The organism is Priestia sp. SRI_019 (genome assembly GCF_057586255.1).
On the sequence record NZ_JBYCZN010000005.1, the window covers coordinates 115,344 to 173,014 of the forward strand.

The 57,671-nt window shown below is 38.9% G+C and carries 51 protein-coding genes and 1 riboswitch (2 of these 52 cut by a window edge); of the genes, 11 read left to right on the plus strand and 40 right to left on the minus strand.

Annotated elements, in window-relative coordinates; translation table 11 throughout:
- From AC2YJL_RS23275 to AC2YJL_RS23305, 7 genes are all read right to left on the minus strand, one after another.
- Positions 1-817, minus strand: partial view of a M20 family metallopeptidase gene (locus tag AC2YJL_RS23275; RefSeq protein ID WP_251569030.1) — the 5' portion only. 314 nt of this gene lie to the left of the window's left edge; only the first 817 of its 1,131 coding nucleotides appear in the window; its start codon is at positions 815-817; the stop codon falls past the left edge of the window.
- 262 nt (positions 818-1,079) lie between these two features.
- Positions 1,080-1,877, minus strand: coding sequence for a HoxN/HupN/NixA family nickel/cobalt transporter (locus AC2YJL_RS23280; protein WP_251569010.1), 798 nt, complete (start codon positions 1,875-1,877; stop codon positions 1,080-1,082).
- Between the two features lie 133 nt (positions 1,878-2,010).
- A riboswitch (cobalamin riboswitch) is annotated at positions 2,011-2,193 on the minus strand.
- A gap of 104 nt (positions 2,194-2,297) precedes the next feature.
- Positions 2,298-2,717 carry an organic hydroperoxide resistance protein gene (locus tag AC2YJL_RS23285; protein WP_013055083.1) on the minus strand — a complete coding sequence of 140 codons (420 nt, stop codon included), beginning with the start codon at positions 2,715-2,717 and terminating at the stop codon, positions 2,298-2,300.
- A 149-nt stretch (positions 2,718-2,866) separates the two neighbouring features.
- Positions 2,867-3,460 (minus strand): undecaprenyl-diphosphatase, encoded by a 594-nt coding sequence (locus AC2YJL_RS23290; RefSeq protein WP_251569011.1) that lies wholly within the window; start codon positions 3,458-3,460, stop codon positions 2,867-2,869.
- A gap of 146 nt (positions 3,461-3,606) precedes the next feature.
- Positions 3,607-4,539, minus strand: coding sequence for an ABC transporter ATP-binding protein (locus tag AC2YJL_RS23295; RefSeq protein WP_487374989.1), 933 nt, complete (start codon positions 4,537-4,539; stop codon positions 3,607-3,609).
- Position 4,540: 1 nt separating this feature from the next.
- A complete protein-coding gene (locus AC2YJL_RS23300; RefSeq protein ID WP_487374998.1) occupies positions 4,541-5,233 on the minus strand; it encodes an ABC transporter permease in 693 nt (230 codons plus the stop codon).
- A 27-nt stretch (positions 5,234-5,260) separates the two neighbouring features.
- Entirely contained in the window at positions 5,261-6,475 is a 1,215-nt protein-coding gene (locus AC2YJL_RS23305; protein WP_487374990.1) for a DUF418 domain-containing protein, read from the minus strand.
- 170 nt (positions 6,476-6,645) lie between these two features.
- On the opposite strand from AC2YJL_RS23305, the gene AC2YJL_RS23310 reads away from it, so the two are divergent.
- The 6 genes from AC2YJL_RS23310 (at position 6,646) to AC2YJL_RS23335 (ending at position 12,567) form a co-directional block, all read left to right on the plus strand.
- Positions 6,646-7,371 (plus strand): response regulator transcription factor, encoded by a 726-nt coding sequence (locus AC2YJL_RS23310; protein WP_487374991.1) that lies wholly within the window; start codon positions 6,646-6,648, stop codon positions 7,369-7,371.
- Positions 7,368-9,122: a sensor histidine kinase gene (locus AC2YJL_RS23315; protein ID WP_487374992.1), complete on the plus strand. Its 1,755-nt coding sequence runs from the start codon at positions 7,368-7,370 to the stop codon at positions 9,120-9,122. Before AC2YJL_RS23310 ends, AC2YJL_RS23315 begins: the two co-directional genes overlap by 4 nt.
- A gap of 42 nt (positions 9,123-9,164) precedes the next feature.
- Positions 9,165-9,896 carry a response regulator transcription factor gene (locus tag AC2YJL_RS23320; RefSeq protein WP_487374993.1) on the plus strand — a complete coding sequence of 244 codons (732 nt, stop codon included), beginning with the start codon at positions 9,165-9,167 and terminating at the stop codon, positions 9,894-9,896.
- Between the two features lie 3 nt (positions 9,897-9,899).
- Positions 9,900-11,246 (plus strand): HAMP domain-containing sensor histidine kinase, encoded by a 1,347-nt coding sequence (locus AC2YJL_RS23325; protein WP_195695561.1) that lies wholly within the window; start codon positions 9,900-9,902, stop codon positions 11,244-11,246.
- A 72-nt stretch (positions 11,247-11,318) separates the two neighbouring features.
- Positions 11,319-11,894, plus strand: coding sequence for a PepSY domain-containing protein (locus AC2YJL_RS23330; protein ID WP_098334534.1), 576 nt, complete (start codon positions 11,319-11,321; stop codon positions 11,892-11,894).
- Positions 11,895-12,027: 133 nt separating this feature from the next.
- Positions 12,028-12,567 (plus strand): PepSY domain-containing protein, encoded by a 540-nt coding sequence (locus AC2YJL_RS23335; RefSeq protein ID WP_230931681.1) that lies wholly within the window; start codon positions 12,028-12,030, stop codon positions 12,565-12,567.
- Positions 12,568-12,605: 38 nt separating this feature from the next.
- Here the strand turns inward: AC2YJL_RS23335 and AC2YJL_RS23340 are convergent, their stop codons facing one another.
- From AC2YJL_RS23340 to AC2YJL_RS23370, 7 genes are all read right to left on the minus strand, one after another.
- Positions 12,606-13,883, minus strand: coding sequence for a DUF445 domain-containing protein (locus tag AC2YJL_RS23340; protein WP_487374994.1), 1,278 nt, complete (start codon positions 13,881-13,883; stop codon positions 12,606-12,608).
- Between the two features lie 127 nt (positions 13,884-14,010).
- Positions 14,011-15,366 (minus strand): amino acid permease, encoded by a 1,356-nt coding sequence (locus AC2YJL_RS23345; RefSeq protein WP_013055076.1) that lies wholly within the window; start codon positions 15,364-15,366, stop codon positions 14,011-14,013.
- Between the two features lie 223 nt (positions 15,367-15,589).
- Positions 15,590-16,240: an amino acid ABC transporter permease gene (locus AC2YJL_RS23350; protein WP_487374995.1), complete on the minus strand. Its 651-nt coding sequence runs from the start codon at positions 16,238-16,240 to the stop codon at positions 15,590-15,592.
- A 14-nt stretch (positions 16,241-16,254) separates the two neighbouring features.
- Positions 16,255-16,893 carry an amino acid ABC transporter permease gene (locus AC2YJL_RS23355; protein ID WP_195695565.1) on the minus strand — a complete coding sequence of 213 codons (639 nt, stop codon included), beginning with the start codon at positions 16,891-16,893 and terminating at the stop codon, positions 16,255-16,257.
- A gap of 74 nt (positions 16,894-16,967) precedes the next feature.
- Positions 16,968-17,783 carry a transporter substrate-binding domain-containing protein gene (locus AC2YJL_RS23360; protein ID WP_195695566.1) on the minus strand — a complete coding sequence of 272 codons (816 nt, stop codon included), beginning with the start codon at positions 17,781-17,783 and terminating at the stop codon, positions 16,968-16,970.
- Between the two features lie 21 nt (positions 17,784-17,804).
- Positions 17,805-18,533: an amino acid ABC transporter ATP-binding protein gene (locus tag AC2YJL_RS23365; RefSeq protein WP_013055072.1), complete on the minus strand. Its 729-nt coding sequence runs from the start codon at positions 18,531-18,533 to the stop codon at positions 17,805-17,807.
- A 476-nt stretch (positions 18,534-19,009) separates the two neighbouring features.
- The gene (locus AC2YJL_RS23370) at positions 19,010-19,531 is read right to left on the minus strand and encodes a M15 family metallopeptidase (protein WP_195695568.1); all 522 of its coding nucleotides are present in this window, start codon (positions 19,529-19,531) and stop codon (positions 19,010-19,012) included.
- Positions 19,532-19,745: 214 nt separating this feature from the next.
- Between AC2YJL_RS23370 and AC2YJL_RS23375 the strand changes: the two genes are divergently transcribed.
- A complete protein-coding gene (locus tag AC2YJL_RS23375; protein WP_251569021.1) occupies positions 19,746-20,399 on the plus strand; it encodes a hypothetical protein in 654 nt (217 codons plus the stop codon).
- Positions 20,400-20,439: 40 nt separating this feature from the next.
- On the opposite strand, the gene AC2YJL_RS23380 is transcribed toward AC2YJL_RS23375, so the two are convergent.
- The 4 genes from AC2YJL_RS23380 to AC2YJL_RS23395 all read right to left on the minus strand — a co-directional run bounded on the left by AC2YJL_RS23380 (position 20,440) and on the right by AC2YJL_RS23395 (position 24,942).
- The gene (locus AC2YJL_RS23380; protein WP_195695570.1) at positions 20,440-21,660 is read right to left on the minus strand and encodes a multidrug effflux MFS transporter; all 1,221 of its coding nucleotides are present in this window, start codon (positions 21,658-21,660) and stop codon (positions 20,440-20,442) included.
- Between the two features lie 67 nt (positions 21,661-21,727).
- Positions 21,728-22,549, minus strand: coding sequence for a MerR family transcriptional regulator (locus AC2YJL_RS23385; protein ID WP_043975788.1), 822 nt, complete (start codon positions 22,547-22,549; stop codon positions 21,728-21,730).
- 59 nt (positions 22,550-22,608) lie between these two features.
- Positions 22,609-23,625, minus strand: a complete 1,017-nt coding sequence (locus tag AC2YJL_RS23390) for a nitronate monooxygenase (protein ID WP_251569022.1) — start codon at positions 23,623-23,625, stop codon at positions 22,609-22,611.
- 252 nt (positions 23,626-23,877) lie between these two features.
- Entirely contained in the window at positions 23,878-24,942 is a 1,065-nt protein-coding gene (locus AC2YJL_RS23395; RefSeq protein WP_230931675.1) for a lactonase family protein, read from the minus strand.
- Between the two features lie 333 nt (positions 24,943-25,275).
- Here AC2YJL_RS23395 and map point away from each other — a divergent pair, with 333 nt between their 5' ends.
- Positions 25,276-26,022: a type I methionyl aminopeptidase gene (gene map, locus AC2YJL_RS23400; RefSeq protein WP_195695572.1), complete on the plus strand. Its 747-nt coding sequence runs from the start codon at positions 25,276-25,278 to the stop codon at positions 26,020-26,022.
- A gap of 27 nt (positions 26,023-26,049) precedes the next feature.
- Here map and AC2YJL_RS23405 read toward each other — a convergent pair whose 3' ends face one another.
- The 10 genes from AC2YJL_RS23405 to gatC form a co-directional block, all read right to left on the minus strand.
- Positions 26,050-27,855 (minus strand): ATP-binding protein, encoded by a 1,806-nt coding sequence (locus tag AC2YJL_RS23405; protein ID WP_230931674.1) that lies wholly within the window; start codon positions 27,853-27,855, stop codon positions 26,050-26,052.
- Positions 27,856-27,878: 23 nt separating this feature from the next.
- Positions 27,879-28,862: a BMP family ABC transporter substrate-binding protein gene (locus AC2YJL_RS23410; protein WP_251569023.1), complete on the minus strand. Its 984-nt coding sequence runs from the start codon at positions 28,860-28,862 to the stop codon at positions 27,879-27,881.
- Positions 28,863-29,034: 172 nt separating this feature from the next.
- A complete protein-coding gene (locus AC2YJL_RS23415) occupies positions 29,035-29,265 on the minus strand; it encodes a helix-turn-helix domain-containing protein (protein WP_013055062.1) in 231 nt (76 codons plus the stop codon).
- Positions 29,266-29,278: 13 nt separating this feature from the next.
- Positions 29,279-32,017: a GTPase domain-containing protein gene (locus AC2YJL_RS23420; protein WP_251569024.1), complete on the minus strand. Its 2,739-nt coding sequence runs from the start codon at positions 32,015-32,017 to the stop codon at positions 29,279-29,281.
- Positions 32,018-32,212: 195 nt separating this feature from the next.
- Positions 32,213-33,028 (minus strand): YitT family protein, encoded by an 816-nt coding sequence (locus AC2YJL_RS23425; RefSeq protein ID WP_487374996.1) that lies wholly within the window; start codon positions 33,026-33,028, stop codon positions 32,213-32,215.
- Between the two features lie 254 nt (positions 33,029-33,282).
- Positions 33,283-34,656 (minus strand): 23S rRNA (uracil(1939)-C(5))-methyltransferase RlmD, encoded by a 1,374-nt coding sequence (gene rlmD / locus AC2YJL_RS23430; protein ID WP_195695575.1) that lies wholly within the window; start codon positions 34,654-34,656, stop codon positions 33,283-33,285.
- 95 nt (positions 34,657-34,751) lie between these two features.
- The gene (locus tag AC2YJL_RS23435) at positions 34,752-35,684 is read right to left on the minus strand and encodes a diacylglycerol kinase (protein WP_016762783.1); all 933 of its coding nucleotides are present in this window, start codon (positions 35,682-35,684) and stop codon (positions 34,752-34,754) included.
- Positions 35,685-35,918: 234 nt separating this feature from the next.
- On the minus strand, positions 35,919-37,349 hold the full coding sequence (gene gatB, locus AC2YJL_RS23440) for an Asp-tRNA(Asn)/Glu-tRNA(Gln) amidotransferase subunit GatB (RefSeq protein WP_251569025.1): 1,431 nt from the start codon (positions 37,347-37,349) through the stop codon (positions 35,919-35,921).
- 14 nt (positions 37,350-37,363) lie between these two features.
- Positions 37,364-38,821 carry an Asp-tRNA(Asn)/Glu-tRNA(Gln) amidotransferase subunit GatA gene (gene gatA, locus AC2YJL_RS23445; protein WP_013055056.1) on the minus strand — a complete coding sequence of 486 codons (1,458 nt, stop codon included), beginning with the start codon at positions 38,819-38,821 and terminating at the stop codon, positions 37,364-37,366.
- A gap of 16 nt (positions 38,822-38,837) precedes the next feature.
- Positions 38,838-39,128, minus strand: a complete 291-nt coding sequence (gene gatC, locus AC2YJL_RS23450) for an Asp-tRNA(Asn)/Glu-tRNA(Gln) amidotransferase subunit GatC (RefSeq protein ID WP_013055055.1) — start codon at positions 39,126-39,128, stop codon at positions 38,838-38,840.
- A 365-nt stretch (positions 39,129-39,493) separates the two neighbouring features.
- On the opposite strand from gatC, the gene AC2YJL_RS23455 reads away from it, so the two are divergent.
- Positions 39,494-39,979, plus strand: coding sequence for a DUF3920 family protein (locus AC2YJL_RS23455; protein WP_050688434.1), 486 nt, complete (start codon positions 39,494-39,496; stop codon positions 39,977-39,979).
- A 54-nt stretch (positions 39,980-40,033) separates the two neighbouring features.
- Here the strand turns inward: AC2YJL_RS23455 and AC2YJL_RS23460 are convergent, their stop codons facing one another.
- The 4 genes from AC2YJL_RS23460 to pcrB are packed head-to-tail and all read right to left on the minus strand — an operon-like array spanning position 40,034 to position 46,244.
- A complete protein-coding gene (locus AC2YJL_RS23460; protein WP_098248760.1) occupies positions 40,034-41,227 on the minus strand; it encodes a CamS family sex pheromone protein in 1,194 nt (397 codons plus the stop codon).
- 13 nt (positions 41,228-41,240) lie between these two features.
- Complete coding sequence (gene ligA / locus AC2YJL_RS23465; protein WP_251569026.1) at positions 41,241-43,247, minus strand: NAD-dependent DNA ligase LigA; 2,007 nt, start codon at positions 43,245-43,247, stop codon at positions 41,241-41,243.
- Between the two features lie 20 nt (positions 43,248-43,267).
- The gene (gene pcrA / locus AC2YJL_RS23470) at positions 43,268-45,517 is read right to left on the minus strand and encodes a DNA helicase PcrA (protein ID WP_269067360.1); all 2,250 of its coding nucleotides are present in this window, start codon (positions 45,515-45,517) and stop codon (positions 43,268-43,270) included.
- A gap of 28 nt (positions 45,518-45,545) precedes the next feature.
- The gene (gene pcrB, locus AC2YJL_RS23475) at positions 45,546-46,244 is read right to left on the minus strand and encodes a heptaprenylglyceryl phosphate synthase (RefSeq protein WP_230931670.1); all 699 of its coding nucleotides are present in this window, start codon (positions 46,242-46,244) and stop codon (positions 45,546-45,548) included.
- A gap of 512 nt (positions 46,245-46,756) precedes the next feature.
- Here pcrB and AC2YJL_RS23480 point away from each other — a divergent pair.
- Entirely contained in the window at positions 46,757-48,139 is a 1,383-nt protein-coding gene (locus AC2YJL_RS23480; protein WP_230931669.1) for a glycine--tRNA ligase, read from the plus strand.
- A 37-nt stretch (positions 48,140-48,176) separates the two neighbouring features.
- On the opposite strand, the gene AC2YJL_RS23485 is transcribed toward AC2YJL_RS23480, so the two are convergent.
- Both AC2YJL_RS23485 and AC2YJL_RS23490 read right to left on the minus strand, forming a co-directional pair.
- Positions 48,177-48,482 carry a YerC/YecD family TrpR-related protein gene (locus AC2YJL_RS23485; protein ID WP_013055048.1) on the minus strand — a complete coding sequence of 102 codons (306 nt, stop codon included), beginning with the start codon at positions 48,480-48,482 and terminating at the stop codon, positions 48,177-48,179.
- Between the two features lie 147 nt (positions 48,483-48,629).
- Positions 48,630-50,378, minus strand: coding sequence for an adenine deaminase C-terminal domain-containing protein (locus AC2YJL_RS23490; protein WP_251569027.1), 1,749 nt, complete (start codon positions 50,376-50,378; stop codon positions 48,630-48,632).
- 102 nt (positions 50,379-50,480) lie between these two features.
- Between AC2YJL_RS23490 and AC2YJL_RS23495 the strand changes: the two genes are divergently transcribed.
- Positions 50,481-50,738: a YgaP family membrane protein gene (locus AC2YJL_RS23495; RefSeq protein WP_016762773.1), complete on the plus strand. Its 258-nt coding sequence runs from the start codon at positions 50,481-50,483 to the stop codon at positions 50,736-50,738.
- 30 nt (positions 50,739-50,768) lie between these two features.
- Here the strand turns inward: AC2YJL_RS23495 and purD are convergent, their stop codons facing one another.
- From purD to purL, 6 genes are all read right to left on the minus strand, one after another.
- Positions 50,769-52,043, minus strand: coding sequence for a phosphoribosylamine--glycine ligase (gene purD / locus AC2YJL_RS23500; RefSeq protein WP_251569028.1), 1,275 nt, complete (start codon positions 52,041-52,043; stop codon positions 50,769-50,771).
- A gap of 13 nt (positions 52,044-52,056) precedes the next feature.
- The gene (gene purH, locus AC2YJL_RS23505; protein ID WP_013081443.1) at positions 52,057-53,595 is read right to left on the minus strand and encodes a bifunctional phosphoribosylaminoimidazolecarboxamide formyltransferase/IMP cyclohydrolase; all 1,539 of its coding nucleotides are present in this window, start codon (positions 53,593-53,595) and stop codon (positions 52,057-52,059) included.
- Between the two features lie 103 nt (positions 53,596-53,698).
- On the minus strand, positions 53,699-54,277 hold the full coding sequence (gene purN / locus AC2YJL_RS23510; RefSeq protein ID WP_014461934.1) for a phosphoribosylglycinamide formyltransferase: 579 nt from the start codon (positions 54,275-54,277) through the stop codon (positions 53,699-53,701).
- Positions 54,274-55,311: a phosphoribosylformylglycinamidine cyclo-ligase gene (purM, locus tag AC2YJL_RS23515; protein ID WP_013081441.1), complete on the minus strand. Its 1,038-nt coding sequence runs from the start codon at positions 55,309-55,311 to the stop codon at positions 54,274-54,276. The genes purN and purM overlap by 4 nt, the downstream gene beginning before the upstream one ends.
- Positions 55,312-55,337: 26 nt before the next feature.
- The gene (purF, locus tag AC2YJL_RS23520) at positions 55,338-56,753 is read right to left on the minus strand and encodes an amidophosphoribosyltransferase (RefSeq protein WP_013055041.1); all 1,416 of its coding nucleotides are present in this window, start codon (positions 56,751-56,753) and stop codon (positions 55,338-55,340) included.
- Positions 56,729-57,671, minus strand: the 3' end of a protein-coding gene (gene purL / locus AC2YJL_RS23525) for a phosphoribosylformylglycinamidine synthase subunit PurL (protein ID WP_195695580.1). Its footprint extends 1,289 nt past the window's final position; 943 of the gene's 2,232 nt are visible here — the last part of the coding sequence; its start codon lies off the right edge, out of view — the gene reads right to left on this strand; the stop codon is at positions 56,729-56,731. The genes purF and purL overlap by 25 nt, the downstream gene beginning before the upstream one ends.

The window sequence follows — 57,671 nt, forward strand, 5'->3', positions numbered from 1 at the left end:
TCAAAATAATATCCGTCATGCGTTTTGCTTCTTCTTCTGTAGAAACACGTAAATCCACGTGCGCTTCTGCATATTCCGGCACTACATTTGTACCGCTTCCTCCCGTAAATGTCCCAACGTTCACCGTTGTACCTTTTTCATAATCTGTTAACCCCTGCAAGAAAATCACTTGGCGCGCCAGCTCTTCAATCGCATTGATTCCTTCTTTGTGGTGATTACCCGCGTGTGCTGCTCGTCCCCATGCTTTTACGGTGAAAATTCCCGCTCCTTTGCGCGACGTTTTTAACGCACCTGAACCCGCCACCGCCGGTTCCGCTACTAGCACTGCTTCACTTCTTTGCGCTTCTTCTTCAATGTATTTTTTAGAAGAAATTGACCCAATCTCTTCATCCGAATTGCAGAAAAACACAATTTTTTTATCCAGCGGTAAGCCAAGCTCTTGAATCGCTTTAATCGCCCATATAGATTGTACAATGCCGCCTTTCATGTCTAAAATTCCCGGACCGTACAGCTTGTTTCCCTCTGTTCTTAGACTCAGCCTTCCCTTTTCCCACACCGTGTCAAAGTGACCGATGATTAAAAGCTGCTTTTCTCCTTCTCCAATCGTAAATTTCAAGTGGTTTCCTACTTCTTTTTCTTCTATGATTTCGTACCCTACCCCTAAACGCTTTTGAAACAGCTGCGTTAAATACTTTCCACACTGATCTACTAACTCTTTACTGTAGGACGGTGATTCTTTTTTCACAAATCCCACTAAATCTTCGAGCATCTCTTGTTCGTGTTCTTTTAAATAACTAAACACGCTTTGTTCTACCATTACCTGACTCAAATCAATTCCTCCTCTAGAAAACCCCTGCTGCTTGCATTAAATGCTTTTATTTATCGTACGTATAACTATGTTCTACGTTTCACATAACGACCTTAAATTATCCTTAATTATAATGGTTTTCAGACAATTTTCCATCCTTTAAATACAGATAATACTTTAACTTATTCATAACCGACCGAAAATAGCCATAAACTTCAACAAATTCATACAAAAAAGCTTCAATCTTCAACAGATTAAAGCTTTCGTTTGACTAATTGACATTTATTTTAATATTTTTCCCTTTTGACTTCACACTCACAAAAACAAACATAGACACTAAGAAAATAAACAGAATAACGCCAACCATTTCAAAGTTTACTTCGGCCCATGGGTTAAAGAAAGTGAATGCTAAATAGAACGACACACCATACGCGAGGACAACAATAACCCAGCCCATCAAGCGGGAAGCAGATTGCCCAAACTTACTCGATTCATTCACCATTTTATGTACAATCATTGAATCGATTGTATCTGTGAGCATCATACCAAACATAAATATTAGTCCTAATAAAAGCGGCGTATACTTGCCTGCATTCCCTACAGCTAGAGACCACACGGCCGTTTGGCTGACCGTTTCGGCTGCTAAAGCGAACAATGCACCTACAAGAATAATTAAAAAAGGATTCGTTGTTCCTTTTGCGATTTTCGGAATAAACTTCCCTTTTAATCCGCTCAGCTGAAACTCTTCTTCTTTATTTTTAGTTCGAAGCAAATGATATGTGTTTAATGTCCCAATCAGAAAGAGAGAGATAATGGATACCCAAGATGCAAAATGATCGAAATATGATGGAAACGTAAAATTCTTCATCACCACGCCCAGCACCCCGGCCGTGACGGCCACCATTCCTCCATGACCTAGTGAAAACAGCGTTCCGACCCACGGGGCAAAGCGGCTGCCCATTCTCCAATTATATCGGGTCTGGCCGTCAATAAAAGCTAAGTGATCTGCATCCAATCCGTGCCTGATTCCTAATAAAAAGACAAGTAAAAAAACTGATAAACCTTCCATTTCCTACACTCCTTTTTTTAAAATAAAACGTAAAAAAGCCTCAATTCTATAGAAATTGAGGATGTGTCGGCATATGAAAATAAACAGCAATTGCTCACTGCGTACCTTGATACACCGCCTCTTTCCTAGAAGAGTCAAGTGTACAGAATAGGTAGGTCTCCTGGCTTGAGATCATCATTTTCTACCGCCTTCCCCGTTTTGAGTGACGATAAGATAGAAAACTCCCTGCTTACAGTGGCTGGACCGCTCGAGATTTGCACTCGATTCCCTGTTACCTCTTACGCTATGTAAGAGCACCTAAACTGTGCGAATGATTCATTTTCTTTCTCATTATACTAGTACTCCTTACAAATGAATAGAGAAAATTCAAATAAAAAGCCCTGCTAAGCTTTACATGCTTAGCAGGGCTTTTTAAAGCAATTAAACTACTTCTACCGTTACGTCTACGTTGCCGCTGATTGCTTTTGAATACGGGCAGTATGAATGGGCTAGGTCTACATATTTTTTAGCTGTTTCTAAATCTAAGCCTTCGATATGAGCTTCAAGCGCTACTCCAATTTTCACTCCTTGATCAGCTTTATCAGGAAGCAGCTGAACAGTAGCTTTTACTTCACTGCTTTTGATTTCTACGTTATGTTTTTTCAACATAAATTCTAACGCGCTGTTGAAACAAGCGCTGTATCCAGCTGCAAATAGCTGCTCTGGGTTTGTTGCTGTTGTTGCTTCTCCACCAAGTGCTGGAGGTGTTGCAACGTCTAAGTTAAAGATGTTATCTAAAGAGTGAACTTCTCCTGTTCTTCCACCTGTGTTAACGACTGTTGTTTCATATAAAGCTTTCATGTATGAACCTCTCCTCTTTTTCATTAATTTTATTAAAAATTTTTTATCGTTTCTGTAATTTAATTGTACAAAATTAAATTTTAAAAAACAAGTATTAAATACATTAAAAATTTCCCAATAAAAAAAAGCCGCGTATTTGCGACTTTTTCTTAATAATATTGAGACTGTTCGTCATAAGCTGATTTTCGAAAAATAGACAAGTTGGTAATAGCCCTCATCAGTTTCGTATTAAAAATAACATAATGAATAAACAGCGCCAGCACGCAGCCTAAAACGGCTCCTGTTAACACATCAAATGGATAATGAACGCCAACCCATACGCGTGAAAAGGCAATGAGTACGCCCATGACAACCCACATGCGCCCTGAACGTTTGAAATGCAGCCAAATGGTAAAAGTGATAACTAATGCAGATGTAGCATGATCGCTTGGAAATGAAGAATTTGCGGCGTGATCAATAAGCTGATTCACGTGGTGAGAGATAAACGGACGATCTCGATAAGCAAATAAACTAATCACTTTATTGATAATGATTCCTGTGGCACAAGCACATAAAGCTTGAAATGCTACAACACGGCTGCCGTTTTTATTAATAAGTAAAAACAAGCCGAGTAAAACGATAAGTACATACTGGGCATAATCTGCAAAGAATACCATCAGCGAATCTAGAGGCTTGACGTGTGAGGCATACTGATTCACCGCGTGAAAAATGGTATAATCTACTGAATTGATAGCTGATAACATAATCGAAATCCTTTCTTATTTTTAAATGTCATTAGCTATCTTATCAGTTTCTTGAGAAAATGAACATGTTTTTGTCAGAAGCTTCCTAACTGGTATTTATAAATAATGTATTCAGGCTGAGTAGTAAATCAACAGACTGTCGCTCATTAACTCACCTGTGAGTGATCCACAATATTTTTTTGCAAAAAGATTTCTTCTAAAGAAGGTTCTTCGACGTGAACTTGATAAATGTCGATGCCGCATTGAATCAATTCGCGAATAATAAGAGGAATATTTCTTTCTTTTTGAAGCATCACTTTTGTGTACATGTGATGGTATTCAACTTCGGGACTCAACGTACGGAAAAACTGTTGAATGTATTCTTTGTGACTGTTTGGATAAGGATCATGTTTGATCATCACCGTCTTTTTCGTTTGATATTGAAAGCGCAGCTCTTCCATTGTACCTTCTATTAAAATGACCCCATTTTTCATAATCGCTACACGTGTACAAATCTTCTCAACTTCATTTAAATTATGAGACGTCATAAAAATTGTCTTGCCTTGATTTTGGAGTTCTCTTATTAGTTCATGAATGTGAAGGGCAGATTCAATATCTACTCCAAAAGTTGGTTCATCTAAAAAGATAAGATCCGGGTCTGTTACAATTGCTTGAGCAATTCCTAACTTCTTTTTCATTCCAAATGAAAACTTTCCAACTTTCTGATGGTCATGTCCTTCTAATCCTACTTTCTTCAGTACATTACTACAGTGTTCTTTCGAAAAACGATGGTCGTTTATCTTTAAAAAATAGCGCAAATGATCGAGCGCTGTCATCTCATCATAAAAGTTAGCATAGTCAGGAAGAACGCCTATTTTCTTCTGAAGCTCTAAATCAATATCACTCTGTCCCAGCAGCGTAAATTCTCCTGCTGAAGGAAATGAAACGCCGGTAAGCATATTAATAAAGGTAGACTTCCCTGCTCCGTTTCTTCCTAAAAACCCGTAAATTTCTCCTTGTGGCACCTGTAAATTAATACCGTTAACAACTGTTTTAGATCCATACTTTTTAGTTAATTTACTTGTTTCAATAGCATACATATTATACTTCTCTCCTTTTAAAACTCCAAAGTGCCGTATATAAACAACATGCTGCAAAAATAAGAAGAACTGGTAGATACCCTTTCTCCAACTTTAAATAGTAGTAGGGTGTCACATACTTAAACCATGCAATGTACGCTTTTGATGAAAATATGCTCCACACGCTCAGTACCGGTAGAACAAACGATAAAATAATTGATAAAAACATAGTATGAGTTGGATTTGGCATCAAAGCTGAAAGCATTAATACAAATGAGATCATACACATAGTGAATAGTAGACACTCTAAAAATGTAAAAAAAGAAAAATGATGCGAAATAAACGCAATCAGTAGAAATGAAATACAAATACAAACAAGCCAGAAACAACAAATACCTAAGAATTTCCCTAATATAATACGATCTCTTGATGTTTTGGTAACTAAAAATCTAGCTGTTCTTGCTTTAATTTCTTGATTAATAACATTATGAGAAAGACTTGAAATAAATAAAGGTCCGAACCCTAGAAGCATCAGCAAAATTCCACCGTTAGCTCCATCTTGAATTTGTGCACTTGTCAATTGACCTCCAAATTGGCTAACTACATAAGCTATTCCATAGGAAGCACCGCATACGATTAAAATAACGATAATTGATTTAATACTTTTAAATAAGCTTTGAAACTCTTTTATACTAATGGCCCACATTTTTAAAATCTCCTTTTTACATAAGTTTGATCGCTATCATCCAACAAAAGGATGATTTACTTCTGTCGGTAAAGCTTTTTTCTCTTTTGGCTTTCCACTCCAAGAAAAATTTGTCCATATGCGCAGCAGCTTTTCCACCGGTCCAGTTTTAAATTTTTGCACGTACATATAACTGCCGATAAGCTGAATTCCGTAAATACCGATACAGACAAAAATTCCTGAAATCATGCCAAGCTTTCCGAAATAGCCTAAGCCATAGCCATAAAAAATCGTCGTGCATATAACCGTTTGCATTAAATAATTGCTAAGTGATATTCTTCCTACGCTTTCAAAAGCCTTCATCAAAAATGACTTTTCACATTTCGCATATAGCCAAGCAAAGCCTGCAATATAACCAAGAGATAGAAGACTTCCCCCTAACATATGTGTAGAACCAGCCCAATTAGCATCCGGCCACACGTACATAGTTCCTTTTAACAGCAAGCCAAGCGGAATCAGAGCGGCCGCCCAACGGCCATACTGTTTTTGATTAGCTGAAACATCGTAAAACCACTTTTTCTTTCCTGCATACATACCAAATAAAAACAAAGCGCCCATTATAAATGGCGTAAACAAAAAGGCAAAAGCAAATTTATATCCTGCTATATTCATCGGATCAACATTGTTGCGATGGTCTTTAATCTGTTCATAAGTTCCGCTTCCATACACGTGAATCGTATCTTTTACATATGTCGTAAGCGTTTGTTTATCGCTAAGAAGATACATATTATCGTTTAATGAACCGTATCCGGCTGCTCCTGTAAGAATCAGCAAAATCGATGCCCACACCAATAGTGTTTTGACTTTACGGTTTAAAAAGAAAAGTAGTAAAAATACTCCCATCATTCCGTAAAACGTAAGAATATCTCCTTCCCATAAAAACACTCCATGCAGTAGGCCAAACCCTAGAAGCAGAAGAAAACGGCGAAAGAAATGCCTTTTCACGCCTAGCTGCCTTCTTTCTAAGCTTTCTTTCATCTTCACCATTGAATAGCCAAATAAAAAGGTGAAAATCGGCATAAAACTTTCTTCTACCGCGACTTTTAAAAAGACATAGGCTGCTAAATCACTTGGTGATAGCGAGAAGAGATGAATCATATCCTTTCCGTAAATGCCATATTGAAAAATCAGCATATTTGCTAGTAAAATACCAAACAAGCTGAATCCTCTCATACTATCAATTACTTTAACCCGCCTAAAATCATTACTCATCCTTTTAACTCCTTTACTATGTGTCTATGCATTTAGTATATGAAATGAAGTTTTCAAGAAAATAACCAGGAGATTATCTTTTCCTTAACATTTTCCAATTTTGTTAATCTTTTCGTAATGTTCTTATGCTAAAATCGAATACGTATGAAATAAAACAGAGGTGATTTACGTTGGAAGATGCGTCTATATTGCTAGTTGATGATGAAATTGCCATCGTCAAAATGCTGGAGACAGTATTAAAAAAAGAAGGATTCAACAAAATTTATAAAGCTCACACCGCTCAAGAAGCGCTGGATGTTTTACATAATCAAACAATTGATATTATTTTGTTGGACGTAACGCTTCCCGATCAAAGCGGATTTGATATCTGTCCTAAAATTCGTGAGCTCTCAAACGCGTATATTTTATTCATAACAGCCAAAGTATCCGACCTGGATGTACTAACGGGTTTCGCCATGGGAGGGGACGACTACGTAACTAAGCCGTTTAATCCTTTAGAAATTGCAGCACGAATTAAAGCACGACTGCGCAGAAAGCAAGCGCTGACTGAAGGAACTTCTATAAGAACGGAACCACAATCGTCAAATCGCTATGAGTTTGATCGTTTTACTGTAGATGAATCGGCGGGAGAACTCATTGTGGACGGTCAAACGATTTCTTGCCCCGCACAAGTGTTTTTATTGCTTCTTCACTTTTGTAAAAATATGAATATTGTTCTTTCTAAATCACAGCTGCTTGAAGCCGTCTGGGGATATAACCAGTTCGTAGACGACAATACGGTAACCGTACACATTCGAAGAATTAGAGAAAGAATCGAAGATAACCCTAGCAGTCCAAAGCATTTAGTTACGGTACGAGGGCTTGGATATAAATTAGTGAACGGAAAAGCGCTATGAAATCAATTAAAAGAAGATTGACCTTTCATTTTTCGTTTCAGTTTATCGCAGTTATTGCATGTGTTTGCTCCATTCTTTTTTGCGCTTTAATATTTCTAGGCTATTACCTTACAAAGCAAGATATAAAAAGAGACTTACCTTCTGGATCACTTAGCGTATTAAGCGGGGCTACAACAGTTGAAGGTGGAAAAGCAACCGTTTCAGGTGATTTAGCAAAACAGCTTAAACAAGAAGGACTATGGTACCAAGTGCTGAACAAACAAGGAAAAGTAATTGGAGAAATTAACTCCCCAAAAGACTTACCTAAGCACTACGTTCTTTCGGAGTTATTGGAAATGGATAAAACCAAGAAATTTAAAGGCTATAGTGTAGTAACAGAACTTGATACCTTTTTGACTACACCTACTTATTATATTTTGGGCTATAAAAGTGATTTAAAAGACCAGCTATATGCTTTGTATGTTAAATATAATAAACAAAGTGTGCCTCCTAAAAGCGATATCCCTCTTATCAAAAAGGCGTTAAAAGAAAAAGATGCTTCGCTTCAAATTTTAAATGAGAAAGGTGATATCTTAGCTTCCATTAGAATGTCTAAAGACAAAACACGTTACGATCCTTTAGAAATTATTTCCCGAAAAATTGAACAAGATAAATATGATTCAACGGCTACTGTATTCCATGACTCGAAGAAGAAAGTTTCATGGGTTTTTTACACTCCTAATAATTACCACAGTATAACCGATGAATCTATTATTCGAAAAGCTTGGATGATCTCCATCATCGTGGCTGTTTCCGTTCTTATAGCCACCATCGCTTTCTCCATCTGGAACGCCTTTCGCTACGGTGGCCCCTTACTTCTGTTCACCAGCTGGCTCGGGCGCATGGGAAGCGGAAACTATTCAGAAGTGCTAACAGAAAAAGAGCGAAAGCGCGTCTTTCGGAAGAATGGAAAAGTACGCTTTCAATATCGCCTGTATTCAGAAGTAATCACAGCTTTTTATGAGATGGCGGAGCAGCTTAGCTTAGCTGAAAAAGAACGAAAGCAGCTCGAATCCACTCGCGAAGAATGGATGACGGGAATATCACATGATTTGCGGACACCTCTTTCGACGATTCAAGGGTATGGCCATATGCTTGAAAGCGGCCATTACAATTGGAACGAAGAAGAGTTAAAAGAAATTGGCCAAACGCTGCGTGATAAAAGTGAGTACATGGTGGAGCTTGTAGAGGATTTTTCATTGGCCTTTAAGCTTAAAAATAACGTGGTTGTTTTAGAAACCAAAAAAGTGGACGTTCATCAACTACTTCAGCATATTGTTTTAAAATTCGTTAACGATAGAACCATTGAAAATGTTCACTTCTCTTATGTGCCCGCTCATCTTCAACCTTTTATTCAAGCTGACCCGCGCTGGTTTGAACGAATGCTTGATAATTTAATTTTTAATGCTATTAAACATAACCCTAAGAACACTACCATTACAATTTCGACCGCGATAAAAAGTGACCGCGTCTTGATTACGATTCAAGATGATGGAATTGGAATGGATGAAGAAACGCAGAAAAATTTATTTGACCGCTATTACCGCGGCACAAATACAACCGAAAAAACAGAGGGTGCTGGACTTGGCATGAGCATTGCAAAAGCTATTTGTGAACTTCATAAAGGCCATATCAAAGTAAGATCTACTCTTCACGAAGGCACTGCCATTATCTTGCACCTTCCTCTTTCAGCAGATCAGCAGCCGGACTAACCTCCGGTTGTTTTTATACACCTCCAATCTCTCCGTGCTATAATGTACGCAACTATACATAGACACAAGGGGGAATTTTTGTTGAGTAAAGGCAGAATTTTAATAGTAGAAGATGAACGCAAAATTGCTCGTTTAATTGAGCTCGAGCTTGAACATGAAGGGTACGAAACGGGCATGGCTTATACGGGGACAGAAGGATTGGCAGAGTTTCAAGAACACGATTGGGATTTGCTGCTTTTAGATGTGATGCTTCCTGAACTGAGCGGACTCGAAGTACTTCGTCGCATTCGAGCAAATGATGATCAAACGCCCGTTATCTTATTAACAGCTCGAGACGCCCTTCCTGATAAGGTAAGCGGACTAGATTTAGGAGCAAACGACTACATTACAAAGCCTTTTCAAATTGAAGAGCTTTTTGCACGCATTCGCGTATGGCTTCGCCATCCCGCATCAACATCGACTGCTGAACAAGAAACAGCCACTCTTCAACTAGGGAATTTAGTCGTTAACGAAAAAACGCGAGAAGTTACGCGTGAAAATGAAGCTATTGAGCTGACTCCTAAAGAATATGATTTACTTATCTATATGCTTCAAAACAAAAATCAAGTGCTGAGCTTTGAACAGCTTCTTACAAACGTTTGGGGATTTGATTATTACGGAGACACAAATATTGTATACGTATACATTCGTTATTTACGTAAAAAGATTGATGCTTCATTTTCAACTCCGTACATTCAAACAGTGCGCGGCGTTGGCTACATGCTGAAGGAGTAGCTTATGAAACTACAAACAAAGATTATTCTTACATCAACTGCGCTGCTTTTTATTCTGCTAGTAATTGCAAACAGTTCGATTTACTTCATTTTCAAGAAGACCATGGAAGACAACGCCATTGAACGTTTGCAAGTAGAAACAAGCAATGTAACAAATGGGCTAAAGCAAACGAATGCGACGGTTAAACAAGCCAATTTGCTTCGTGCCTATTTGCCTCCTAACGGAATGATTCGTATTTTACCTAAATCCGGCAGTCCTTTAGTTGTATCCGTTACGGATCAAACGAAAGAGCTTCAGGACTTACCTTATTCCTATTATTCAAACGAACAAACAACCATCAAAGAAGATGACGGCCACCTATACGCAATTTCACACACCCCCGTCATTTGGACGAACGGTGAAGTTGTTTCTTTGGAAGTCACGGAACAACTGACAGATGTGGAACAATCTTTGCAGACATTAAAATTTATCTTGCTCATTGCCTCTCTTGTTATATTAATTCCAACTATATTTGCTGGACGGCTTTTAAGTAAAATTATTTTGCGGCCTATCAAGTCTCTTATTCAAACCATGGAAGAAATTCAAGTGTCTCGCACATTTAAAAAAATTGACCTCTCTTCTTCTTCTAAAGATGAGTTAGATCAAATGGCCAACACCTTCAATAATATGATGGATTTATTAGAGGAAAACTATAAAAAGCAAGAGCAGTTCGTATCCGATGCTTCTCATGAATTAAAAACGCCCCTGACCGTCGTAGAAAGCTATGCCAATATGCTAAAACGATGGGGAATGAAGCGGCCTGATATTTTAGAAGAAGCCATCGAAGCCATTCACTCTGAGTCTTTACGCATGAAACAGCTTACGTCTCAAATGCTGGTGCTTGCGAAAGATGAGTCGCAGCGAGAGCTTCACATGGAACACGTAGATGCGGCGGCCGTCTGCAGACAAACAATCAAACATCTAGAACAAGCCTTTGAACGAACCATTTATTTAAATATAAAAACGAATCATCCCGTCGTAACAGCGGATGAAAAACGCTTAAAGCAGCTGCTGTACATCCTCTTAGATAATGCCATTAAATATAGTGAAAAAGCGGTAGAGGTAACCATAACAAGAAGCGAAAGCTTTATGATTACGGTCACAGATCAAGGAATTGGTATTCCAAAAGAAGACTTATCAAACGTGTATGAACGCTTTTTTCGCGTAGATAAAGCAAGAAATCGAGAAACCGGTGGTTCGGGACTTGGATTATCCATTGCTCGAAAGATTGTAGAAGCTCATAGCGGGCGTATTGAGATTAACAGCCAAGAAGGAAAAGGGACATCAGTAACAGTTTGCTTTCCTCTTTGATTTCTCGCCTTTTCTTAGAGATTTTTAAGAATTGCCTGCTATACTACTTTTTAAAATACTGGAGGTGAATGTATGAAGAAAACGGTGCTTTTTATACTTATTTTTCTTGCTGTTGGTTCAGCTTGCTTTTACGGAATAGCAAAAGCAGTGAATCGGCCTGATACAATTTTATCGGAATCGGACGTCAGCAGTATGATTCAGCAAAAATATGGCGGCACTATTGAAAATGCAAGCTTTTCTCAAAAAGATGATGAACCGATTTATCGAATCACTTTGCTTAAAAATGATATTCCATACCACATCACAGTAAATGGGGAAAATGGAGAAGTCCAGTCATTAATCAAACAAAAAGTAGAGAAACAAACGTCTACTCAAACTAAAAATAATATAGAAGAAGAGCAAAAAAAGAGCGAGCAGCCACCAGTTTCTCCTACATCCGACGAGCCTCTCATTTCAATGGAACAAGCAAGAGATATTGCTTTACAAAAAGTAAAAGGAACGTTTTCCTCAGTTGAAATAGAAGAGGAAGAAGGCCAAACCTTCTACGAAGTCGAAATTGATCAGTCTAAAACAAGAGAAGCTAAAGTGATGATCAATGCTTACTCTGGACATGTAGATTCCATCACCTATGAAAATGACGATGATTAAAAGTACAGCGAAAAGCTGTGCTTTTTTTATCCATTTTTATTTATTTCTAAGAAAATTTTAAACTTCTTCTTCTTTTCCTTTAAAGTTCATTGGCTAAGATAATCTTAACAACAAATCGAGGAGGCCATAACATATGAAAGTTATTACAACCGTTTTAGCCAGTGCAGTACTAGTCGGTGGATTAGGTGCAAGCGCATATGCAATGACAGACCAGTCCAAAAGCAATGATAAGAAGCAAACCACAACGATTGAAGAAGCAAAGGCAAAAGACATTGCCCTTCAAAAAACAGACGGCGGCGACATTACAAATATCCAATTAGCCATAGATGATGGCGTTAAACAATATGAAGTAGACATCACAAAAGGTAATAAAGAATACGATCTAGACATTGACAGCAGCAGTGGTAAAATCATTGAATTTGATGAAGAGCAAAAAGACGATGAAGATGAGAAAGAAGAGAAACTTCAAAACGTTTCCCCTGCTATTTCATTAGATCAAGCGATAAAAACAGCTTTAAAGAGTGCTAAAGGAACGGTCAATGAAACGGATCTAGACCAAGAAAACAACCGTTTAGTATATGAAATTGAAATTGACACAGCCGATAAACGTGAAGCAACTGTTTCAGTAGATGCCAAAAACGGCGGCGTGATCAGTGTAGAAATAGATGATTAATAGAAAAAGCACACTCCAAAAGGAGCGTGCTTCTTTTTTTATACCGCTAATTTAATAACCGTTAATACAATACCAATCAAGAATCCACATAGGGCTCCGTTCACTCGAATCCACTGCAAATCTTTTCCGACATTGTTTTCCATCATATCCACAAGCGTTTCATCATCTAATTTATCTAAGTTTTCTTGAACAAGCTGTCCAATTTTTGAATGATTCTCTTCTACAAAGCTCATGATTTGCTTTTGAATAGCCGTATCAATTGCTTCTTGACGCTGTGCATCCTCTTCAAGAGCATTCAGCCAGCTCTCTACGTAAGGAACGGCGTAGCTTTTCATAAATTCAGGGCTTTCAATGAATGCTGTCACTTTCACTTTCATTTTATCGACGATTTCTGTTAATTTATTCGTTACATTTAATTCATGAATCGTTTTTTGTTTCCATGCTTCTAATTTTTCAAGAAGTTCTTCATTCTGCTCCAAGCCTTGCAGCTCTTTTCTAATTCCATTTACCAAAGCAAGGCGGTATTCATCATCTTCTTTACGAAGACGCCCCGTAATAGAAAGCAATAAATTTTGCAAAATAGACCCTAGCTTCTCTTCATTAATCATGCTTTGAAATGATTTGAGAGCAAATTGTAAAATACCATCAAGCTCAATATTATCAAGCGCATTTTTAGCAATACTTCCGAGCTGATACTGCGTTTCTTCTTTTTTAATCCAGCTCTCCCCTTTATTTAAAAGAACATCAAGGGCTTTTTCATCATACTGATTTTTTACCACTTCTCCAACAATCGAATGCACAATAGGCTTTAACTCTATTGCTGAAAGCGATGACTTGAGCTCTTTTTCAATAATAGGAACGACTTTCTCTGTATCCACACGATTAATCGCATCAACAAGCAGTGCTGTTCCTTTTTGTTGAATTGTTTCCGAATGAACACCTTTTCGAACAATCGGAAGCAAACGCTTTGTAAATGCAATTCTTTTTACTTTTTCTTGAATACTTTCTTTTGACAGCCAGTCGTTTTCAAGCGTTGAGACTAGCCCTCTTGTAATACGCTGTCTGTTTTTAGGAAGCAGCGCAGTGTGTGGAATAGGAATGCCTAAAGGGTGACGAAAAAGAGCCGTAACGGCAAACCAATCCGCTAATCCGCCGACTAATCCAGCTTCGAACCCACCTTGAAGCAACCGAGCCCAAATTGAATCACCAAAAGGCATTGTGGCAACGAAGCCCACTCCCATAATCGCTAAAGAAATCATGGCCAAGTACTTTGATTTCTTCTTTGGGTTTGTTGTAAATACATTATTTGATTCCATTGTAGTCCTCATCCTTTATTTATTTAACTAAACATTTCATCTAGAAATATGTAACGTGATACAGAAATTTCCGCAAAAAAAGAAAGACAAGCTTTTACCCTCGTCTTTCTAGTATATTGCCTTTTTGCTATACTTCAAACTTTTTTTCTTTTCGACTTTTATTAATAAATGAAAAAATGAGGAGTACGACCAAGATAACCGCACATACGCTGGATCCAATCACATTGTTTTTATTAAACATAAATGATACAAAAATAACAAGCAGTGCTGCTGTTGCAAAAAGCGTTGTATAAGGAAACCACTTTAATGCGAAAAACGGCTTTTCTTTATACCCTTTACGCAGCTTTAATTGAGCTAAACAAATGCTTACCCAAATAAGAATAATCGTGAAGCCCGGAATAGTCATTAAATAACTAATTACATTATCCGGTGTTTTATAAGCTAAAAACACACCCATTAAAATACAAACAGCCGTAATCATTAAACCATTAATCGGAATACCGTTTTTCGAAACTTTCAAAAAGCGCTTTGATGCTTCTCCGCTTTGAGCCATAGCATAGAGCGTACGCGAAGTTGCATACATCCCTGAATTCGCTGCTGATAAAACGGCCGTCAATAAAACGAAGTTCATAATATGAGCCGCACCCGGCAGTCCGGTGATACTAAACACTTGCACAAATGGACTGTCTTGTCCTGATACAGAATTCCAGGGCATAAGGCCGCAAATAATTAAAATAGGCAAAATATAAAAGCCAATCACTCGCCATACTGTGCCTTTGATCACTTTCGGTAACACGTTTTTCACATCTTTTGTTTCCGTTACGGCTACACCAATTAATTCAGCTCCGCCGTAAGAGAACATCACAATTAAAAAGGCACTCAGCACACCGCTCATGCCGTGAGGGAAAAAGCCTCCATGAGCCGTATAATTTGCCCAGGGGTTTTGCACATCACTTGGAATCACACCGAATAAAATAAAAGCTCCCAAAATGATAAAAGCAGTAAGAGCAATTACTTTAATACCGGCAAACCAAAACTCAATTTCTCCGTAATACTTCACTTGAAATAAATTCATCCCTACAATCAGCACTGCACAGAGAAAGCTTAAGAGCCAAAGAGGTACAGAAGGGAACCAAAACTTCAAAAAGCTTCCTCCCGCAAGCAGTTCAACAACTGTCACGACAATCCAGTTCACCCAGTACAGCCACCCTACAATAAAAGAGGTTTGTGTACCGAATGCCTTATGAACTAAATTTTGTACGTTCATATTTGGATAGACAATTGCCATCTCCGCCAATGCTGTCATTACAATAAATAAGATAAGACCGCCAAATAAATACGCCAGTACAACACTTGGTCCTGCAATACCTAGCGTATCAGCACTACCTTTAAAAATGCCTGTCCCAATCATACCGGCAAGCGCAATGAGCTGCACATGACGAGGCAACAGACCTTTTTTTAAATTTTGATCTTGTTTTTCCATGATGCCCGTCCCTTCTGTTCATTTTACGTGTTAGTTTAACCAAATCACTTCTTGCGCAAAAACCCCTACCGGATATTCAGTAGGGGGTGAACCAACACTGTTTTTCTTCTCTATGATGAATGAAAATGATCTGATTTTACCACTGTTACTTTAGTCATTTTATGCGTTGAATTAATACATTGTCAATGTTATTTATTTTCCAAAAATAAAGTCAAAAGAGTATCTACACCCTTTTGACTTCTAGTCTTCTTGCAATGATGGATAAAGCATAGTTTACAATAAAATACATCATCGAGATGATCAAAAACATTGGGAGCACGTAACTTTGTTTCTGTCCGTATATGATTTGAGCGTTATGCAGCAAATCAGGAAGTGCGATCACTACTGCAAGCGACGTATCTTTTAATAAGGAAATAAATTGACTAACTAAAGGAGGTACCATTCTCCGCAAAGCTTGGGGCAGCACAACGAAACGAAGCGTTTGATAATAGTTTAAACCTGATGAACGCGCCGCTTCGATTTGTCCTCTTTCAATTGATTTTAATCCGCTTCGGATAATCTCTGAAATCATAGCAGATTCAAATACAGTGAGGGCCACAATTGCTGCTGACGTAATTTCCATATCAATTCCGATTTCAGGTAAAGCAAAGTATGTAAAAAAGATGATTAAAAGCAGCGGCAAATTCCGGATAATTTCTACGATAAAAGCGAGTACATGAGACAGAACTGGAATACGGGCATACCTTAAAATACCTACCATACTTCCAATAAGAAAACTTAATACAATCGAAATGAATGCTACTTTTAAAGTGACCCAAAATCCTTCCATTAAGAAGGAAAGGTGATCAGGAGAATAAGCACCCATAAAATCCATCACTTTCACTCCTTTCAGCTTGTTTTACCAAGACGTTTCTCAAGATAACCAACTCCTAAGCTCAACGGAATGGTTAGAACTAAATAGAACAGAGCCACAAAAATATACACATCAAACACTACGTATGTTTGAGAGGAAACAAGATCCGCCTGATACATTAAATCAAAACCAGCAACAATCCCTAACACGGATGAGTTTTTGACTAAATTAATGAATTGATTCCCAAGAGGAGGAATGACGATTTTAATGGCTTGAGGCAATACAATGAACCGCATCGCCTGACCGTACGTAAGGCCGGATGAACGTGCCGCTTCAAGCTGCCCTTTTGGAACTGCCATAATTCCCGCTCGTATGGCTTCGGCTATAAAAGCTGCCGTATAAATAGTTAATCCCAGCACTCCGGCCGCTGTACCGCTGATTCCCGCCACAATAAAAATAAAAAAGACGATAACCACAAGGGGAATATTGCGAATGAACTCTACATAGACCGTACCAATTACATTTACTATTTTGAGAGGAGCTATTCGCATTACCGCAATGATCGTACCAAGTACAAAACTGGCCACTAAAGCACTCAGACTGGCGATAATGGTGTACTTAAAACCTTCTAAATAAAGATCCATATTGTTCGTCAGAATTGAAAAATCCAACAATTTTCTTCCTCCTTTCAACTAAACAAGCAGGATGAGCATAATGCTGCTCATCCTGAGAAAAGAAAACTGTACGCTTATTGTTTGATCCACTTATCGTGAATTTCATCATATTTTCCAGAGTCTTTCATCTTTTTAAGCGCATCGTTTAATGCATCTACAAGCTCTTTGTTTCCTTTTTTCACAGCAATGCCATAAGGCTCTTCTGTGAACGGCTTTCCTACTAACTCATAAGAAGGATCTTCATCAGCCATTCCATAAAGAATCGCATCATCAGTTGTTAAAGCATCTCCTTGCTTAGATTTTAAAGCTGTAAATGCTTCTGCATAGTTTTCAAACTCTAATACCGTTGTCTCTGTTGCTTTTTCGCGAATATTAATAGCTGAAGTTGATCCTTTAACAGCCAACACTTTAGTACCTTTCTTCAAATCATCAACGCTTTTAATTTTACTGCCTTTTTTCACAAGAAGAGACTGTCCGGCTTGGAAATATACATCCGTAAAATCTACTTCTTTTTTACGTTCGTCTGTAATAGTCATTGTCGCAACAACAGCGTCAATATCTCCTTTTTGAAGAAGAGGAACCCTTGTTTTGGACGTAACTTCTTTAAATTCCACCTTGTTTTCATCGCCTAAAATCTCTTTAGCCAGCTGCTTAGAAATATCAACATCAAAACCTTCTACTTCACCCGTCTTTGGATTCTTTAAGCCAAACAAACGCGTATCATTTTTAACTCCGATGACGATTTTCCCTCGGTCTTTGATTTCAGTGAGCGCATCTTTTTTAGCTGATGATCCACTCGTTTCTTCACTTTTCCCTCCACAAGCTGCTAACATCATAGCCGCTGCTAATGAAAGCACAGCTGCCTTTAAAAACGTTTTTGATTTTTTCATATTACTCCCCCTATTAAACAATTAATGATTTAAAATACGGCTAAGAAATAAACGTGCCCTTTCTTCTTGCGGGTTTTCGTAAAACTCAGCCGGAGTTGCCTCTTCCAAGATTTTTCCTTGATCCATAAATACAATGCGATCCGCTACTTCTTTTGCAAACCCCATTTCATGAGTTACAACTACCATGGTCATTCCTTCTTTAGCCAATGTTTTCATGACATCCAGCACTTCTCCAATCATTTCTGGATCAAGAGCAGAGGTAGGTTCATCAAAAAGCATAATCTCTGGCTTCATCGCAAGTCCCCTCGCAATAGCTACACGCTGCTGCTGGCCGCCTGAAAGCTGGGACGGGTAGGCGTTAGCTTTTTCACCGATTCCTACTTTATCTAAATAGTATAGAGCTGTTTTCTTAGCTTCTTCTGACGACTGTCCCAATACTTTCATAGGTGCTAACGTGATATTTTCTAAAACCGTTTTATGCGGATATAAATAAAAATGCTGAAACACCATACCTATATTGCGGCGCAGTTTATTAATATTTGTTTTTTTATCCGCGACCAATATATTATTTACCGTTAACTGTCCGTTAGATATTGTTTCTAAATAATTTATGCATCGCAGCATCGTGCTTTTACCTGAACCCGAAGGTCCAATTACGACGACAACTTCACCTTTTTCAATTGTTAAATTGATATCTTTTAATACGTGAAAATCACCGTAATATTTATTCACTCCGTCAAAAACAATCATTTTCCCCCTCCTAATCTGCGAACAACAATAAATATTTAAATTTTTAAAATATTTAAAATATGTTAAAAATTATATTCTTACCCTTAAAGCAAAGTCAACAGTTGACAAATTATCTCTTTTTTGTAATCAAAATGAACTATCTTCAAATAAAATATGTTAGAAAAATAAAAGACTTTGTTGGCATTTGCCGATATGTAAGCATACGTTCGCTAGGCTGAAGGTACTTGTATAAGCTTAATCAGTAGATTATATTAGTTAACGCATATCTTTATACGAATTGTCTTTCATTTTTATGGGGCAGTTCTCCCTAACCACCCCTCTTTCTAATTATCCATCTATATTTTTATTATATTAATATATATAATTACCTTAACAGTAAATTAATAAAAAAAGAAACTACAAGCTTCTATTCGTGTTAGAGGTTCTGACATAGATATAGTAAAATTGTATTATCCCTCTAAAAAACACACGCTTTATTAGCGTGTGTGGTCTTTTATATTTTCCGGACTCATTTGAAAATGCGGATAGTCTTTAAAACCTTGCCAGTCTCCTCCCCATTCGAACCCTAATTTTTTTGCGATATCTACAACCTCCATCCAATCAGACTGAGTGTTATTATTACCGTCATATTCCATGTCCCAAATAACTTGTCCGTCTTTTAACTGAATAGCAAAATCAATAGCTAATCCGTAATTGTGATAAGACTGGCCGCCCTTTGAATAGGTAACAATGTTGCCTTCTTCCGTCCTGCCTTTTGCATAAAGCTTATCTTGTTCTTCTTTTGAACGGAAACCTTCCGTAATGACAATCGAGATTCCTTGTTCACTTGCTTGTTGAACAAGTTTATTTTTCTTTTCTTCTACGACAGGATGCAACTCAGTTGCTCCTGAAAAATCTTCTAGCCTTGGACCAGGCTTTAACTCATCGCGAAACAAAAATACCAAGCTTACCGCTATCGCAACTATCAAAGCTATTCCCAATTTTTTAAGAACGTTCATCTATATAAAGTCTCCATTCTTTTTTGCTGCTGTTTAGATAAAATCATATCGAATTTCATTTTGTTATCCAATAAAAGAGCTGTATTGTTCAACAAACGTCTATATTTTTTCGTTTTTTATCTATTTTCACCATTTTTTCACTATTGGTGGTTACATTAACAATTGTGGACAGCTCTGTACCACACCCCTATAACTTTTAAGGAGTGACAACAGCATGAAAAAGAAACTATTCGGTTATATCATGGCAAGCGGTTTAACACTAGGAGTTATGGCCGTTGCAAATTCCACGGCATTTGCAGCAAGCAAAGATGAAACAAGCTCTTCAACAGTTGTAGAGCGAACAAATGGCAGTACAACAAATACGGATGATGCAACACAACAAAAAGTTGATGATATTATGAAAAAAGCACAGGAAAAATTACAGAAGCTCGGCGTAAGCTTGCCTCAGCACAAAGAAGGCCCCTTCAGCAATCTAGATGCAGCTACTAAAGAAAAAGCCAAAGCTATCATGAATCAGTTGCGCGACGGCACGCTGACTAAGGAACAAGCGGAAGCCAAATTAAAGGAACTGGGCGTGAACTTGCCTGAACATAAAGGCGGTCCTTTTAACAATTTAGATGCGGCTACGAAGAAAAAAGCTGAAGCTATCATGGATCAACTGCGCGATGGCACCCTAACTAAGGAACAAGCGGAAGCCAAATTAAAAGAACTGGGCGTGAATTTTCCTGCTAAAAAGAAAGAGTTTCTAAGCGGGGTAGATGCTGAAACAAAAGCGAAAGCTGAAACCATTTTGGAAAATGCAAAAAAAGAAATTCAAAAGCTTGGCGTTACAATGCCCTTTGAAAATCACGAGCACAAAGCTCAATAACTAAAAAAGCTACTTGGCTGCTGAGAACCAAGTAGCTTTTTTATGATGCAGTTTTCCTTCTCACTAACGTCATGTACACACCTAATGCTAATAAATCACAGACCATAATCACAATGCCCATCGGCAGAGCATTTTGCCCTCCTCCAAGACCAACAAGAGGAGCTACGGCTGCTCCGAGCAAGAACGGAAGCAACCCTAGAAGCGCTGAAGCACTTCCCGCGTTCGAAGCTTGATTTTCCATAGCGAGTGAGAAAACGGTTGTGTTCACAATTCCTACGCTCGATACTACAAAGAAAAGCAAGATGCAGACCAAAATAACAGACATGTGAGTAGCAATCACGGCCACTAAAAGCACGCTTCCAACAGCTGCTTGAAGCAATCCATACATAAGAAGAGTAGCTTCTTTTATTTTACCCGCTAAACGTCCTGTCACTTGAGTAGCTATGATTAATCCAAAACCGTTAATCGCAAAAATAAAGCTAAACATCTGCGGAGACAGGCCATAAATGTCTTGAAGGACAAATGTAGAACCTGAAATATAAGCAAACATGGCACTCATAATAAAACCTTGCGCCAGCGCATATCCCACAAAGACACCATCTTTTAGCAATACGCCAAACGTACGCAGTACTTCTGTTAATCCACCTTCTTTACGGCGTTCGAGCGGAAGCGTTTCTTTTAAACCAAATAAAACGGCAAAAAACATTAGTGCACCAATCACCGCTAGCACACCAAATACTCCTCGCCACGACATAATCGTCAGCAGCTGTCCACCAGCAACCGGAGCCAAAATAGGAGCTAACCCATTTACGAGCATAAGCATAGAGAAAAACTTTGTTAAATCCGAACCCGAAAACAAGTCCCGCACGCTCGCTCTTGAAATAACCATTCCTGCTGCTCCTGCCATTCCTTGAATAAATCGCAAAACGATAAAAATCCAAATAGAAGGTGCAAACACGCATAAAACAGATGCAGCTGCATAGGTGATTAATGCTGCTACAAGCGGCTTTTTTCTTCCGCGAATATCACTGAATGGCCCCATGACCACTTGCCCAAATGCTAAGCCCAATAAGCAAGCTGTCAGACTGACCTGCGCTAAAGAAGCGGAAGTATGCAATTCTTTAGCAAGCGTCGGCAGCGCTGGCAAATACATATCGATTGATAATGGTCCAAATGCGCTCAGTGAACCCAAAATTAAAATAAATAAAATGCGATTTCCTCGGCTTAAAGACATCCCTTGGGAAATACTTTGCTGATTCATCTATTGTTGTCTCTCCCTTCAGCAGTTTTACAATAGTCTCATCTTAAACCCTCCAGCTACTGGATAGTCAAGACGTAATTCGAATTTGAATTTCCGTCAGCCGCTCTTCTTCATGATGAGAAATAAAGGAATCTACAATCCGCCGAATTAAGAAAGGACCTTCGGCTTTGTATCCTTCGGCTTTAATAAAGTTCAGTAACGCATCGTAATAGACTCCTGTGGTATCTCTCTTTTCTCTCATATAAATAGATGCGTAATCGCCTTCAGGTATTAACGTAACGAGCTCATGCTGAAAAGAAACATCACTTTCGACCAATAAAAAAATGCCATCGTAATCTGTAAATTGTTGTTTTTTCGTGTTTTCTACCGATAGCATAAATCCTACTTTCCCAATCATAATCGGGGTAATATGGCTGATTTTCTTTTTTAAATCACGCAGAACACTTTCAGTCCCGTCTAACGTGCCTACCTCCGCTTTTACTTGAACAACCTCACGAGAGGAAAGGTGTTTGATGAACGGGGCACCTATTTGGTTAATATGTCTCGTCTGTTCTAATTCCTTCATTCGAGTTGTTAACTGCGCATTCACTCTTTGAAGGTGACGAATTTTTTCTTTTGTTACCTGCTGATATTCCGCTAAAGTTTCAATAAATTCATCCAAGCTGCTGTGCTCCATCTTTCTTTTAATTTCTTTTAACGGAACTCCCATCAGCTTTAAATAGACAATGATATCTAATTTCTTAAATTGTTCTAACGTATAGTAACGATATCCCGTTTGTGGATCAACTTCGTAAGGTTCAAATAGACCAATTTCATCATAATAGCGAAGTGTTTTAACCGGAATATCATGCAGTCTGGCCATTTGCCCAATCGTAAATTTGTTTTGCATATGAGTTCACCTTCTTTATGTAAAGCTGCTTGCACTTAAAGCAAGCAACAGCGTAATTCTCATCGTTCATTTAGTTCTTGTACAAGCTCTTCCACAATAAGATGTGCAGGCAGTTCTTTTGCCAGCGTAAATCCAGTTCCTGCCCACAAAGAAGCGTACTCTGGATTCTTCATTTGTGTAGCTTTTGAGCGAATAGGCTTTGTCATGTAATGAATATGAGGGTAGGCGGAGGGTGCCGATTTATCATAGGAAATAAAAAAGACATTCACAAATCCTCTAGCGCGTTTCCCTGTAAAAGCTCGGGTGACACCTGTTTCATTAAAACGCTTTTGAAGAATGCTTTCTTTATGAAGAGCACTCGCTCCGCTTTCGGGACAACAAATAAAAGCCGTACCTAACTGAGCAGCAGAAGCTCCTTCTTGTAACACACATTTGATGTCAGACCCCGTCATTAACCCTCCCGCAGCAATCAATGGCTTTTTGGTGATTGAGCGAACTTCTTTCAGCAACTTCATAAGCGGGTAATCCACCGAACCCTCTAAAAAAGTAGATCGATGGCCGCCGGCTTCAATGCCTTGCAAACATAGCGCATCCGCTCCTGCTTTCAAAGCCACTTCGGCTTCTTGAGGTGTTGTAATCGTAACAAAAACTCGGCTTCCAATTCCTTTTAAACTTGCTACAATCTCTCGATCCGGGCACCCAAATGTAAAGCTCACAGCAGGTACTCGATGTTTTTGAATGATGTCGAGCTTGGCACTCCATTCATCATCATCATTCTTTGGTATACCAACTTGACACTCCAAATATTCAGCTGCTTTTGACAGTTCTTTTTGATAACAATCAAGTGCATCAACTGCTACTTTTTCATTTGTCGGAACAAACAGATTCACTCCAAAAGGTTTTTTCGTAAGTGAGTGCATCTCTATAATTTCCTGCTCCAATTCACGCACACTTTTATATCCCGCAGCTAAAAACCCTAGTCCTCCGCTATTAGATACTGCTGCAGCTAGTTTAGGCGTCGAAACTCCTCCTGCCATGGGAGCTTGTACAATTGGATACTCACATATATTTTCCACACTTATCACCTCAGCCTTTCATGCGTTCTCTCTTCATTCTACTATAATCCCAGAAAAAAAAGCCCTGCAAAAGGGCTTTTCTTCCATATATAGATAGATTATAAATGATGCTAAGGAACGCACACTACCTGACTATTCTCTCAAAGATTCACCTATACGGATGACACTAACCCCGTAAGGGGAGTGACAGCCGCTTAGGTTTAGAAAGCCAGACCTAATTGTTCTTTGATCAGGTCTGGCTTTCTACATCGATTACTTATAGTGGAGGAACTTTACGCACACAGCTTCTGGAACCGTAACGTTAGATTGAAGAAGCGTTAGCTTTCCACTTTCTTGGTCTCTTTCAAACAGTACCAAGTTTCCTGTTTCTTGATTAGACGCTACAATAAATTGTTCCGTTGGATCCAAAACAAAATCGCGCGGCCAGTCGCCTTCAGTGCCTGTCCATTCTACGAATGTTAACTGTCCAGAATCCTGATCTACTTTGAATGTTGCAATCGAGTTATGTCCGCGGTTCCCTGCATAGACAAAGCGGCCATCTGAAGAAATGTGGATCGCACTCCCTTGATTATTTTCTGTAAAATCAGCCGGGATCGCTAAAGTAGCTTGTTGTTGAGTAAAGCTTCCTTTGCTTTCGTCATAAGTTAAAAATAAAACTTCAGAGCTGAATTCTGTCATTGCATAGGCATAGCGGCCATTTGGATGGAACGTTAAATGTCTAGGACCCGAACCAACAGATGTAGAAAGACTGTTGAGTTCCTTCAATTTATTCTCTTCCACTTCATATGTCACGATTTCATCGATACCTAAGTCCACAACAGCCACGTGCTTTTCTCCAGGAGTAAAATCGGCATAGTGTACGTGTGGTTTTCCTTTTTGTCCTTTTTTGAGGTCTGAATGAGGATGTTCCACTACAGATGCTACATATTCAATTTCCCCTGTTTCTTCATTAACAGAATACGTCTCAACGCTCCCTTTATGAAAGTTAGCAGATAAAACAAGCGTATTATCTTCATTCACTGAAACATAGCAAGGAGGCGCGCCGTCTAGCAGCTGTTTGTTTACAAACTTTAGTTGCCCCGTGTTTGGATCAATCTTAAAAGCAGCTACTCCGCCTTTTTCTCCTTCTTTAATAACTGTATAAAGATGTTCGTTGTCTTTGCTTGCATTTAAGTATGTAGGATTTTCAATTTTAGCCACGGCTTTTACTTCTACAATCTTTTTAGCCTTTGTATCTAACGTAAATGTATAGACACCTTCACTGCCTGCTTTTGTATATGTACCTGCAAATCCAATAAATTTTCCATGTTCACTCATTTTCCTATACCCCTCCTAAAGAATTGTTTTGTTTCATTTATTTTACTATATCATACCGCATTTGTTATAGAGAATGCTCCAATTCAACGTTCATTTATCAGTTTTCCCTACATGCCTATCGTCAAACCCTTCCTTTTTAAGCCTGCATCTTGCATTTCCCTACCATTGGGCGTTATGATTAAGGATGATTTTATATCGCCCCATAGCAGACGGCTTCTGTATTTCTTGGATTTTCAAATAAAGAAAAATGAACTGATGAATAGTCGACTTTCATGGCTATAACCGCTGCCCAACTTTTTTCGTAAAGTTACATCAAAAAAGGAGTGAACAACAATGATCACATTAAAAAGTGAACGCGAAATTAATTTAATGCACGAAGCAGGTAAATTATTAGCTTCTTGTCATAAAGAAATCGCTAAAATGATCAAACCAGGCATAACAACAATGCAAATTGATAAATTTGTTGAAGAGTACTTAGCAAAGCACGGAGCAACGCCGGAACAAAAAGGATACAAAGGATATCAATATGCAACGTGCGCTTCTTTAAATGATGAAATTTGCCACGGTTTTCCAACAACTAAACCGTTAAAAGACGGTGATATCGTAACCATTGATATGGTTGTAAATTTAAACGGAGGCTTAGCAGATTCCGCATGGACTCATACCGTTGGAGACATTTCAGACGAAGCGCAGCGTCTAGTAGATGTTACATACGAAGCGCTTTTAAGAGGAATCGAGCAAGCACAGCCAGGAAATCGCACAGGTGACATTGGCCACGCTATTCAAAGCTATGTAGAAGGCGAAAAATTCTCTGTGGTACGCGACTTCACAGGACACGGAATTGGAAATACCATGCACGAAGCGCCTACCATTCTTCACTACGGAAAAGCTGGCAAAGGTACACGTTTAAAAGAAGGTATGGTGATTACAATTGAGCCAATGGTAAACGCTGGTACATGGCATTCTAAAATGGATAAAAACGGTTGGACGGCTCGTACAACAGACGGTAAATTATCCGCTCAATTTGAACATACGCTTGCGATTACGAAAAACGGTCCTCTTATTTTAACAGCACATTAAAAAAACAGCCCTTTTGAGGCTGTTTTCTTAATGTAGAGGAAATTTAATAACAAAAACTGTGCCGCGGGAAGAAGTAGATAATAATTTAATCTGTCCTCCGTGGCTTTCTAGAATACGCTGAGCAATGGGCAGACCAAGACCTGTTCCGCTATCTTTTGAAGTGGAAAACGGCTGGTACAGAGAATGCTGCATATGCAAAGGAATGCCTTTTCCAGTATCTTCAATGTATAGACAGTAGCTATCTTCATGAACCTGCGAGTAGATTGTAATGACTCCTTCTCCATCCATGGCTTCCATACTGTTTCGAATTAAATTATGAAGAACTTGTTTGATTTGTTTTTCATCTACCTTTAATATATACGGCTGCAGTTTCACATCGAAGATAAGCTTATCTTTTTCTGTGAATTTGCTTGAGTGAGTAATCAAAGGCAATAGCTCATTAATAATCTCCTGCATGCTGACTTTTTTCATCACCGGAGTCCCTGGTTTTGATAACAACAGCATTTCTTCAATGATGTAATTAATCCTCTCTAGCTCTTTCATAAGCAGAGGCAGGTAAAAACGCTTTTTCTCCTCATCAGAAAGAGACTGATTCATAAGAGATATAAATCCATGAATCACGGCAAGAGGATTACGAATCTCATGAGCAGCTCCGGCTGCCACTTCTCCCACCAGAGCAAGTTTCTCAGACTGATGCATTCGCTTTTCTAATTCTTCGGTATCCGATATATCAATGAAATAAAAAATCCTTCCAATGCTCTCGTTCTTCTCGTTAAACAGCTGCGTTTGAGAGGCTAAAAAGCAATAGCACGTCTTTTTTGTTCCAAATAATACTTTTTTATTTTCGTGAATTTCTCCGGAATTCAACATTCTCCAAAATTCAGTATTATATTCAGGACATTCCTCCATGTACCCGCAAATATCCTTTTCATCGAGATCTAAAAACTGCTTTGCTGAGGTATTGGCAAATATACTATTTGTCTCATCTTCCATTGTAATAATTCCAACAGGCAGTGAATTTAAGATCTGCTGGCGATACGCTTTATCTTTAATGATTTTCCAAAATGAATCTTCTAAACTAACCGACATTTGATTGATAGAAGCCGAAAGCTGCTTCAGCTCAATTTGCTTTGTGTCTTGAAGAACAAGACCGTATTCTCCGTCTGCAATGTCATTCACTTTTTCAATCATTTGTTCAATTGGTTTCGTAAGACTCGCACTCATGCGATATGAAGCATAGAGAGAAGCCAAAATAGCACTTACTGTTAAAATTAATAATAAAATTAATGAATCCTTAATAATGACAGACAGTGTATCTGATAGTGTATCGAGTGAATCAACCGTCTCCTCTTTTGAACTATTAATATCTTTTTTTATCTGATGCAAATCCGGCAAATAATTTCCCTTAAGATACTCTTTTGCTCCCTCTATATCTCCATACTTCAGCAGTCCTTGCACGTTATTAGAGATCTTAAAATCCAGCAGCTCAATTTTTTCTTTCAGTGGAATCAACGATTTTGGCACAGGCTGCTTATATCTTTCATTATTTTCGATAACTCGTGTATCATATGATTGATATTCTTCTATCAAAGAGACAGTGGGGTTCTTTAGATTATTTTTCACAATGTATTCTTTTATGTTCAGCTGCTCTTCCCAATAAGAAAGCCACACCATTTCAGGAACATCTTCATCTTTAATTTCGTTGCTTACATGATTCATTTTATCAACGGCATGCACTAAAACTAAAGAGAACCCGCTTAACATGAATGTAATCAAAAGAAGAATCGTTAATATTTGGCTACGGAATGACATGTTGCGAAATAATTGATTCATAATCATCTCTTTCTTTTTCATAGTTACTTCGGCTGTGTAGACATTCTAACTTTCGAATATAAAATTTGTTTTTCCCGTTTACTGTACATCGGTCCAAAAGGCGCTAGTTTATAAACACCGTCTCTGGCGTCAAGTTTGACTTCTCCAATTGGAAGACCCTTTTTACTGAAATAGTCTTTCATAATCACGTTGTAAGCTTGAGGAACATCATTGATCACACTTGTTAAAATAACAGACCTACCCATGTACGCCTGATCATCTAAATATCCTATTACGTACATTCCTTGTACTTTCGCTTCTTGAATAACTTCTTGATTATACGAATTTCCTTTAGCATAGACGATATCGACGCCTTCATCTTTTAACTCACGGAGCAGCTTTACTGCTTTTGCTCCATCGTCTCGGCTGTTTACAACTCGATAATAAAAAGCAATCGATGGATTATACGCTTTGATTCCTTGTTCAAACCCTAGATTCTTTTCTTTGGCAAATGTATCAATTAATCCAATTTTTTTCGTTCGTGTCTTCATGACAGCTGCCGTACCTGCCAGATACTCTATTTTGGTTTGATCAAATGTATATACCGTTTGGTTTTTATAAGTTGAAGTACCGTGAATGGTGACGAAATGAACATGAGGATACTTAGGAGCGAGTTCTGTAAAAACGGTAGAAAATTCTCTTCCATGTCCAATTACGACTTTTGTTCCATTTTGAATAACTTTTTCAGCAGCTTCCTTCATTTTTTGGTTCGTATTTACTTCGCTAATAACTTGACCCGAAACAGGGTACTGCTGCTCGATGTTGATTTTTCCTTTATAAGCTAGACTGCCCCAGCTTTGATCTGTCAGTACATCAGAGGTGAGAATTGCAACGCTTGTGTTTTCTACTTTTTTTGTCGTTTGCTGACTTATAATCCCTTGTGTTTTCGAAATAATAATAATTAAAAACGAAGCGACAACAATCAGGGCAAGCAATAAAATCAGCCTTAACTGTCTTGATCGTTGCATAGGCCTTCTCCTTTTTGTTTAGCATACTTTCATTATATAAAAAAAGCATCTAAAAAGACTACATCTTTAACGAAATTCCAACTTTTTTCGACATTTCTTTCATATCTTACCTTTTTTAACACTTTCATTCCAAAAGAAAAAAGCAGAAAACATCTGTTTTCTGCTTCTGCCTTCAATCTTCATCTTTTACATCCATATCTTCAGGGATAGGCTCATTTAAGTATTCTTCAATTTGTTTTTTGTACTTTTCCATTTGCTCTAAATGGGTGTTAAACTGCTCTTTATTTAATAAGTAGTTTTCACCATCAAATATAGCCCGTACTTTTCCTTCTTGAATCAATTTCTGTACATATTCTTCAGGAAAAGATAGATACTCTGCTGCTTCTTTTATCGTTAAATACATCCTGCTCCACCTTTTATACGTTATAGTGTACTTCTTCTGTAGCTTTAACCATTAACTCATACTGACGCAAGCGAAGCTGGAATAATGTTAACGGATCATAGTAAGCTTCAGGATTGGCTTTCATATGACTTAAAACGTCTTGATTTTCATTAATATGCGCCTGTGTTTCTTCAATCGTTTCTTTTAAAACCTCTTTTGGCTTTTCAAAGAATAGTTCAATATCAACTTCTAAATTTTTCTCAAATAAATTAAATTGCATAAAAAACTTTGCCAGCATAGATTCTGTGATATCTTGATAGTCTTGACTTTCAATGTACTTTTTATATTGATTATAAAGCAGCGTTTGATTTTGAAGAATGGAAGAAAACAGCTTTCCTGCTCCTTTTAACAAGAGCTGCGTTGGATTAACGCGAAGTAAAATATTTTCTTCATCCAGCTGAACCCGATTAGCCATACGATTAACGTCGCGGCGCCAGTCATCCAGCACTTTAAAATCGCAGGCTAACGTTAATTTTTGCTCATTGTACATCTTATTTAATGACTCTGCTACTTCTTCAATATCTACTTGACTCGCAATCAGCTCTTCATTTGATGTAGCAATCCAGTCCTTTAAAGAAATACGGAACTTAGGTAGTACATCTTGCTGCAAGTGCTCTTCCACGCGCATATTCATTTGTTTATTCAGCTCAATATGAACCGTGCTAAAATCACTGTCTTCCTTCACTAATTCTGAAGACTTTTTGAGTAAACGAGGAATTTTATTTTTTAACTTTTTGCTAATATCCTCTTTGATGCCGTGATAAGCCGAAACAATACTACTCGCTTTTTCTTGTTCTAAGTCATCCACTCGATGCAAGAAGCCATTTAATCGCACAAGCATATCTTCGTTCCATTTAATGCTTTCAATCAAATGATTTTCTGTTTGATTTCTCTTCTCCACTAAGTTCTTTAACATGCTTTGAATGAAGAACAGCAGTCTGCGCGCACGCTCTTCTACTCCAACGTTGTTTGGATCGTAATAGAAATTAGCTTTAATAAACTGGGCCAAGTCTCCGTGGTGCTGACTCGATACGTAGTGAGGCGTATAGGCTAATACATGCGCCTGCGGGAAATCAGCTCCAATGCTTGCTTCAAATTCTTTTGTGATTCGCTCAATCGTTTCTTGATTATAAAGACTGTCCATATTGTTGATGACAAAATGAACTGGCGTATTTGGCGCATGCTCTTTAATCTCAAGCAATAATTCTCTTTCTTCATCAAGCAGCGATTCTTTTGCATCAAGCACAAACAGTAAACCATCTGCTAAAGGCGCATATTTAAATGCATCCTGCTCACGCGCCTCTTGTTCTGTAAAGCTTGGCGTAACAATGCATGAACAATTATGCTTATCAAGGAACGCAAAAGGTTTTTTCACTTCTACAAGCGCCTTGTGAGGAGATTGCTCCGCTCCGTCAATCGTTTCCATCGGAGTGATTTCTTGATCAGCGATTTGCTGGATAGATTCTTCCTCATCATGAATGAACACAAAGGTTGTTTCGTGATTTTGCGGTACCCTTTCTTCTGTAATCGATCCCACAAATGAAGACGTTGCAGCATTTGTTCCTGTAATTAATAAGTGTGTCGTATGAGCATCTAATAAAAAGTCTACCCACCATTTAAAAGTATGCCCCACTTCTAAACCATTTTCATTAGCCCATTTAATAATGCCATGGCAAAGCTTGTAGTGATATTCAAGACCATCAATGTCGTTACGCGCCTCAAAAATTAATCTGCCTGCATTTTCGATTGTAATGGTATCAATAGTTGACGGAAACTTTTCATTCCATGAAAGCACGGCCGCAGACGGAAATAACGCACGTGACTTATTAGTAATTTTAAGCCAGTTTGTTAATACGTTCGGAATGACTTCATGCAATTCCTTTACAGAATGATCACTTTCCATTAAGTCAGTGTACGTCTCTTGATAAAGAGTTGAAATCTCTTGCCAATAATCGTAGAGACCCACTTCAATATTCAAGAAAATATCATTGATGGTTTTAATCCAAGCAAGATAAGGAGGCTGACTCTTATATTGTTTCCATAAAGCTGAGACAAGCTGTTTGAAATATACTTGGTCCACTTTGTAAAATGAAATCATCACTTGATAAAAATAGTTAGGGATAAAATTTGCTGTATATCCTTTATCTACGTAAGTCTTTAATACCGCAAACCAATTTAACGATTCCGTTCGAATACACTCATCTACCGCAAGCTCTACTGCGCTGTTAAAGTCTTCTTGCTCTTCATAAAATCTGCGTGCAATCGCCGTGACGTTTGGATAATCCGGCTGAGAAGCAACCAGCTCGTTAATGACTTCATAAGCTCGTTCAATATTGTTATGGTCCGTATACAGCGAAAACAGCTTTAGCGCTATTTCAGCTTTTAATACTTTTGAATCCGTTTCGATGGATAGGTAAAGCTCTTCAGCAAGCGTAGACAACCCCAATTCATAATGTGCGTCGGCTGTATTTTTCTTCGCCCACAGCTTAAACTCGCCATTTACATTCTCCCACTTAAAAATCGCGGACTCAAAATCTTGATTATGGAAGTACACTTCTCCCTGAGCTAAGCGAATGAGCGATAAGTCGTACCACTCTTTTTGCTGCTCTTCGTAATAAGCTTGTCCAAGGACTTTTACAGGCGGCTGATTTTCATTTTCTTGCATAAACGTTTCGTAATATTTCTTTTTCGTTAACTGATATTCTACCGTCATATAGTCTCTCCTTTTTGATGTCAATATTTTATGTACTCTATCAAATTCCCTTTTTTATACTTTTCATACACGATATTTTCTTACTCATATTTTACGCAAAAAAAGCCTCAAGAACTACTCTTAAGGCTTTTTTTATAACTTTTATACTATAAAAATGGCTATTCATCATAAATCGGCGCTGAAATAACAAATATATTAATAGGCATCCCGTCGAAACAGCCCCATTACTTCTACCGTTTCCGTAATATTTACGAAAGCCTCAGGATCCACGGATTGAATTAACTGCTTGAGGTTTGCAAGCTCATAGCGTGAGATTACCGTCATTAATATTTTACGGTCTTCTCTTGAATAAGCTCCTTCACCGTTCATTAACGTCACGCCGCGCACCAAATTCGTAAGAAGCTGCTGCTTCATTTCTTCGCCTTTTCTCGTAATAATGGTTAACGTGAGCTTAATATGGCGAGTATGAATCGCATCCACTACTTTTCCTGTGACGAAAATCGAAAGCATCGTATATAAAGCCGCGTCCCAATTCACAAAAAAACCTGAAACAAATACAACCACGGCATTCATCGCTGATAATATAGCGCCAAGTGGAAATTCTTTTTTATGCGTAAGAAGCATCGCAATAATATCAAATCCACCTGTCGAAGCTGAATGACGAAAAACAAATCCTACGCCAATTCCAGTTAAAACTCCTCCAAAAACAGCTGACAGAATAGGATCTGTACTAACAGCTCTCAAGGGAATCACGTATAAAGCAATTGATAAAGCCACAACGGACAGCAGGGTATGTAAAACAAACCGCTTTCCTAACTTCATAAAACCAATAATTAAAAGGGGTAAATTCAACAAAAAATTCATTGTTCCCGTGCTTGCAGGCGTTAAAATCCCTATAATCATAGCAATACCGCTAATGCCGCTGCTTAGCACTTTATGGGGGATTAAAAACCAATTGTATGCAAATCCAATTAACACAGAACCTGCTATAATAGCAATTGCTCTATACATGATGTCCCTTCACCTCTTACCACAAATATAATGTTTTCATTTATTGCTTCTTTATTATAATTCCTAAAATATTGAAAACCTTAAAAAAAGTATATTCAGAAATTTGCTGTGTTGGTGGGATGGACAAAAGGCCAAATAAAACGGACATATAAGCAGTTAATGCTTTTAATATAGAAATTCGGACTTTACTTTTTTCGTACTTATTTAAGCAAAAAAGCTCCTACCTTTACTAAGATAGCAGCTTTAATGAAGAGTTATTTTAATTTTAATACCGCCACATTCTCCACATGCGTCGTATGCGGAAACATATCAACAGGCTGAACTTTAACCGTCTCATATCCGCCTTTTTCTAAAATAGCTAGGTCACGTGCGAGAGTTGCTGGTCCGCATGAAACATAGACAACTTTTTTTGGCTTCATGTCAATGATGGTATTCAATAGAGCTTCATCGCATCCTTTTCGCGGCGGATCTACGACGATGACGTCCGCTTTGATGCCTTGTTTGTACCAGTTTGGAATGACGACTTCTGCTTCGCCTACTTCAAATTCAGCATTGTGAATACCGTTTAGCTCAGCGTTGCGCTTTGCATCTTCAATCGCTTCAGGCACGATTTCAACGCCATATACTTTTTTCGCTTTTTGAGCGAGAAATAACGAGATTGTTCCGATTCCACAGTAGGCGTCAATTACCGTTTCTTCTCCTGTTAAATCTGCATACTCAAGCGCTTTGTCATAAAGCACTTTCGTTTGCTTAGGGTTTACTTGGTAGAATGATTTTGCTGAAATGGCAAATTTAACGTCGCCGATATAATCGTAAATATATTCTTCTCCCCAAAGTACGTTCGTTTGGTTCCCTAAAATGACGTTTGTGCGCTTGCTGTTTACGTTTTGAACAATTGATTTCACGTTCGGCACGGCTTCGATAATGTCTTCTATAATACGCTTTTTGTTTGGCAGCTCAGCTGTACGAGTCACAATGACAACCATGATTTCACCCGTTACAAGTCCGTAGCGCGCCACGATATGACGAAGCGAGCCTTTATGTTTTTGTTCTTGATAAGCAGAAACGCCATGCTTTTCACAGATTGATTTGACAGCTTGAACAACATCATCATTTGCCTGCTGCTGAATCAAACAGGCATCCATGTTAATGATGTCGTGGCTTCGCTGCTGGTAAAACCCAGCGACCAAACCGCCTTCTCGTTCTGCTACGGGAACTTGAGCTTTGTTTCGATAGCGCCAAGGATCTTTCATTCCTAGCGTCGAATGTACCGGAACGTCAGGTAAATGGCCAATTCGCGCCATGACGTCTTTTACTTGCTTTTGCTTAAATTGCAGCTGTCCTTCATAGCTTACATGCTGCAGCTGACAGCCTCCGCACTGCTTGTAGACCGGACAGGGTGCTTCAACACGCTGTTCACTAATTGTATGGTGCTTGATAAGCTTGCCAAACGCATAGCCTTTTTTTACTTTAATGACTTTTACTTGGCCGCTTTCGCCGGGCAGCGCATTTTGAACGAAAATAGGAAATCCGTTCACTTTGGCTACACCCGCTCCGTCATGCGTTAAATCTTCAAACGCAACATCTATATATTCATTTTTTTCTACAGGTGGTTTTAATTTTTCCATTTATCGTTACATCCTTTTAGTCATTTGAAAATGCTGAACTGATTGTACCATAAGAGCCAAAGCCAAACAAAGAAAAGCATGAAAAAAGATCGCAATTAGGCGATCTCATTTTTTTCCATCAATTCAGCTGTTGCTTTTGGAACAAAGATTTCTACATGGCGATATAAGTTTACAAATTCCCCAGGCAATAATCCGCCGTACTCGCCATCTAGATTTAACTGCATTTTATCATTTGTATGAATTTTAACACGGTTCGCTTTTGTATAAATAATATGAGGATCATTGATGTGTTCCCCTCGCAGCGCAAGTGTCGCAATTCGAATAAATTCAGCTAAATTTGCTTTCTTTAAAATAATTAAATCAAACATCCCGTCATCTAAAGAGGAATCTGGCGCCAGCTTTTCAAAACCGCCGACTGAGTTCGTTAAGGAAACAAGGAAGAACATAATCTCGCCGCCAAAGAATTTTCCGTCATACTCAATTTCAACAGATGTTGGTTTAATAGAAGGAAGCATTTCCATGCCTTTTAAATAGTAAGCTAGCTGTCCAAGCATTGTTTTTAACTTGCTTGGCACTTCATATGTTAATTCAGTTAAACGGCCGCCTCCGGCGATATTTACAAAGTAATGCGTTTCTCCATCGTTTGTTACACAGCCCAAGTCAATTGGCTTTGTTACGCCTTCTACAATGACATCAATAGCGCCTTCAATCGTACGCGGCACATTAATGGCACGAGCAAAGTCATTGGTTGTTCCAACAGGAATAATACCTAGCTGCGGACGGTAGTCTTGTCCAGCGATACCGTTTACGACTTCATTGATGGTACCGTCTCCACCAGCTGCAATTACAACGTCAAAGCGACGTTCTACTGCTACTTTAGCAGCTTCTGTTGCATCACCAGCGCAAGTTGTAGCATGACAAGAGGTTTCATAGCCTGCTTGCTCTAGCTTTTGCAAAACTTCCGGTAAGTTTTTCTTAAAAATTTCACGGCCCGATGTCGGGTTATAAATAATTCTCGCTCTTTTCATATTCATCATCCTAATAATGATAATTTGTCACAAATCTTTGCCTACTTTTATCAGTGAAAGAATGCCCCCTCACATTACATCATCAACAAGAGGGGGCATGAACAAACATATTATAAAGAAATTAACCTTGATATACAATATTCACGTTTCCGTTTTTATTCATACCTTCAGCGCGATCGCCCTTACTCATAATAAATGTGAGATGGAAACCCACCTCACATTTAGTTATCAAATTTAGCGTTTATTAATTTCTTCTAAAAGAATTTTATTAACCATCGGTGGGTTCGCTTGGCCTTTTGAAGCTTTCATAATTTGACCAACTAAGAAGCCAATGGCACGATCCTTACCGTTTTTGAAATCTTCAATAGATTGAGGGTTTGCATCTAATGCATCTGTTACGAATTTGCGTAAAGTTGCATCATCAGAAATTTGTACAAGACCTTTTTCTTTTACAATTTTCTTTGCATCTCCGCCATTTTCAATTAATTCTTTGAATACTTTTTTCGCAATTTTAGACGAAATCGTACCTTCTTGAATTAATCGAATCATACCAGCTAGGCCTTCAGGTGTTAAAGCTACATCTGAAAGTTCTTTTTGGTTTGAGTTTAAGTAAGCAGAAACTTCACCCATTAACCAGTTAGAAGATAGCTTCGCGTCTCCGCCTGCAGCAAGTGTTGCTTCAAAGAAATCAGACATTTCTTTTGTTAGCGTTAATACCATTGCATCATAAGCAGGTAAGCCAAGCTCTTCTACATAGCGCTTTTTACGAGCATCTGGAAGTTCAGGAATCGAAGCACGAACACGTTCTTTCCATTCTTCGTCGATGTGTAATTCTAATAAGTCAGGCTCTGGGAAGTAGCGGTAGTCGTCAGACCCTTCTTTTACACGCATCAGAATGGTTTCGCCCGTAGACTCGTCAAAACGGCGTGTTTCCTGCTCGATTAAGCCACCAGACAATAACACTTTTTCTTGACGAATTTCTTCGTGTTCAAGACCGCGGCGCACATAGTTAAATGAGTTTAAGTTCTTTAACTCAGCTTTTGTACCGAACTCTTCTTGTCCAACTGGACGTAAAGAAATATTGGCATCACAGCGAAGTGAACCTTCTTCCATTTTACAATCAGATACGCCTGTATATTGAATAATTGATTTTAATTTTTCTAAATAAGCATATGCTTCTTCAGGAGAACGCATATCTGCTTCTGATACAATCTCAATCAGAGGTGTACCTTGACGGTTAAAGTCTACTAGTGAATAGCCATCGCCTGTATGCGTTAGCTTACCAGCATCTTCTTCTAAATGAAGTCGGTTGATACGAATACGCTTCGTTTCACCTTTAACTTCTACTTCAATCCAACCGTTCTCGCCAATTGGTTTATCAAATTGAGAGATTTGATAAGCTTTTGGGTTATCCGGATAGAAATAGTTTTTACGGTCAAACTTTGTATCTGTTGCGATTTCACAGTTTAGCGCAAGCGCTGCTTTCATTGCAAAATCAACTGCTTCTTTGTTTAACACAGGTAATACGCCAGGATAACCTAAGTCAATTACACTTGTGTTAGCATTTGGAGCCGCACCAAATGCGTTTGGACTTGCTGAGAAAATTTTAGATTTTGTCTTAAGCTCAACGTGTACTTCAAGACCAATAATCGTTTCAAAGTTCATCTTTATCTCACCCCTTACAGTGCTGGTTTCGCTTTATGATGCTCAGTTGCTTGTTCGAATGCATGAGCAACACGATAGATTGTGCTTTCGTCGAAATGCTTACCGATAATTTGTAATCCTAATGGCAATCCATTTGATAAGCCGCAAGGCACAGAAATACCAGGTACTCCAGCAAGGTTTACTGGGATTGTTAAAATATCGTTTGCATACATTGTTAATGGATCGTCTGTTTTCTCACCAATTTTGAATGATGGAGTTGGTGTAGTTGGTCCAATGATAACGTCATAGTTTTCAAATACAGACTCAAAGTCTTGCTTGATTAACGTACGTACTTGCTGTGCTTTTTTGTAGTAAGCATCATAATAACCAGAGCTTAACGCAAATGTTCCAAGCATGATACGGCGTTTTACTTCGTTTCCAAAGCCTTCGCTTCGAGACTGCTTGTACATTTCGATTAAGTTCTCAGCATTATCTGTACGGTATCCGTAGCGAACGCCATCAAAACGAGATAAGTTAGCAGACGCTTCAGAAGAAGATAATAGATAATACGTAGCTAATGCGTATTTAGAGTGTGGAAGCGATACTTCTTCCCAAGTTGCTCCTAGTCCTTCTAACACTTTTAGTGCATCTAAAACAGACTGGCGAGCTTCTTCGCCCACACCTTCACCTAAGTATTCTTTTGGAACAGCAATTTTAAGACCTTTTACGTCACCTGTTAAAGCAGATACATAATCCGGTACATCAACATTAGCAGAAGTAGAATCCATTGGGTCTACGCCTGAAATTGCTTGAAGTAAGTATGCATTATCTTCAACAGAATTTGTGATTGGTCCGATTTGATCTAAAGAAGATGCAAATGCCACTAATCCGTAACGAGATACGCGACCATACGTTGGTTTTAATCCGACAACACCGCAATAAGCAGCTGGCTGACGAATTGAACCACCTGTATCAGAACCTAAAGAAAACGGAACTTCGCCTGCTGCTACAGCTGCAGCTGAACCACCGCTAGATCCACCTGGTACGTAATCTAGGTTCCATGGGTTGCGCGTTAACTGAAGACCTGAGTTTTCAGTTGAAGAACCCATTGCGAATTCATCCATATTTAATTTACCGATTGTTACCGCTTCAGCTGCCTGTAATTTTTGAACAACTGTTGCATCATAAATCGGATCAAAGTTTGCTAGAATTTTACTAGAGCAAGTTGTACGTAAATCTTTTGTGACAATATTATCTTTTACACCGATTGGCATACCAAATAATAGGCCAAATTCATCTTTTGTTTGTAGTGCTTCATCTAGCTCTTTTGCATAAGCACGAGCATTGTCTTCATTAAGCGCTAAGAACGCACCTACTTTATCATCTACTTCATTAATACGTTTGTATGATTCGTCTACTAAATCTTGTACACGTACTTCTTTCTTGTGTAAAAGGCTATGTAGTTCTGAAAGTTTACGATCGAATAAAGACATCGTAAAGCCTCCTTCCTTATTCTAAAATAGTTGGTACTCGAATGTAGCCATCCTTGTGGTCTGGCGCGTTTTTTACTACGTCTTCGATTGGTAAGCCTTTAGCTGGCTTATCTTCACGCATTACGTTTTTCATATCCAATACGTGAGAAGTCGGTTTTACATTTGTAGTATCTAACTCATCTAATTGCTCTGCATATGTAATAATAGCATCTAATTGTTTTGTGAATAGTTCTGCTTCGTCATCCGTCACCGCAAGTCTCGCTAAGTTTGCAACGTGTTTTACTTGATCAACAGAAATTCTTGACATGTTCCTTCACCTCCGAATATTCGTCCCACTACAATATACTGATAATACCAAACTTCACTAGCAACAGGCAACATTTCTGAGACTAGTTCCTAAAATATTAAAAACCCCGCCAGACAAGACAGGGCTTACATTTATCACTTCTATTTTATACCAAATCTATTTCATTCAAACAACATTCCATACTTTTCCTTCGTCATAAAATATTTCTCTCTTGCATAGGTATAAAATAACCTTCTTTTTAGAAAAGATAGATAGAAAGAGAAACATGCTTCAGATGAACACACCGCCATGTTTTAATTTCACTAGTCTTTGGGAAAGTAAAGAAAACGAATAACTACTTTACCGTAAAAGAGGTGCTATAAAAATTGAATAAAATACTTATACAGTCAGTCATCCACCAGCGCCCTGTGTACCAGCAAAGCGGAAGATGGTTTGTATTAGATGAAGAATTCAAGTGGGATTTGCCCACCTTGCAAAAAGATGTTTTTGCTTGTTTAAATAAAGCCTTTCATATTCCTATCATTTTTTGTGATTCGTGCGAAGCCAATAAAATTGTCTCTGCCCTTGGAGAAGAAGAAACAGAATACCTGCAGTTTGCATCAGGCGTTTACTGGCGAGAAGTAGGCATTATATTTATTTTTAAATTTGATGACTATCTTCCACTCATTGAAACGATCTTTCACGAGCTGCGCCACTATATTCAAGATCACATCCCTTATTATCAGAAAGAATTTGAGCTGGATAAAAAGCGCCCGTATGAAGAGCGGACAACCGAACAAGATGCATTTGCATTTGCTGCTTATTATCTTGCTAAATTTACAAGACAAAATTCTCACGCCATTTCTTCATAGGAGGCAATTTCATAGAATTAGAAAAAGACACTGCTTGAGCAGTGTCTTTTTTGCTTACTCTTCGTAAATATGAACGAACGGCTTGTCTTCATCTGCTTTTCTAACAATGAGAGCTTCCGGTCCGCTTACTGAGTTAATAGAGATACTCGTTTCCATATATGAAGGGAAATGATCAAGCATTAAACCAGCAACGTACTGAGTAAATCCTACAATTTCACCTTTTCCGTAAAATTGTACGGGAATATCAATCGTCATTTTTTGGAGCTGTCCATCTTTGTAATACCCTTTCCCTACTACGCTTGTAAAGTTCGGGAAGTAGTCTTCGATTTGCGCTTTGAACTCATCAAATTTCATCGCATCATCTCGGTGATCTTTTGTTGCATCTGATGATGGGAATAAATAATATTGCTCGTCTAAATTATCCCAGCTGCCAACGGCTGTATCATTTGAACCTGCATTTCCGACAGCTATAAAGTTACCTGGTGTTAAAGAGGACTTAGCACTTTGTTTGAATAGCGCTACTCGAACTGGCACATTTTCTAAGCCTTTGATATCGCGCATACGCTTAACAATCTCATCTGCCATTTGCTTTCCTTGGGCTTCAATCTCTTTATTTGTAAGCTTCACTTCACGGGCATAGCCATTTTCTTCCGTATAATAATGAACGGAATTCATCGCCAGGCCAATTGTGACGCCTCCAAGTTTTACCTTGTCATCTCCGTCTTGAATAAGGTAATCTTGCTCAGTAATGTTCGCTAAGTACATTGGACTTGTTTCGTTACGAGTTTTCAAATCGCCTTTTTCTGTATCAATTGGGTTTAACCCAGTGTTTTTAAGCTTCTTTTTCGCCGTATCATCTTTTGCTTTGCTTTGAAGATCTTTAAACTGTTTATCACTCAGCTTACGGCTTAACCATGAGCGAATAGTATCTTTATCAAGGTACTGGCCTTCTTGATACACATATTTTTTCGGAGAATAGCTATCTGTCGATAAGCGCATTAAGCCTGTTTCAAATTCTTGCGCATCCAAGCGGTTGTTTAAGTTTGCTGCGACTAAGCCTCTTGCCACTCCCGCTTTAAATGGAAGAATTGTTCGGTAATAATCATCTGAAATACTATACTTCGGAATGACTGCTTTTTCTTTCTTGTTGTTGGTTTGTTGAACAGTCTCTTTATCGTCCGAAAGGTTCGGTGCACACGCTGAAGTTACAAGCATGACCGCAAGAGAAAGTAACAATATCTTTTTCAACTACACACACCTCTTATTTATTTAATTCCGTAAGTAGCCTTGCCTCATCCCATACTTCAATTTCAAGCTCGTTAGCTTTTGTCAGTTTGGAACCAGCCTCTTCCCCTGCCACAACAAGGTCTGTCTTTTTACTTACGCTTCCTGTTACTTTACCGCCAAGTGCTTCAATTTGTGCTTTTGCCTCATTGCGAGATAGCTGTTCAAGCTTACCTGTTAATACAACGGTTTTACCAGCAAAAACGGAATCTACATTTTCTACACTTACAAGCTTGGGTCCTTTGTATGTAAGGTTTACTCCATACTCTTTTAATTCATGTATAAGTTCTTGAACCTCTTCTTGTGTAAAGTAAGCGACAATAGCATCAGCCATTTTGGCACCAATTTCATTAATTGCCACTAATTCATCATACGTTGCTTTTGTTAACTTGTCTATGGTTTCAAAGTGCTGAGCTAACGTCTTTGCAGCTTTTGCTCCGACATGGCGAATGCCCAAACCAAAAAGCAAACGCTCAAGTGAATTTTCTTTCGAGGCTTCGATGGCTGCAATCAAATTATCCGCAGATTTCTCACCCATGCGCTCAAGCTCGATTAACTGCTGTTTTGTCAGCGTATAAATATCCGCTACGTCTTTAATTAACTGTTCGCGAAATAATTGCGATATAACTTTTTCACCAAGTCCATCAATGTTCATCGCATTGCGGGACACGAAATGAATAAGTCCTTCACGAATTTGAGCAGGACAGCTTGGATTAATGCAGCGAAGCGCAACTTCTCCTTCTAAACGCACCAGTTCACTTTCACATTCCGGGCAGTGAGTAGGCATCGTAAACTCTTGCTCTTCTCCCGTTCGCTTCTCTTCAATCACATTCACTACTTCAGGAATAATATCTCCTGCTTTTTTCACTACGACATAATCTCCGATGCGAATGTCTTTTTCACGAATCAATTCTTCATTGTGAAGAGACGCACGCTGTACCGTCGTACCTGCTACTTGAACAGGCTCCAAAATAGCTGTTGGCGTAATGACACCTGTTCGGCCTACCGTCAGCTCAATATTTACAAGCTTGGTTACAACTTCTTCAGCAGGAAACTTATAAGCAATAGCCCAGCGTGGACTTTTGGCCGTTGTTCCAAGGTCAACCTGCTGATCAAATGAATCTACTTTTACAACAATGCCATCAATATCATAAGATAGTTCTGGACGTTGCGTTTGCCAGCTTTCGATGTAAGCAATCACATCATCAATGGTTTCACACGTCTGTCTTTCTTTATTTGTTTTAAAACCAAGCTCATCGAGTAAATTCAAACTTTCGCTGTGAGAGTCGATTTCTAATTCTCCCGTATCAGTCATGGCATATACAAAGATATCTAAATTACGTTTTGCCGCAATTTTAGGATCTAACTGACGCAGTGAGCCTGCAGCTGCGTTACGCGGGTTAGCAAACGGAACTTCATCCCTTTCCATTTTTGCTTCATTAAGTGCTTCGAATGATTTTCTCGGCATAAATGCTTCTCCGCGAACTTCCATTGATAACGGTTCTTTAATTCGAAGTGGAATAGAGCGAATTGTTTTTAAGTTTTCAGTAATATTTTCACCAGTTGTACCGTCTCCGCGCGTAGCTCCCAGCACTAAGTATCCATCTTCATAGCGAAGAGATACAGCAAGGCCGTCAATTTTAAGTTCGCATACATAAGAAAACTCATCTCCAACGGCTTGGCGCACTCGGCGATCAAAATCCCGAAGGTCTTCTTCATTAAATGCGTTTCCCAAACTTAGCATAGACGTTTGATGCTGAACCTTCTCAAACGCATCGAGCACTTGGCCGCCGATGCGCTGAGTAGGTGAGTCAGCTGTTTTTAACTCTGGAAATGATTCTTCTATCTCAATTAACTCATTCATTAATTTATCGTATTCTGCATCTGGAACAGATGGCTGATCTAACACATAATATTCATAGCCATATTGATTTAATAAGTCGCGTAATTCTTGAACGCGTGATTTTGCTGTCTCAAACTCCATATTCTAGCTCCTTTTCACGATTACACTTTCGTAACCGGGGCAAATTTAGCAAGCAGTCTTTTTACACCTGTAGGACTAGGAAAAGCAATGTCTAATTCTTTTGAATCTCCTTCTCCTTTTACACTTACAACTGTACCAATTCCCCATTTTTTATGCTCGGCCTTGTCTCCAACGCTCCATCCAATTGATTCACTGCCTGTTGACACAAGCTTCGTTTTTGCCACGGCCGCTTGTCGGCGCGCTGCAAAAGGCGAAGCTGAAGCCCCTGAACGACCAGCAGCAGGTTTGCGCATTGCTTCATTTAAAGATTCCACAAGCTCGCTTGGGATTTCTCCAATGAAGCGCGATTTTGGATTAACGTTTGTTTTACCAAATAGTGTACGCATTTGAGCATTTAATAAATACAATTCTTGTTCAGCACGCGTAATCCCTACGTAGGCTAAGCGTCGCTCTTCTTCCATTTCATTATCTTCGAATAATGATCGGCTATGAGGGAATACGCCTTCTTCCATACCCATTAGGAAAACAACCGGGAACTCTAGACCTTTTGCTGAGTGAAGCGTCATCAGAATCACTTGTTCGTTCTCTTCTTCTTCCTCATCGTCAAGCTTATCGATATCAGCAACAAGTGCTAAATCGGTTAAAAATGCTACCAAACTTTTATCTTCACTTGCTTCTTCAAACGTTTTTGTGACAGATAAAAACTCATCAATATTCTCTAAGCGGCTTTGTGCTTCAATTGTTTTTTCCACTTTAAGCGCTTCACGGTATCCTGTTCTTTCTAATACTTGTTCCACAAGCTCTGTAACCGACATGTAGTCTTGCATTTGAGCTAAGTTCGAAATCATCGATTGGAAATCACGAAGGGCTTTTGTTGCTTTGCCTGTTAACCCCATTAATTCTACTTCGTCAAGCGCTTTGAAAATCGAAATGTCATGAACGTTTCCGTAATTGGCCACTTTATCGACTGAAGTAGCTCCCACTCCGCGCTTTGGAACATTCACAATACGAGCTAAGCTAATGTCATCATCTTGGTTGGCAATTAAGCGCAAGTACGCAAGCAAATCTTTAATCTCTTTGCGGTCGTAGAACTTAATGCCGCCGACAATTGTATAATTAATATTGGATTTTAACAGCACTTCCTCCATCACACGAGACTGTGCATTTGTACGATACAAAATGGCAAAATCACTGTATTTACGCTTTCCGCTGTCTACTGCTTCTTTAATTTTACGTGCTACAAACTGTGCCTCATCATGCTCACTCATTGCTTGGTAATGATAAATCTTCTGGCCTTCATCGTTTTCTGTCCATAAGTTTTTCACTTTACGATTCATATTGTTTGCAATGACGCCGTTCGCCGCAGCCAAAATCGTTTTAGTTGAACGATAATTTTGTTCAAGCAAAATGGTTTTGGCTTTCGGGTAATCTTTTTCAAATGACAAGATATTTGTAATATCAGCCCCGCGCCAGCGGTAAATAGACTGATCTGAATCCCCTACTACGCATACATTTTCAAATCTTGCGGCTAGCAAGCGAACCAGCATATACTGTGCATGGTTTGTATCTTGATACTCGTCCACATGAATATATTGAAACTTGCGCTGATAGTAAGTTAACACTTCAGGAACTCGTTTAAATAGCTGAATCGTTGTCATAATCAAATCATCAAAATCGAGCGCTTGGTTTTTCTTTAAACGCTTTTCATACTCTTTGTAAACTTTGCTTACGATTTCTTCATATGGTCCCGCTGCTGTTTTATCAAATTCTTCCGCTACCTTCAGTTCATTTTTAGCTGAACTAATGCTTCCTAATAATGAGCGCGGATCGAATTTTTTTGGATCGATGTTTTGATCTTTTAAAATATTTTTAATAACGGACAGCTGATCCGTTGAATCTAAAATCGTAAAGTTACGATTAAAGCCAATACGATCAATATCTCTTCGTAAAATACGCACGCACATCGAGTGGAACGTTGAAATCCAGATATCTTCTGCCACTCCGCCAACGATACTTGCCACACGCTCTCTCATTTCACGAGCTGCTTTGTTTGTAAAAGTAATGGCTAAAATATTCCAAGGTGCAACTTCTTTTTCTGCCATTAAAAACGCAATTCGATGCGTTAATACACGTGTTTTTCCACTTCCTGCACCGGCCATAAGTAATAGTGGTCCGTCTGTTGTTTTAACTGCCTCTTGTTGCTGAGGGTTTAATCCTGTTAATAATTTTTCACTTAAAAAATTCACGTTTTCACCGCCTATATCGAACATATATTCTCTATTCTACTTTATTTATTTTTCACTGTGCAATATTCTTTTTTACTGCTTTTACAGTTTTTAACGCTTCCGATAAATTTGTATAAATAACATTTCCTACAATCACCGTATCGGCTAGATTTCCCATCTCACTCGCTTGCTCTTTTGTCTCAATACCTCCGCCGTAAAATAACTTCGTCTCATTTAGCGAATTTTTCACTTCTGCCACTAATTCAGGATCTCCATACGTTCCGCTATATTCTAGATAGAAAACGGGCAAATGAAACATGCGTTCAGCCATACGAGCATATGCTACAACGTCTTCTGCATCCAAATCTGTTTTCGCTTCCGTTAGCGCAGCTACTTTTGCTTCGGGGTTAAGTACGCAGTATCCTTCTACAAAAATTTCATCCCAGTCCATGATCTCTCCGTATTCCTTCATCGCCGCGTGATGTAAATCAACAATCCACTTTGGATCCTTGCTGTTTAAAACGGTCGGAATAAAATAAGAATCAAAACCAGGTGTTACAGAGTCAATTGTTGATACTTCAAGCGCACACGGCACCGTGTAGCGGCGAATTCGCATTAACAGCTGCAGCACATTGTCTAGAGTCACTCCATCAGATCCTCCGACAAGAACCGCATCCGTGCCGGATTCGCAAATTTTCTCTAAATCTGCATCTGAAATCTCTTTATTAGGATCTAATTTAAAGACATGTCTCCACTCTTTAATATCATACATATATGTTCCTCCATTTCTTTACACTTAAAAGTTCGCGCTCGTCCATTTGTTCATTATAACAAAACTAAGAGGGTGAAATGAAAGGAAAACCGAACTTTTCATCACGTTTTTTGTTTTCAAAAAATATGTATAAAAGATATGGTTTTATCCTCAAATTCCGGAAGAAAACATCACAAAAAAAGCCCATTTTCCACAAGGTTATTGTTTCTCTGCATAGGATATGCTAATATATAGCTACTAAAATTCATATGATATACGCTGAAGGATCAATAGTACTTAAATCCTCTTCACAAAGCGAACTAGGGACGGTGGGAGCCTAGAGAATGGTTTAAGGAAAAGGCAATCTGGAGTATATACAGACGAAGGTGGATACATTTTGTATCAACCAGGGTGGAACCGCGGGAAAAACTCTCGTCCCTGGGCATATTGTTGATATGCCCAGGGACGAGAGTTTTTTTGTACCCGCTCTTTTTGTTTCGCTTGAATTACTACCATTTACAGGAGGAATTAGAATGTCAAAAACAATGGATCAAATCGTATCTCACGCTAAACACCGCGGCTTTGTATTTCAAGGATCTGAAATTTACGGCGGTCTTGCAAATACATGGGATTACGGCCCGCTTGGCGTAGAATTAAAAAACAATATTAAAAAAGCATGGTGGAAAAAATTCATTCAAGAATCTCCATACAACGTTGGTTTAGACGCTGCGATTTTAATGAATCCAAAAACATGGGAAGCTTCTGGTCACTTAGGAAACTTTAATGACCCAATGATCGACTGCAAGGATTGTAAAGCTCGTCATCGTGCCGATAAATTAATTGAAGAAAAACTTCAAGAAAAAGGCATTGAAATGATCGTAGACGGCCTTTCATTTGATGCAATGGCTGACTTAATTAAAGAACATGAAATTACATGTCCTGAGTGTGGTTCAGCTAACTTCACTGAAATTCGTCAATTTAACTTAATGTTCAAAACGCACCAAGGTGTTACTGAAACATCAACAAATGAAATTTACCTTCGTCCTGAAACAGCTCAAGGTATTTTCGTAAACTTTAAAAACGTTCAGCGCTCAATGCGTAAAAAGCTTCCGTTCGGTATCGGCCAAGTGGGTAAAAGCTTCCGTAACGAAATTACACCTGGTAACTTCACATTCCGTACGCGTGAATTTGAACAAATGGAACTTGAATTCTTCTGTAAACCAGGCACTGAATTAGAGTGGTTTAACTACTGGAAAGAAACATGTAACAAATGGCTTCTTTCTCTTGGTATGAAAGAAGAAAACGTTCGTCTTCGCGACCATGATGATGATGAACTTTCTCACTACAGTAATGCAACAACAGACTTTGAATACAAGTTCCCATTCGGCTGGGGCGAACTATGGGGCGTAGCTTCTCGTACAGACTATGACTTAAAACAGCATATGAAACACTCTGGAGAAGACTTCCAATATGTTGATCAAGAAACAAACGAACGCTATGTACCTTACTGCATCGAGCCTTCTTTAGGCGCTGACCGTGTAACATTAGCTTATATGATTGATGCATATGAAGAAGAAACGTTAGAAGATGGCTCTTCTCGTACAGTTATGCAGCTTCACCCTGCTTTAGCACCATTTAAAGCTGCTGTATTGCCACTCTCTAAAAAGCTTTCTAACGAAGCTCGCGCTGTCTTTGAAGATTTAGCAAAATACTTTATGATTGACTATGATGATGCTGGTTCAATCGGTAAACGTTACCGTCGCCATGATGAAATCGGTACGCCGTTCTGTATTACATTCGATTTCGATTCATTAGAAGACAATCAAGTAACAATCCGTAACCGCGACACAATGGAACAAAAACGTGTAGCAATTAGCGATCTTAAAAATATCATTGAAGAAGCAACTCAATTTTAATTAAAAAATAAGCGTATGGCTGCTTCAGCCATACGCTTTACTTTTGATTTGAATCTTCTTGAAGGCGTTCTAGCACCATTTGATACGCATCGCTTCCATAATTCAAGCAGCGTTTAACACGGGAAATAGTCGCTGTGCTTGCTCCAGTTTCCGTCTCAATTTTATGGTACGTGTTCCCTTCTCTTAGCATTCTTGCCACTTCTAAGCGCTGTGCTAATGATTGAATTTCATTAACTGTACATAGGTCATCAAAAAATTGATAGCATTCTTCAATGTTTTCTAATGATAAAATCGCTTGAAATAGCTGATCTAATTCTTTTCCTCGTAGTTTGTTGATTTGCATCGTATCGAACTCCTTTATCATTGGCTTTCTTTACTAGTTGTTTCTATCTATAAAATACAGTTTCTATATTTATTTGCACATACATTCATTCTGTATGAAGACAGCCAATTTCATACAAATTTCAAATTCCTTTGATACTTTTATATTTTAACGCATTATAGACGGAAAAAGTACTTTTTTATTCATAACGTCATAAATTCCTACTGGCGTGATACGAATATAAGGCAAATGTGTAGACGAAAAGAACAGCAGTGAATAGACAGGATCATCGTGCTGGTATCCTCGCTCACCCAGCACTTTCTTGAGTTCTACCTCTCGTTTACTTAACTCCTCCATCGGCAGATTCGACATGACTCCTTTTAACGGAAGATCCAGTTCGTATACTACTTTCTCACCTTCGGTAATGACAATACCCCCTCCAATTTCTTTCATACGTTTAAATGCACACATCATATCTTTTTTCGATTTTCCAATTAAAATAAAATCACCTGTATTTGAAAATGAACTCGCCAGTCCCGATACATTTGTCGCAAATCCTTTTAACAGCGTATTGATCCGCCACTTGCCTTCTCGGTCCACCAGCACTAAAAAACTTTCATCATGATCAGAGGCTAATACATCTCCGCTCACATTCAAGTGAATTGAATACGGCTCCATAATAACAGCATTTTTCATTTTTACGCCTACTGGCATTGAAAATTGAAAATCGTCCATCGTTAAATCAAAGTCCAACTTTAACGGTGAAAAACCAAACTTTTCCCAAGGAAATTCTGCTGAGGCTAATGCTTGTTCTTTGCCTTCTTTTTTCATCCACTTTCCTTTTGCTAGCACAGAGACCGGAGTAGGTCGCATAGGATCTTCTAAAATATTAATATTAGCCACACAGCCTGTTGCTACATGCCCGTGCAAATGTTCCATGTTATAATAGCGAGCAATATTTACAGACACCATATTATAAGCATCTAACAGGGGAACCCCTTCTGAAATAGCTAATGTAATTAACATATCTGACACGCCATTTTGGTAAAAAGACGGCGGAGAACCGTCTGTATTCATCGTAATATGGTCAAAATAATCTACCTGCAGCTCTTTTAACTCCTGCAGCAATTTTGGCAAATCCGGCCGAATTGAAGAGTGGCGCAAAGCAACGTCATAGCCTTGTGTTAACCGAGCAACAACATCTTCCCCCGTCATAGACTCATGATCGCTGTCTGCCCCGAGCAATTTCATTTTTGCCAAGGTAAATGCTGACGCCCCCGGGAAATGTCCTTCAATGTGCTTTCTCATCCGTTTTGTCTCTTGAACCCAGTGAAGCATTAAATCATCTCCGTCTAAAAGCTTCGGCCAACTTGTCAGTTCGCCTCCTTGTAAGACAGCTTCATTTTGTAGCCAAGAAGTAATGTTCGTATGTGAGAAGATGTCAGCCTCTTCATCAATTTCCGTCTGCGAATCAAATCTGCACCACCAGTACAGCGATTGTGGTAACGTTTTCATTTCTTCAATCAATGAAAATGCCGTTTTTTGTTCAAGCTGTAAAGCGAGAATTAAATTATCATTAAATAAAGTCGTTGTTCCGTGCTTAGCTGCATATTGGGAAAAAGTCTGGGGATTATATAACTGAAACGGGTGAACATGCGGCTCAATATACCCAGGAACCACATATTTATCACTGCAGTCTATAATCTCTGTAGAAGCGTCTGTGTGCTTAGGCATCTCTGAGCCAACGTATACAATACGATCTTGGTAAACCCAAATATGTGCTTTTTTCCACTGCTTCATTCGAGCGTTCAAATATGTTGCATCTTTTAAGACAATAGTTGGTGCTTTTTGACCGTTTAATACTAAGAGCTGCTGTCTAATATGTTTGCTTTTCCAGCGGTATCTTTGTTCCGGCATACTAAATTCCCCCTAATTTACTATGTATTTTTATCGTAACACATCCGTGATGTAAACGCATTCAGAAACTGTTATTAATTTTATGAATAAAGGTGATAAAACATGAAACCAAATATCGGTATTGTTAACGCATTAATTCGACTTACACTGGGCTTTACCCTTCTTTCTTGGACAACATCTCGTTTATCTCGCAGACCGTACAAAGATTCATACATCTTCTTAGGGTTAATGGGAGCTTTAAAAGTTGCAGAAGGCATCACGCGTTTTTGCCCTCTTACGTACGCATATGATTCATGTCAAAAACATGATGAACATGAACACCATCCAAATGGAAATGAAGAAACGTATAATCCTTCATAAGGTAAAAAGGAGAGCCTAAGCTCTCCTTTTTTATTTTAAAGCTGCTTTTGTTAATGCACGATGGCCGATGTCTCTGCGGTAGAAAAAGCCTTTTTCTACATCGATATGAGCCATTTGCTTGTATACTTCTTGCTGCGCTTCTTGAAGAGTTGCTCCTTTAGCACCTACTAATAGAACACGGCCGCCGTTTGAAACGTATGTGTCGTTTTCTAAAGCTGTACCAGCGTGGAAAACAAGCGCGTCTTCACTAATCGCATCCAAACCGTTAATTGGCGCACCCTTTTGATAATCTTCTGGGTAGCCTGCTGCTGCTAATACGATTCCGATAGCCGCTTCATCATCCCATTCAATTTCTACTTTTTCTTCTTTCAAAATGCGAAGAAGCACGTCGACTAAATCGCTTTTCATACGCGGCAGTACGACCTGTGTTTCAGGATCTCCAAAACGCGCATTAAATTCAATAACTTTTGGTCCTTTTTGTGTTTGAATCAGACCAGCATATAGAATTCCTGTATACTCACAGCCTTCTTCAGCTAATCCTTTAGCCATTGGAAGTAAGATGTTTTCTACAGCCTCTTGTACTTCTGCATCACTGATTTGCGGAACAGGAGAGTAAGCTCCCATGCCTCCTGTGTTCGGACCTTGATCGCCGTCAAAAGCACGCTTATGATCTTGTGCAATTACCATTGGATATACATTTGTACCGCGTACAAATGCCATTAATGAAAATTCTTCACCATCCAAAAATTCTTCTACAACTACTTTTGCACTTGCTTCTTTAAATTTTTGGTCAACTAGAAAATCACGTAATGTATCTACAGCTTCTTCCACTGTTAAAGCAACAGTTACACCTTTACCAGCCGCTAAGCCGTCTGCTTTAATAACAATTGGAGCGCCTTGCTTTTCCACATATGCTTTTGCTTCCTCGTAAGACGTAAATGTTTCATACGCTGCGGTTGGAATATCATACTTTTTCATGAGCTCTTTTGCAAAGCTTTTGCTTCCTTCAATCATCGCTGCTTGTTTGCGCGGTCCAAAGACTGGAAGACCTTCTTGTTCAAATCGATCAACAATGCCTTCAATTAGCGGATTTTCTGGTCCAACAATTGTTAATCCAATCTTGTTTTCTTTTGCAAATAGCACAAGCTCTTCTTGGCTGCTTTGATCGATTGGTACAATCGTTGCCACATCTCTCATGCCCGGATTTCCTGGTGCTACAAACACTTCGTTAACAAGTGGACTTTTTGAAGCTTTCCATGCAATTGTATGCTCTCTTCCGCCTTTTCCAATAACTAAAACATTCACGTTCTTCACCTCATTAATGTTTAAAATGTCTTACGCCTGTAAATACCATTGCAATGCCGTATTCATCTGCTTTTGCAATTGACTCTTCATCACGAATTGATCCGCCTGGCTGAATAATAGCTGTGATTCCTGCTTTAGCTGCTGCTTCTACTGTATCGCCCATTGGGAAGAACGCATCTGAACCTAAAGCTGAACCTTGTGCTTTTTCACCAGCTTGTTCAATCGCAATTTTTGCAGCGCCTACGCGATTCATTTGACCAGCCCCTACGCCGATTGTCATGTCATCTTTTGCAAGTACAATAGCATTAGACTTAACATTTTTAACAACTTTCCATGCTAATTTTAAATCTGCCCACTCTTTTTCTGTTGGCTCGCGTTTCGTTGGAACAGTAATCGTTGCATCATCAAATCCGAATACATCTTCATCCTGAACAAGCACGCCGCCTTTTACAGATGTTAAGAAAGCTTCTTTTTCTGCCTTTTCATCAAGTTCGATCGTTAGTAAACGAAGGTTTTTCTTAGCTGTTAATACATCTAATGCTTCTTGATCGAACGCAGGAGCAATGATGATTTCTAAGAAAATTTCTTTTAACTGAATAGCCGTTTCACGGTCGATAGGACGGTTAGCTGCTACGATACCGCCAAAGATAGATGTAGGATCCGCTTCGTATGCTTTTTGATAAGCTTGAGCAATTGTTTCACCCACACCTACACCGCAAGGATTCATATGTTTAATCGCTACGATAGCCGGCTCTTTGAATTCTTTTACGATTTGAAGAGCTGCATTTGCATCGTTGATATTATTGTATGATAACTCTTTTCCATGCAGCTGCGTAGCTGTTGCAATAGAACCTTTTTGTGTTAACGGCTTTTTATAGAAAGAAGCTTGTTGGTGAGGATTTTCTCCGTATCGTAAGCCTTGAACACGCTCATACGTTACTGTTAATTTCTCAGGAGTTGTTTCACCTGTAATGTTTGTTAAGTATTCAGCGATTAATGCATCATAAGCTGCCGTATGACGGAATACTTTTGCTGCTAATCGTTGATTGGTTTCAAATGAAACATTGCCATCAGCTTTTAACTCTTCTACTACGGTTGCGTAATCGCTTGGATCTACTACAACTGAGACAGAACGATAGTTTTTCGCAGCTGAACGAAGCATTGTAGGTCCACCGATGTCAATATTCTCAATCGCTTCAGCAAGCGTTACATCCTCTTTTTCAATTGTCTTTTTAAATGGATATAAGTTTACAACTACAAAGTCGATTGGCGAGATATTATGCTCTTTCATTTGTGCTTGATGCTCTTCATTATCGCGTAACGCTAATAAGGCACCGTGAACGTTAGGATGCAATGTTTTTAAACGACCGTCTAAGATTTCTGGGAAATCAGTTACTTCAGAAATTCCGATAACGTCAATGCCGTTTTCTTCTAGAGTACGCTTTGTACCGCCAGTTGAAATAATTTCTACTCCTAAGTCCTTTAATTCTTGTGCAAATGAAACAATACCTTCTTTATCAGATACGCTAATAAGTGCGCGTTTTGCTGTCATTTTGTAAACTCCTCCTGATCCGATCTCTCATTTAAAATCTTTCTTTCACTACTACTCTACCATAGTAAAGGATTAAAACTTTTTTGACAAGGTTACATCCTATTTATTTAACTGCGGCTTGTTCAAATAATTCATTTAGTACCGCGGGATAAAATTGATGTTCAATTTCATGAATGCGGGCCTCAACGGTTTCTCTTGTATCGCCTTTTTCAATGCGAATAGCCTGCTGATCAATAATTGGTCCTGTATCCATTCCTTCATCTACAAAATGCACGGTAATTCCAATCACTTTTACTCCTGCATCAAAAGCTTGACCAATAGCATCAATCCCAGGAAATGCAGGTAAAAGCGACGGATGAATATTAACAATACGATTTTTGTATGGCTTAAGCAACGTCGAACCAACTAATCGCATATATCCTGCTAAAACAAGAAATTCTACTTTAGCTGATGTAAGCTCTGCAAGAATTGCTGCTTCATACGCTTCTTTATTTTCATAGTTTTTAGGCGAACAAACAAAGCATGGTATTCCACATGCTTTTGCTCGTTCAATTACGTATGCATCGGGTTTATTGCAAACAACAAGCGCAATATTTGCTTTTAATCGACCTGACTGAGTTGCTTCGTAGATGGATTGAAAGTTACTGCCGTTTCCAGAAGCAAACACTGCAATATTTATCATGCAAACGTCCCTCCAGCAAATTCAACACCTGTTCCTTCTTTTACACGTCCGATAACAAATGCTTTTTCGCCTTCGTTTTCAATTGCTTCAATGACTTTATTCATATCTTCAGGTTCAACAGCTAAAACAAATCCGATTCCCATGTTGAATACTTCGAACATTTCTTTACGGTCCAGCTTGCCTTGCTCTTCAAGGAAATCAAACACGTATGGAATTGGCCAAGAACCGTAATCAATTTCTACACCTAAACCTTCAGGAAGCATACGAGGGATATTTTCAACAAACCCGCCTCCAGTAATATGAGCCATACCTGCAATCTTAGCTGCATGTAATGCTTTTAGGACAGGCTTCACGTATATTTTTGTTGGCGTTAATAACTCAACTCCAAGCTTTTCGTTAAAACCAGCGTAAGTTTCTTGAAGATTTAATCCTTGATCATCAACGATTTTACGTACAAGAGAGTAGCCATTGCTGTGAATACCGCTAGATGAAATACCGATCAACAGCTGTCCAGCTTTAATCTCATCTCCAGTAATAATTTCTGACTTTTCTACTGCTCCTACTGTAAACCCTGCAAGATCATATTCATCTTCTTCGTATAAACCTGGCATTTCAGCTGTTTCTCCGCCAATTAACGCACAGTTAGATTGTTCACAGCCGTCTGCAATTCCTTTTACAATCGATTCAATTTTTTCAGGAACTGCTTTCCCGCAAGCAATATAATCTAAGAAGTAAAGAGGCTCTGCTCCTTGTGCTAAAACGTCGTTTACACACATGGCCACTGCATCCACACCGATTGTGTCATGCTTATCCATCTGAAAAGCAAGTTTCAATTTTGTTCCTACTCCATCTGTACCAGAAACAAGAACAGGCTCTTTTAAATTCAATGTAGATAAATCGAACATTCCGCCAAAGCCGCCGACTGTTCCCATAATACCTGCACGAGCAGTGCGTTCTACGTGCTTTTTAATACGTGAAACAGCTTCATATCCTGCTTCTAAGTCAACTCCAGCTTGTTTATATGAATATGACATGTTGTCACTCCTTTTTTACGTTAAAACTAACAAGTTACCTTTTCATGAGGGTGTACAGTATCTGGATAAATTTCAGTTGGATACTTTCCAGTGAAACATGCCATACACTGTCCGCCGTTGCCTTCATACTGTCTGCCGATTGCATCTACTAACCCTTCGTTGCTTAAGAAAACAAGTGAATCAGCTTCAATCAATTCACGAATTTCTTCAACAGAGCGCGTAGCAGCAATTAGCTCAGAGGATGACGACGTGTCAATTCCATAAAAACATGGATTTTTGATAGGTGGTGAACTGATGCGTACATGTACTTCAGTTGCTCCTGCTTCTCGAAGCATACGAACAATGCGACGGCTTGTTGTGCCGCGAACGATAGAATCATCTACCATGACAACACGTTTACCCTCTACAATTTTACGTACAGGAGACAGCTTCATTTTTACACCTTGTTCACGCAATTCTTGTGAAGGCTGAATGAACGTACGGCCTACGTATCGATTCTTAATTAAACCTAATTCGTATGGAATTCCTGACTGTTCTGCAAAACCAATCGCTGCTGAAATACTTGAATCGGGAACGCCTGTTACAACGTCTGCTTCAATCGGTGACTCAACTGCAAGTTGTTTCCCAAGGTTTTTACGAGCAGAGTGAACATTGATTCCATCAATATTGCTATCTGGTCTTGAGAAATAAATATATTCCATACTGCAAATTGCGCGGTTTACGTTTAATGTGAAACGTTCTGATTGAATACCTTCATCGTTAATAATGAGTAATTCACCCGGCTCTACATCACGCTCATGAACTGCTCCAACAATATCGAACGCACATGTTTCAGAAGCTACTACATAAGCATCACCTAATCGTCCAATTGATAACGGACGCAATCCGTGAGGGTCAAGTGCAACCATCATCGTATCTTCTGTTAAGATAACGAATGCGTATGCGCCTTTAACCATGGATAAAGCATTTTTTACTTTATCTTTCATATCTTCATAGCCGCTTCGTTTAATTAAATGAGCAAGTACTTCTGTATCTGATGTTGATTGAAAAATACTCCCTTGGTTTTCCAGCTGATGCTTTAATGCATTTGCATTAACCAAGTTTCCATTATGAGCTAACGCAAGGCTTCCGCTATGAGAGCGGAAGTGAAGGGGTTGAACATTTTCAAACCCTCCGCCTCCAGCTGTTGCATAACGAACGTGTCCAATTGCTGCTTTACCGTTTAGTTGCTCTAACTCTCCGTGGCCAAATACTTCGTTAACAAGACCGACGCCTTTCATTACTGTCACTTTTTCTCCGTCTGTTACAGCAATACCAGCTCCTTCTTGTCCGCGGTGCTGCAAGCTATGCAAACCGTAATAAGCAATCTGGCTTGCATTTTCATGTCCCCATACACCGAATACGCCACATTCTTCGTTTAAGCCTTTGATTTCAGCAAGCATGGAAGCGCTCCTTTCCAAGCAGTAGTTAATTCTTCAACTGATAATTGAACAAGAACATTTTCTTGATGTTTAACAGTTAATGTTGCGTCTTCTGTTACGCGTCCTACTAATGTTACATCTTGTACAAGCATTTCGAATTTTTCTTTATTCTCTGGAGAAACCGTTACGATAAAACGCGATTGTGTTTCACTGAATAGCTCTGCTGTTGCTTCGCCGTCTACCGTTACGTCTATACCTAATCCGCTGCCGTTCATCACTTTTTCAGCTAGGGCTACCGCGAATCCTCCTTCTGCAATATCGTGAGCAGATTGAACTGCACCTTCACGAATTGCTTGAAGAAGCTGATCTTGACGTGTTTTTTCAACTGCTAAATCTAATTTAGGTGAATGCCCAAATACCGTACCGTTTTCTAGTACTTTTTGAAGCTCAGTACCTGCGAATTCTGCTTCTGCTTTACCAATAACATAGATTAAGTCATCTTTTTGCTTCGCATATTGAGTTGTAATATGGTTGATATCGTCGATCAAACCAACCATTCCGATAACAGGAGTTGGGTAAATTGCTTCACCTTTTGTTTCATTGTAAAGAGATACGTTACCGCCGATAACCGGAGTCGATAGCTCACGGCAAGCGTCGCTCATACCGTCTGTTGCTTTTTCAATTTGCCAGAAGATTTCTGGTTTTTCAGGGTTACCGAAGTTTAAGCAGTCTGTAATTGCAAGAGGCTGTGCACCTGAACATACAAGGTTACGAGCAGCTTCTGCTACTGCAATACGGCCGCCTACTTCTGGGTCTAGGTATAAATAGCGAGAGTTACAGTCTGTTGTCATCGCTAATGCTTTATTTGTATCACGTACACGAACAACCGCCGCGTCAGATCCAGGAGATACAACTGTGTTTGTACGTACTTGATAGTCA

Bases quoted from the DNA above. Each gene is read 5' to 3' on its own strand.
- AC2YJL_RS23280 (WP_251569010.1), bottom strand. From the start codon at position 1,877: ATGGAAGGTTTATCAGTTTTTTTACTTGTCTTTTTATTAGGAATCAGG.
- AC2YJL_RS23285 (WP_013055083.1), bottom strand. From the start codon at position 2,717: ATGAAAGCTTTATATGAAACAACAGTCGTTAACACAGGTGGAAGAACA.
- AC2YJL_RS23290 (WP_251569011.1), bottom strand. From the start codon at position 3,460: ATGTTATCAGCTATCAATTCAGTAGATTATACCATTTTTCACGCGGTG.
- AC2YJL_RS23295 (WP_487374989.1), bottom strand. From the start codon at position 4,539: ATGTATGCTATTGAAACAAGTAAATTAACTAAAAAGTATGGATCTAAA.
- AC2YJL_RS23305 (WP_487374990.1), bottom strand. From the start codon at position 6,475: ATGAGTAATGATTTTAGGCGGGTTAAAGTAATTGATAGTATGAGAGGA.
- AC2YJL_RS23315 (WP_487374992.1), top strand. From the start codon at position 7,368: ATGAAATCAATTAAAAGAAGATTGACCTTTCATTTTTCGTTTCAGTTT.
- AC2YJL_RS23320 (WP_487374993.1), top strand. From the start codon at position 9,165: ATGTACGCAACTATACATAGACACAAGGGGGAATTTTTGTTGAGTAAA.
- AC2YJL_RS23325 (WP_195695561.1), top strand. From the start codon at position 9,900: ATGAAACTACAAACAAAGATTATTCTTACATCAACTGCGCTGCTTTTT.
- AC2YJL_RS23330 (WP_098334534.1), top strand. From the start codon at position 11,319: ATGAAGAAAACGGTGCTTTTTATACTTATTTTTCTTGCTGTTGGTTCA.
- AC2YJL_RS23335 (WP_230931681.1), top strand. From the start codon at position 12,028: ATGAAAGTTATTACAACCGTTTTAGCCAGTGCAGTACTAGTCGGTGGA.
- AC2YJL_RS23340 (WP_487374994.1), bottom strand. From the start codon at position 13,883: ATGGAATCAAATAATGTATTTACAACAAACCCAAAGAAGAAATCAAAG.
- AC2YJL_RS23345 (WP_013055076.1), bottom strand. From the start codon at position 15,366: ATGGAAAAACAAGATCAAAATTTAAAAAAAGGTCTGTTGCCTCGTCAT.
- AC2YJL_RS23350 (WP_487374995.1), bottom strand. From the start codon at position 16,240: ATGGATTTTATGGGTGCTTATTCTCCTGATCACCTTTCCTTCTTAATG.
- AC2YJL_RS23360 (WP_195695566.1), bottom strand. From the start codon at position 17,783: ATGAAAAAATCAAAAACGTTTTTAAAGGCAGCTGTGCTTTCATTAGCA.
- AC2YJL_RS23365 (WP_013055072.1), bottom strand. From the start codon at position 18,533: ATGATTGTTTTTGACGGAGTGAATAAATATTACGGTGATTTTCACGTA.
- AC2YJL_RS23370 (WP_195695568.1), bottom strand. From the start codon at position 19,531: ATGAACGTTCTTAAAAAATTGGGAATAGCTTTGATAGTTGCGATAGCG.
- AC2YJL_RS23375 (WP_251569021.1), top strand. From the start codon at position 19,746: ATGAAAAAGAAACTATTCGGTTATATCATGGCAAGCGGTTTAACACTA.
- AC2YJL_RS23380 (WP_195695570.1), bottom strand. From the start codon at position 21,660: ATGAATCAGCAAAGTATTTCCCAAGGGATGTCTTTAAGCCGAGGAAAT.
- AC2YJL_RS23385 (WP_043975788.1), bottom strand. From the start codon at position 22,549: ATGCAAAACAAATTTACGATTGGGCAAATGGCCAGACTGCATGATATT.
- AC2YJL_RS23395 (WP_230931675.1), bottom strand. From the start codon at position 24,942: ATGAGTGAACATGGAAAATTTATTGGATTTGCAGGTACATATACAAAA.
- map (WP_195695572.1), top strand. From the start codon at position 25,276: ATGATCACATTAAAAAGTGAACGCGAAATTAATTTAATGCACGAAGCA.
- AC2YJL_RS23405 (WP_230931674.1), bottom strand. From the start codon at position 27,855: ATGAATCAATTATTTCGCAACATGTCATTCCGTAGCCAAATATTAACG.
- AC2YJL_RS23410 (WP_251569023.1), bottom strand. From the start codon at position 28,862: ATGCAACGATCAAGACAGTTAAGGCTGATTTTATTGCTTGCCCTGATT.
- AC2YJL_RS23415 (WP_013055062.1), bottom strand. From the start codon at position 29,265: ATGTATTTAACGATAAAAGAAGCAGCAGAGTATCTATCTTTTCCTGAA.
- AC2YJL_RS23420 (WP_251569024.1), bottom strand. From the start codon at position 32,017: ATGACGGTAGAATATCAGTTAACGAAAAAGAAATATTACGAAACGTTT.
- AC2YJL_RS23425 (WP_487374996.1), bottom strand. From the start codon at position 33,028: ATGTATAGAGCAATTGCTATTATAGCAGGTTCTGTGTTAATTGGATTT.
- rlmD (WP_195695575.1), bottom strand. From the start codon at position 34,656: ATGGAAAAATTAAAACCACCTGTAGAAAAAAATGAATATATAGATGTT.
- AC2YJL_RS23435 (WP_016762783.1), bottom strand. From the start codon at position 35,684: ATGAAAAGAGCGAGAATTATTTATAACCCGACATCGGGCCGTGAAATT.
- gatB (WP_251569025.1), bottom strand. From the start codon at position 37,349: ATGAACTTTGAAACGATTATTGGTCTTGAAGTACACGTTGAGCTTAAG.
- gatA (WP_013055056.1), bottom strand. From the start codon at position 38,821: ATGTCTTTATTCGATCGTAAACTTTCAGAACTACATAGCCTTTTACAC.
- gatC (WP_013055055.1), bottom strand. From the start codon at position 39,128: ATGTCAAGAATTTCTGTTGATCAAGTAAAACACGTTGCAAACTTAGCG.
- ligA (WP_251569026.1), bottom strand. From the start codon at position 43,247: ATGGAGTTTGAGACAGCAAAATCACGCGTTCAAGAATTACGCGACTTA.
- pcrA (WP_269067360.1), bottom strand. From the start codon at position 45,517: ATGTTCGATATAGGCGGTGAAAACGTGAATTTTTTAAGTGAAAAATTA.
- pcrB (WP_230931670.1), bottom strand. From the start codon at position 46,244: ATGTATGATATTAAAGAGTGGAGACATGTCTTTAAATTAGATCCTAAT.
- AC2YJL_RS23480 (WP_230931669.1), top strand. From the start codon at position 46,757: ATGTCAAAAACAATGGATCAAATCGTATCTCACGCTAAACACCGCGGC.
- AC2YJL_RS23485 (WP_013055048.1), bottom strand. From the start codon at position 48,482: ATGCAAATCAACAAACTACGAGGAAAAGAATTAGATCAGCTATTTCAA.
- AC2YJL_RS23490 (WP_251569027.1), bottom strand. From the start codon at position 50,378: ATGCCGGAACAAAGATACCGCTGGAAAAGCAAACATATTAGACAGCAG.
- AC2YJL_RS23495 (WP_016762773.1), top strand. From the start codon at position 50,481: ATGAAACCAAATATCGGTATTGTTAACGCATTAATTCGACTTACACTG.
- purH (WP_013081443.1), bottom strand. From the start codon at position 53,595: ATGACAGCAAAACGCGCACTTATTAGCGTATCTGATAAAGAAGGTATT.
- purN (WP_014461934.1), bottom strand. From the start codon at position 54,277: ATGATAAATATTGCAGTGTTTGCTTCTGGAAACGGCAGTAACTTTCAA.
- purM (WP_013081441.1), bottom strand. From the start codon at position 55,311: ATGTCATATTCATATAAACAAGCTGGAGTTGACTTAGAAGCAGGATAT.
- purF (WP_013055041.1), bottom strand. From the start codon at position 56,753: ATGCTTGCTGAAATCAAAGGCTTAAACGAAGAATGTGGCGTATTCGGT.